At 69.3% G+C, this 57671-nt stretch carries 47 protein-coding genes (1 of these 47 running past the window's edge); 26 read left to right on the forward strand and 21 right to left on the reverse strand.

Annotated features, from left to right (window positions below; translation table 11 throughout):
* On the reverse strand, positions 1-1424 hold a 1424-nt coding region (locus ENSA5_RS14150; protein ID WP_106392234.1), incomplete at its 3' end, for a Y-family DNA polymerase.
* A gap of 62 nt (positions 1425-1486) precedes the next feature.
* On the opposite strand from ENSA5_RS14150, the gene ENSA5_RS14155 reads away from it, so the two are divergent.
* The 3 genes from ENSA5_RS14155 to ENSA5_RS14165 all read left to right on the forward strand — a co-directional run bounded on the left by ENSA5_RS14155 (position 1487) and on the right by ENSA5_RS14165 (position 5979).
* On the forward strand, positions 1487-2503 hold the full coding sequence (locus tag ENSA5_RS14155) for an endo alpha-1,4 polygalactosaminidase (protein ID WP_106392235.1): 1017 nt from the start codon (positions 1487-1489) through the stop codon (positions 2501-2503).
* Between the two features lie 125 nt (positions 2504-2628).
* Positions 2629-4938 carry an FG-GAP-like repeat-containing protein gene (locus ENSA5_RS14160; RefSeq protein ID WP_106392185.1) on the forward strand — a complete coding sequence of 770 codons (2310 nt, stop codon included), beginning with the start codon at positions 2629-2631 and terminating at the stop codon, positions 4936-4938.
* Between the two features lie 165 nt (positions 4939-5103).
* A complete protein-coding gene (locus ENSA5_RS14165; RefSeq protein WP_258182846.1) occupies positions 5104-5979 on the forward strand; it encodes a hypothetical protein in 876 nt (291 codons plus the stop codon).
* 168 nt (positions 5980-6147) lie between these two features.
* Here the strand turns inward: ENSA5_RS14165 and ENSA5_RS14170 are convergent, their stop codons facing one another.
* Positions 6148-6738 carry a hypothetical protein gene (locus ENSA5_RS14170; protein ID WP_106392186.1) on the reverse strand — a complete coding sequence of 197 codons (591 nt, stop codon included), beginning with the start codon at positions 6736-6738 and terminating at the stop codon, positions 6148-6150.
* 454 nt (positions 6739-7192) lie between these two features.
* On the opposite strand from ENSA5_RS14170, the gene mdh reads away from it, so the two are divergent.
* The 4 genes from mdh to ENSA5_RS14190 are packed head-to-tail and all read left to right on the forward strand — an operon-like array spanning position 7193 to position 10826.
* Positions 7193-8155: a malate dehydrogenase gene (gene mdh / locus ENSA5_RS14175; RefSeq protein ID WP_106392187.1), complete on the forward strand. Its 963-nt coding sequence runs from the start codon at positions 7193-7195 to the stop codon at positions 8153-8155.
* 17 nt (positions 8156-8172) lie between these two features.
* The gene (gene sucC, locus ENSA5_RS14180) at positions 8173-9369 is read left to right on the forward strand and encodes an ADP-forming succinate--CoA ligase subunit beta (RefSeq protein ID WP_106392188.1); all 1197 of its coding nucleotides are present in this window, start codon (positions 8173-8175) and stop codon (positions 9367-9369) included.
* Positions 9366-10241: a succinate--CoA ligase subunit alpha gene (sucD, locus tag ENSA5_RS14185; RefSeq protein WP_106392189.1), complete on the forward strand. Its 876-nt coding sequence runs from the start codon at positions 9366-9368 to the stop codon at positions 10239-10241. Before sucC ends, sucD begins: the two co-directional genes overlap by 4 nt.
* A gap of 12 nt (positions 10242-10253) precedes the next feature.
* The gene (locus ENSA5_RS14190) at positions 10254-10826 is read left to right on the forward strand and encodes a PepSY domain-containing protein (protein WP_106392190.1); all 573 of its coding nucleotides are present in this window, start codon (positions 10254-10256) and stop codon (positions 10824-10826) included.
* Between the two features lie 320 nt (positions 10827-11146).
* Here ENSA5_RS14190 and ENSA5_RS14195 read toward each other — a convergent pair whose 3' ends face one another.
* Both ENSA5_RS14195 and ENSA5_RS14200 read right to left on the reverse strand, forming a co-directional pair.
* On the reverse strand, positions 11147-11467 hold the full coding sequence (locus ENSA5_RS14195; protein ID WP_146155693.1) for a hypothetical protein: 321 nt from the start codon (positions 11465-11467) through the stop codon (positions 11147-11149).
* Between the two features lie 284 nt (positions 11468-11751).
* On the reverse strand, positions 11752-12219 hold the full coding sequence (locus ENSA5_RS14200) for a hypothetical protein (protein WP_106392192.1): 468 nt from the start codon (positions 12217-12219) through the stop codon (positions 11752-11754).
* Between ENSA5_RS14200 and ENSA5_RS14205 the strand changes: the two genes are divergently transcribed.
* The 4 genes from ENSA5_RS14205 to ENSA5_RS14220 all read left to right on the forward strand — a co-directional run bounded on the left by ENSA5_RS14205 (position 12212) and on the right by ENSA5_RS14220 (position 16757).
* Positions 12212-13915, forward strand: a complete 1704-nt coding sequence (locus tag ENSA5_RS14205) for a hypothetical protein (RefSeq protein ID WP_106392237.1) — start codon at positions 12212-12214, stop codon at positions 13913-13915. The genes ENSA5_RS14200 and ENSA5_RS14205 overlap by 8 nt on opposite strands.
* 63 nt (positions 13916-13978) lie before the next feature.
* Positions 13979-15139: a ferritin-like domain-containing protein gene (locus ENSA5_RS14210; protein WP_106392193.1), complete on the forward strand. Its 1161-nt coding sequence runs from the start codon at positions 13979-13981 to the stop codon at positions 15137-15139.
* 53 nt (positions 15140-15192) lie between these two features.
* Positions 15193-15768, forward strand: a complete 576-nt coding sequence (locus tag ENSA5_RS14215; RefSeq protein ID WP_106392194.1) for a PepSY domain-containing protein — start codon at positions 15193-15195, stop codon at positions 15766-15768.
* Positions 15769-15920: 152 nt separating this feature from the next.
* Positions 15921-16757: a hypothetical protein gene (locus ENSA5_RS14220; RefSeq protein ID WP_106392195.1), complete on the forward strand. Its 837-nt coding sequence runs from the start codon at positions 15921-15923 to the stop codon at positions 16755-16757.
* Positions 16758-17022: 265 nt separating this feature from the next.
* On the opposite strand, the gene ENSA5_RS37670 is transcribed toward ENSA5_RS14220, so the two are convergent.
* Complete coding sequence (locus ENSA5_RS37670; RefSeq protein ID WP_181197746.1) at positions 17023-18249, reverse strand: homospermidine synthase; 1227 nt, start codon at positions 18247-18249, stop codon at positions 17023-17025.
* A 112-nt stretch (positions 18250-18361) separates the two neighbouring features.
* Here ENSA5_RS37670 and ENSA5_RS14230 point away from each other — a divergent pair, with 112 nt between their 5' ends.
* Genes ENSA5_RS14230 through ENSA5_RS14240 form a run of 3 tightly spaced genes read left to right on the forward strand, consistent with a single transcriptional unit; the run spans position 18362 to position 21561 of the window.
* Entirely contained in the window at positions 18362-19300 is a 939-nt protein-coding gene (locus ENSA5_RS14230; protein WP_106392196.1) for a spermine/spermidine synthase domain-containing protein, read from the forward strand.
* 15 nt (positions 19301-19315) lie between these two features.
* Positions 19316-20377, forward strand: coding sequence for a hypothetical protein (locus ENSA5_RS14235; RefSeq protein ID WP_106392197.1), 1062 nt, complete (start codon positions 19316-19318; stop codon positions 20375-20377).
* Positions 20374-21561: an MBL fold metallo-hydrolase gene (locus tag ENSA5_RS14240; RefSeq protein ID WP_106392198.1), complete on the forward strand. Its 1188-nt coding sequence runs from the start codon at positions 20374-20376 to the stop codon at positions 21559-21561. Before ENSA5_RS14235 ends, ENSA5_RS14240 begins: the two co-directional genes overlap by 4 nt.
* A 20-nt stretch (positions 21562-21581) precedes the next feature.
* Here the strand turns inward: ENSA5_RS14240 and ENSA5_RS14245 are convergent, their stop codons facing one another.
* The 3 genes from ENSA5_RS14245 to ENSA5_RS14255 are packed head-to-tail and all read right to left on the reverse strand — an operon-like array spanning position 21582 to position 23826.
* On the reverse strand, positions 21582-22442 hold the full coding sequence (locus tag ENSA5_RS14245) for a bile acid:sodium symporter family protein (protein WP_106392199.1): 861 nt from the start codon (positions 22440-22442) through the stop codon (positions 21582-21584).
* Positions 22439-23284: a sterol desaturase family protein gene (locus ENSA5_RS14250; RefSeq protein ID WP_106392200.1), complete on the reverse strand. Its 846-nt coding sequence runs from the start codon at positions 23282-23284 to the stop codon at positions 22439-22441. The genes ENSA5_RS14245 and ENSA5_RS14250 overlap by 4 nt, the downstream gene beginning before the upstream one ends.
* Positions 23281-23826: a TetR/AcrR family transcriptional regulator gene (locus tag ENSA5_RS14255; protein WP_181197747.1), complete on the reverse strand. Its 546-nt coding sequence runs from the start codon at positions 23824-23826 to the stop codon at positions 23281-23283. Before ENSA5_RS14255 ends, ENSA5_RS14250 begins: the two co-directional genes overlap by 4 nt.
* A gap of 112 nt (positions 23827-23938) precedes the next feature.
* Here ENSA5_RS14255 and ENSA5_RS14260 point away from each other — a divergent pair, with 112 nt between their 5' ends.
* Together ENSA5_RS14260 and ENSA5_RS14265 are read left to right on the forward strand one after the other, a co-directional pair.
* Positions 23939-25612 carry a GAF domain-containing sensor histidine kinase gene (locus tag ENSA5_RS14260; RefSeq protein ID WP_106392202.1) on the forward strand — a complete coding sequence of 558 codons (1674 nt, stop codon included), beginning with the start codon at positions 23939-23941 and terminating at the stop codon, positions 25610-25612.
* Between the two features lie 31 nt (positions 25613-25643).
* A complete protein-coding gene (locus ENSA5_RS14265; RefSeq protein ID WP_106392203.1) occupies positions 25644-27311 on the forward strand; it encodes an acyl-CoA synthetase in 1668 nt (555 codons plus the stop codon).
* Positions 27312-27467: 156 nt separating this feature from the next.
* On the opposite strand, the gene ENSA5_RS14270 is transcribed toward ENSA5_RS14265, so the two are convergent.
* From ENSA5_RS14270 to ENSA5_RS14305, 8 genes are all read right to left on the reverse strand, one after another.
* Positions 27468-29099 carry a long-chain fatty acid--CoA ligase gene (locus tag ENSA5_RS14270; protein WP_106392204.1) on the reverse strand — a complete coding sequence of 544 codons (1632 nt, stop codon included), beginning with the start codon at positions 29097-29099 and terminating at the stop codon, positions 27468-27470.
* Between the two features lie 1013 nt (positions 29100-30112).
* A complete protein-coding gene (locus tag ENSA5_RS14275; RefSeq protein ID WP_106392205.1) occupies positions 30113-31546 on the reverse strand; it encodes a DUF6986 family protein in 1434 nt (477 codons plus the stop codon).
* Positions 31547-31624: 78 nt separating this feature from the next.
* The gene (uraH, locus tag ENSA5_RS14280; RefSeq protein ID WP_106392206.1) at positions 31625-31984 is read right to left on the reverse strand and encodes a hydroxyisourate hydrolase; all 360 of its coding nucleotides are present in this window, start codon (positions 31982-31984) and stop codon (positions 31625-31627) included.
* On the reverse strand, positions 31981-32490 hold the full coding sequence (gene uraD, locus ENSA5_RS14285; RefSeq protein ID WP_106392207.1) for a 2-oxo-4-hydroxy-4-carboxy-5-ureidoimidazoline decarboxylase: 510 nt from the start codon (positions 32488-32490) through the stop codon (positions 31981-31983). The genes uraH and uraD overlap by 4 nt, the downstream gene beginning before the upstream one ends.
* Positions 32487-33653 (reverse strand): allantoicase, encoded by a 1167-nt coding sequence (gene alc / locus ENSA5_RS14290; RefSeq protein ID WP_106392208.1) that lies wholly within the window; start codon positions 33651-33653, stop codon positions 32487-32489. The genes uraD and alc overlap by 4 nt, the downstream gene beginning before the upstream one ends.
* Positions 33640-35001 (reverse strand): allantoinase AllB, encoded by a 1362-nt coding sequence (gene allB, locus ENSA5_RS14295; protein WP_106392209.1) that lies wholly within the window; start codon positions 34999-35001, stop codon positions 33640-33642. Before allB ends, alc begins: the two co-directional genes overlap by 14 nt.
* Entirely contained in the window at positions 34998-36212 is a 1215-nt protein-coding gene (locus ENSA5_RS14300; RefSeq protein ID WP_106392210.1) for a urate hydroxylase PuuD, read from the reverse strand. The genes allB and ENSA5_RS14300 overlap by 4 nt, the downstream gene beginning before the upstream one ends.
* Before the next feature lies 1 nt (position 36213).
* Positions 36214-36933: a helix-turn-helix domain-containing protein gene (locus tag ENSA5_RS14305; RefSeq protein ID WP_106392211.1), complete on the reverse strand. Its 720-nt coding sequence runs from the start codon at positions 36931-36933 to the stop codon at positions 36214-36216.
* 502 nt (positions 36934-37435) lie between these two features.
* Here ENSA5_RS14305 and ENSA5_RS14315 point away from each other — a divergent pair.
* Positions 37436-38986: an anti-phage dCTP deaminase gene (locus tag ENSA5_RS14315; RefSeq protein WP_106392213.1), complete on the forward strand. Its 1551-nt coding sequence runs from the start codon at positions 37436-37438 to the stop codon at positions 38984-38986.
* Between the two features lie 4 nt (positions 38987-38990).
* Positions 38991-39560, forward strand: coding sequence for a DUF488 family protein (locus tag ENSA5_RS14320; RefSeq protein ID WP_146155696.1), 570 nt, complete (start codon positions 38991-38993; stop codon positions 39558-39560).
* Between the two features lie 20 nt (positions 39561-39580).
* On the opposite strand, the gene ENSA5_RS14325 is transcribed toward ENSA5_RS14320, so the two are convergent.
* From ENSA5_RS14325 to ENSA5_RS14335, 3 genes are all read right to left on the reverse strand, one after another.
* On the reverse strand, positions 39581-41494 hold the full coding sequence (locus ENSA5_RS14325; RefSeq protein WP_106392215.1) for a putative glycosyltransferase family protein: 1914 nt from the start codon (positions 41492-41494) through the stop codon (positions 39581-39583).
* The gene (locus tag ENSA5_RS14330; RefSeq protein ID WP_181197748.1) at positions 41491-42297 is read right to left on the reverse strand and encodes a UbiA family prenyltransferase; all 807 of its coding nucleotides are present in this window, start codon (positions 42295-42297) and stop codon (positions 41491-41493) included. Before ENSA5_RS14330 ends, ENSA5_RS14325 begins: the two co-directional genes overlap by 4 nt.
* Positions 42298-42368: 71 nt before the next feature.
* Positions 42369-43571 carry an NAD(P)/FAD-dependent oxidoreductase gene (locus ENSA5_RS14335; protein WP_106392217.1) on the reverse strand — a complete coding sequence of 401 codons (1203 nt, stop codon included), beginning with the start codon at positions 43569-43571 and terminating at the stop codon, positions 42369-42371.
* A gap of 174 nt (positions 43572-43745) precedes the next feature.
* Here ENSA5_RS14335 and ENSA5_RS14340 point away from each other — a divergent pair, with 174 nt between their 5' ends.
* The 3 genes from ENSA5_RS14340 (at position 43746) to ENSA5_RS14350 (ending at position 50587) form a co-directional block, all read left to right on the forward strand.
* Positions 43746-49376, forward strand: a complete 5631-nt coding sequence (locus ENSA5_RS14340; protein WP_181197749.1) for an AAA family ATPase — start codon at positions 43746-43748, stop codon at positions 49374-49376.
* Between the two features lie 228 nt (positions 49377-49604).
* Positions 49605-50036 carry a hypothetical protein gene (locus tag ENSA5_RS14345; RefSeq protein WP_106392219.1) on the forward strand — a complete coding sequence of 144 codons (432 nt, stop codon included), beginning with the start codon at positions 49605-49607 and terminating at the stop codon, positions 50034-50036.
* Between the two features lie 263 nt (positions 50037-50299).
* A complete protein-coding gene (locus tag ENSA5_RS14350) occupies positions 50300-50587 on the forward strand; it encodes a hypothetical protein (RefSeq protein ID WP_106392220.1) in 288 nt (95 codons plus the stop codon).
* Between the two features lie 174 nt (positions 50588-50761).
* Here the strand turns inward: ENSA5_RS14350 and ENSA5_RS14355 are convergent, their stop codons facing one another.
* Positions 50762-52030, reverse strand: coding sequence for an outer membrane beta-barrel protein (locus ENSA5_RS14355; protein ID WP_106392221.1), 1269 nt, complete (start codon positions 52028-52030; stop codon positions 50762-50764).
* Positions 52031-52466: 436 nt separating this feature from the next.
* Here ENSA5_RS14355 and ENSA5_RS14360 point away from each other — a divergent pair, with 436 nt between their 5' ends.
* The 5 genes from ENSA5_RS14360 (at position 52467) to ENSA5_RS14380 (ending at position 57515) form a co-directional block, all read left to right on the forward strand.
* Positions 52467-54128 carry a glutamate synthase-related protein gene (locus tag ENSA5_RS14360; protein WP_106392222.1) on the forward strand — a complete coding sequence of 554 codons (1662 nt, stop codon included), beginning with the start codon at positions 52467-52469 and terminating at the stop codon, positions 54126-54128.
* Positions 54129-54144: 16 nt separating this feature from the next.
* Positions 54145-55038: a hypothetical protein gene (locus ENSA5_RS14365; RefSeq protein WP_106392223.1), complete on the forward strand. Its 894-nt coding sequence runs from the start codon at positions 54145-54147 to the stop codon at positions 55036-55038.
* A 174-nt stretch (positions 55039-55212) separates the two neighbouring features.
* Positions 55213-55677: a hypothetical protein gene (locus tag ENSA5_RS14370; RefSeq protein WP_106392224.1), complete on the forward strand. Its 465-nt coding sequence runs from the start codon at positions 55213-55215 to the stop codon at positions 55675-55677.
* A 62-nt stretch (positions 55678-55739) separates the two neighbouring features.
* Complete coding sequence (locus tag ENSA5_RS14375) at positions 55740-56732, forward strand: NAD-dependent epimerase/dehydratase family protein (RefSeq protein WP_106392225.1); 993 nt, start codon at positions 55740-55742, stop codon at positions 56730-56732.
* 21 nt (positions 56733-56753) lie between these two features.
* On the forward strand, positions 56754-57515 hold the full coding sequence (locus ENSA5_RS14380; RefSeq protein ID WP_106392226.1) for a DUF1295 domain-containing protein: 762 nt from the start codon (positions 56754-56756) through the stop codon (positions 57513-57515).
* A 6-nt stretch (positions 57516-57521) separates the two neighbouring features.
* On the opposite strand, the gene ENSA5_RS14385 is transcribed toward ENSA5_RS14380, so the two are convergent.
* Positions 57522-57671, reverse strand: the final stretch of a protein-coding gene (locus ENSA5_RS14385) for an SDR family NAD(P)-dependent oxidoreductase (RefSeq protein ID WP_106392227.1). Its footprint extends 666 nt past the window's final position; the window shows 150 of its 816 coding nt (coding positions 667-816); the start codon falls outside the window, past its right edge; the stop codon is at positions 57522-57524.

Genomic DNA, 57671 nt, shown 5'->3' on the forward strand with positions numbered 1-57671 from the left:
CCACTAGCCCGAAACGGCCCATCAACCCGCCCCACAACCCCAAATTCCGCATCAACAACCCACCCATCCGGCTCCCTCCGCGCCCGAGCCCCCAACTGCCGAGGCCGGTTGAGCAAGCGCCGAACCCGCGGCGGACACTCCCCTTCAACCGCCATGTTCCGCCGCTCCGGAAAGCGCACATGCGCGGTCGGAACCCAACCCAGACGAGCCTCGGGCAGATGCGCCGCCCGCAGCTGCGGTCGCGTGATTGCGTCAGCCCCAAGCGCAGCGCCCAGGCGGGCGAGCGCCCGATCTGCGGCCTCCAGATCGCGCCGAAGCTGCGCACGAAACAGCGCAACCTGGCGGGGATCCGTGCACTGCCCCTCGATCTCTAGCTCGAAGGCCTCGACGCCCGCGGGCAGATCGATCGCGTTGATCCGCAGGCGCAGGAGATCGAGCACCTGCATGGTGTCGAGGGTTGGAGCCGCGGGCTCGAGGCGCTGATCATGTCCTTCGGAGTGGTCGAGTTTCAGGCGCAGGTGCAGAGCCGACATCGCCGAGCCCCGATCTGCGAGCTGCCCGAGCAGGCGCTCGAGCACGGGCTTGATGCGAAACAGCAGCCGCGTGACGTCGGCCTCGGGCGGATCGACCTCCACGCGCTCACGGACCGGGTCGACGAGCTCGCGGGCCTGCATCGGCGCCCAGTGGCCGTCGCTGCCGCGCTGATGCAGGCGCTCGGCTTCGACGCCGAAGCGCACGCGCAGCTCGGGCCCGGGCAGGGCCATGAACTCGCCGAGGGTCCGCACCCCGAGGCCGGCGAGGTCGTCGCGCAGGCGCGGGGAGATAGCGAGGCGATCGAGGGGCACGGCGGCGGCCATTCGGGCCTCGCGGCGTCGATCGGCGATGACCCACGCGCTCGTGCGATCGCTGCGGGCACCTTGACCCCGGGCGATCGCGTGACAGCGAAAGCGATGAAAGCCGACGATGACCGTGGCCGCGAAGCCGGCCGCGCTCAGGGCCTGCTGCATCGCCATGGCCCACGCGCCGAGATCCCCCCACAGCAGGACCATGCCCGAGGGGTCGACCCAGAACGTGTCGGCCTGCGCGAGCTCGCCGGGCTCGACCCGCGGAGAGAAGTTGAGCAGCACGGCGAACAGCTCGGACACGGCTCGCTCGATGCGCTCGGCCGGGACGACCGACGCCCGCAGCTGCGGTGCGAGGCTGCGCGCGGCCGCGAAGCGCATGCCGGACAGCACCCGCGACCTTCGGGCGTGCTCGTTGACCCACAGCAGCTTGGCTTGGGGGCGGTCAGCTTCGACGACCGCGACGGGGTGCTCGCGCCAGTCGGGGTGATCGAGCAGCAGCAGCTGCAGTGGTAGGGCAGGGAGCTCGACACAGGCCACGCGCTCGCCCTCGTTTGCCTTCGACGCCCGGGCCCGAGACATGATCCTGTATACTGAACGCGCTGCCAGTGTTCAAGGGCACGGATGCCGGGCACCGTGGTCGCATGTCCGTGCGCGCTCTTGTGACCTTATCCCTGGCTTTCGCGTCCCTCAGTCTCGCCGGTTGCACCGAAGACGGTGCGGGCGAGGGTGCTGACCAGGCTGGTGATGGTGACGGCGACACGACCGGCGACGAGGATTCCGGTGGCGACGGTGACGGCGACTCCGGCGACGGCGACGGCGACGGCGACTCCGGCGATGGCGATGGCGATGGCGACGGCGACTCCGGCGATGGGGATGGCGATGGCGACTCCGGTGATGGCGACGGCGATGGCGATGGCGACTCCGGTGACGGCGACTGCGCGACCTGGTGCCCGACCCCCGGCACGAGCTGGCAGTGGCAGCTCTCGGGCAACCTCGACACCACCTTCGACGTCGAGGTCTACGACATCGATCTCTTCGACACCCCACCTGCAACGATCGCCTCGCTCCATGACGACGGCCGCGCCGTGATCTGCTACTTCAGCGCCGGCTCCCACGAGGACTGGCGGCCCGACGCCGACCAGTTCCCGCCCGCGGCGATCGGCGACCCGCTCGACGGCTGGCCCGGCGAGCGCTGGCTCGACATTCGCGACGCCGAGGTCCGCGCGCTCATGCAGGCCCGGCTCGATCTCGCCCAGAGTGCGGGCTGCGACGCCGTCGAGCCCGACAACGTCGACGGCTGGACCAACCCGACCGGCTTCGACCTCAGCGCCGACGACCAGCTCGACTACAACGCCTTCTTGGCCGCCGAGGCTCACGCGCGCGGGCTCTCGATCGGGCTCAAGAACGACCTCGATCAGGTCGACGCGCTCGTCGACCAATTCGACTGGGCCCTGAACGAAGAGTGCATCGCCTACGATGAGTGCGAGCTCCTCCAGCCCTTCCTCGACGCCGGCAAGGCCGTGTTTCACGTCGAGTATGTCGACGACCCCGCCGACGGCCCCGCCGCAGCCGACACGGTCTGCGGTCAGGTCCCGGCCGGGTTCTCGACCCTGATCAAGCTGTGGGATCTCGACGCCTGGCGCCTCGAGTGCGCCTGAGCGAGGGCCGGGGCAACCCCGCCGCGCGCGGTCGCGTCTGCAGTCCTCCTCGCGCAAGCGCGTGTTCGGCGCTGCTCGGCCGGGAAGACACTTGAGGGCCGCCGCCGCACGTGGTCCTTTGGGGCATGCGCCGTAGTTGTCTTGCGTCCGCCTTCGTCCTGCCTTGCCTCGCGCCTTGGGTCCTCGCCTGCAGCGACAACGGCAACGCCGAGGGCGACACCGAGGTCGGGATCACCCAGGGCACCGAGGAGTCCGGGTCGAGCGAGTCGGGCGAGTCGGGTGAGACCGACGGCGAAGAGGCGGGCGAGACCGTCGGCGATCCCGACCTCCCGCCCGAGTGCGAGCCGGCCTGCGAGGATCAGCAGCAGTGCATCGACGGCGCCTGCTGTGACGAGGCGGCGATCTGTGCCGGGGTCTGCTGCGCGGGCGAGGAGGTCTGCTCGTTCTCCGAGTGCGTGATCCCGGGCGACGAGTGCATCGACGCGACCGAGTGCCCCGAGGGCGACTACTGCGAGTACAGCCTCGGCGAGTCCGGCGGGGCCATGGACATGTGCCAGGGCGGGAGCGTGGCCACGGGCAAGTGCCTGCCGAGCCCGCCGGACTGCCCGCCCGGCGAGCGGCCCGAGCCCGACGAGGAGCTGACCTGCCTGCCGGTCTGCGAGTACATGCCCGAGACCAACTTTGCGCCCGAGCTCAAGTTTCAGGTCCCCGATCTCCACGTCATGATGTCGCCGATCGTCACCCAGCTCGACGACGACAACTGCGACGGCCTCGTCGACGAGCGCGACATCCCCGAGATCGTGTTCTCGAGCTTCTTCGAGGGCGACTACAACAGCAACGGCACGCTCCACGCGGTCTCGATCGTCGACGGCCAGCTCGTCGACAAGTGGTCGGCCAACCCCCAGGCCCCGCAGATCCACCCTGGCGTCGAGCTCACCGCGGGGGACGTCGGCGGGATGCCGGGCAGCGAGATCTTCGTGTGCACCAACACCGGCCAGGTCCGGGCCTTCAACCCCGACGGCAGCGAGCTGTGGATCTCGTCCTACACCGGCGGCTGCCTGATGCCCTCGCTCGCCGATCTCGATCATGACGGCCAGGTCGAGCTCGTCGTCAAAGGCGGGGTCCTCGACGCGGCGACCGGCGCGACCGAGGCGACCTTCGGGATCACCCAGGTCACCGTCCAGCCGATCGACCTCGACGGCGACGGGACCCTCGAGATCGCCGGCCCGCAGGCGGTCTACGAGGCCGACGGCACGCTCCTGGGCATGACCGGCGTGACCGGCAGCTGGACCGCGGCCGCCGACCTCGACCTCGACTTCAACCCCGAGATCATCGTCGCCGAGTTCAGCTCACACCGCGTCCACATCTATCACTGGGACCAACAGACCGAGCAGATCGTGCTCGATCGCCAAAATTTCGACATCAACGGCCCGCTGTCGCCGGATCTGTGCCCGCCCGGGAGCTCGGGCAACACCCGCGGTGGCGGGCCGCCGACGGTCGCCGACTTCAACGGCGACGGGACCCCCGACGTGGCGATCGCTGGCGGGGTCGGCTACGCGGTGCTCGACGGGACCAAGATAATGGATCCGATGGTCGCCGACGTCGACGCGTTCTTGTGGATCTCGCAGACCCACGACTGCTCCTCGGCCCAGACCGGCAGCTCGGTGTTCGACTTCGACGGCGACGGCTCGGCCGAGGTCGTCTACAGCGACGAGCGGTACCTGCGGATCTATCGGGGCACCGACGGCGAGGTCCTGTGGCAGACCTGCAACACGACCGGGACCCTGCGCGAGCTCCCGGTCGTCGCCGACGTCGACAACGACGGCCACGCCGACATCGTCGTCGTGTCGAACGACTACTCCTCGATCACCTGCGAAGACACCAAGCAGACCGGCGTGCGGGTGTTTGGCGACGAGCAGGGCAAGTGGGTCCGGACCCGGCGGATCTGGAATCAGCACCACTATCACGTGACCAACATCAACGAGGATGGCAGCGTGCCGACCCAGGAGATGGCCAACTGGCTCAGCGAGGGGCTCAACAACTTCCGCCAGAACGTCCAGCCGCAGGGAGAATTCTCCGCGCCCGACCTGGTCGTCGACATCCAGACCCGGTGCCTGGGCGGCTACGAGGTCGTCGCCCGGGTCCGCAACATCGGCCAGGCGTCGGTCCCGGCCGGGGTCAAGGTCGGCTTTTATGACGGCGATCCGGCCATGGGCGGCAGCCTGATCGGGCAGGGCGTCACGACCAAGGTCCTGTACCCGGCCGAGGCCGAGGACGTGGTCCTCGACGGCGATCTGGTCCCGCAGGCGATCAAGGACGGCGATCAGGAGCTGTGGGTCGTTGTCGACGACGGGATGCCCGAGCACCCGTGGCACGAGTGCCGGACCGACAACAACGTTCACCACGAAGACGCGGCCTGCGAGGTGATTGGTTGAGGGCGGGGCTCCCGGACTCAGAAGGGGGCGCCGGGTACCCTTGGGCTTGGGGGAGCCCCGCGTGGTTTCGCGCGAACGAGAGAGGGGGCTGGGCGAGGGCTGCGCCGAACGCATTGCCGTTTCGAGGGGGCATCGCCCGCCTTGCTTTGACGTAGACTGCCCCCGATGCGCACGACACCTGTTCTTGTGGTTCTTTCATTCGCTCTCACGTTCGGGTGTGGCAAGAAGGTCGAAGACCCCGGCGCCGACGACAGCGCGGATGAAAGCGAGACCGACGGCGGCGACGGCGACGGCGACGCGACTCCCACCGACGGCGACGGTGACGGCGACCCCGGCGACGGCGACGGCGACGAGGGCTTCGTGCCGATGAACGACACAATCTCGGTCACCGACTGCGACCCCTTCGCGCAGGACTGCCCCGCGGGTGAGAAGTGCGTGGCCTATGCCAGCACTGGCGGGACCTGGGACGCCAACAAGTGCGTGACCGTCACGGGCGCGGGCACGATCGGTGATCAGTGCACCTACGCTGGCGCGGCGGAGGGCACCGATGACTGCGACGAGAACCACGTATGTTGGAACGCGCTCGACGTCGATGGCGTGCTGGTCGGGACCTGCTTCCCCTTCTGCACGGGTGGGGCCGACAACCCGTCGTGCGAGGACGCCAGCCAGAGCTGTCGCGTCGTCAACGACGGCACGATCGCCGTGTGCTTGCCGAACTGCGATCCGCTCCTGCAAGAGTGCGACGACGGCCTCGGCTGCTACTGGAGCGGCGGCAGCCAGACCTTCCAGTGCATCATCACCGCCGGGGGCATCCCGACCGGCGAGCCCTGCGGCTTCAACAACGACTGCAACCCCGGTCACTTCTGTGCCGACGCCGCGTCGCTCGAGACCTGCAACGGCTCGGCCTGCTGCGCGACCTTCTGCGACGTCACCGAGGATCCGAGCACCTGCGTGGCGCCGCTCGAGTGCGTCTCGTTCTTCGAAGAGGGCGTCGCGCCGCCGCTCTACGTCGACCTCGGCCTCTGCATTTTACCGCTGTAGACTCGACGCTCCCGCGAGTCGCGCGGAACCAAGTGTTCGAGCACGCGGGACTAGCAGCCCGGGCTGCTAGCAGCCCGGGGTGCTAGACCTGAATCTTCAAGGGGCCTTTTCGAAAGGCCCCTTGAAAACTAGACCCAGAGTCGCTGACGGCGGTGGGGTCATCGACACTCACCAACGGAGGGCGTAGGTGCAGGCCTGCGCGCCCTGGCGTCGGCACTCGCTACCGACGTGCTCGGCGATCGTGCGGGGCTCGAAGCGCCGGGCCATCGTCGTGACGATGCCGAGGTCGAACTCGCACGGGTAGGGGGTCACGCAGGTCATGAGGATGTGGGCGTCGCCGACGCGCTCGTAGCCGTAGTGACCGATGCCCTCGAGCATGGTCTGCGAGGCCGGGTCGTACATGACCTGGCCGTGACGGCGATGGTTGAGGTGGTAGGCGACGTCGATCGACTGGAGGGCCGTGTGGACGTCGACGGGCGAGGCGGGGAACACCGCGTTGTTCGGGATCTCGGCTCCAATGTTGAACAGGATCTCGGTCCCGAAGCGCTCGTCGACCTCGCGCAGGGCGTCGAGCCAGGCTTGCTGCGAGTACCAGCTGTCGAGATCGACTTCGGTCGCGCCTAGGTCCCCGCAATCGACCAGGCCCTGGCGGCACAACATGCGGTCGACGATCGAGCGCAGCGGGCCGAAGCCCCCGATCGCGGCCATGACCGCGGCGCCCAAGATCTCGATGTGCGGTTCGAAGGCGCGATACTGCATCCGCGCGGAGGATAACGCCTCCGGGCGTGCGAGGCCGCGCGCGCGAGGGCGCGCTCGCGTGCGCGCTAGCCGGCGAGCGCGCGCGAGCTCGGCTGCCCAGCGGCGCCGCGCGCATCGCCGCCGCGCGCATCGCCGCCGCGCGCCGGGGCCGTCGAGGTGTCGAGGTGTCGAGGATGCTGCGCTGGATCGGCGGCGCGATCGCTCGGTCGAGCCTGGCTGCGGACGCTGCCGCGTCGTCCTCGACCTCGACCTCGTTGAGGTGTACGGGCAGGGGCGAAGGCGAGGGCGCCAGGCCGCGGTTGTTGCCGAATCGATCGGCTCAGACAAGGACCGCGGCCGCCCGGCCCTGAGCGTCCCTCAGCGGCCGAAATCCGCGGCTTGGATCCAGCTATGGACGGCCCGCCGAGCCAGCCGGTATACCCGCCGCGCTCACTCCACGAGCGCATCGAACCTCATGTCACGCCGCAACAAGATCACTGTCATCGGAGCTGGAAACGTCGGAGCGACCACCGCCCACTGGGCCGCGTCGCGCCACCTCGGGGACGTCGTCCTCGTCGACATCAAGCCGGGCATGCCCCAGGGCAAGGCCCTCGACCTCGCCGAGTCCGGGCCGCCGATGGGCTTCGACCTCAACCTGTCCGGGACTCAGGACTACGCCGACACCGCGGGCTCCGACGTGGTCGTCATCACCGCCGGGGTCCCGCGCCGCAAGGATCCCAAGACCGGCGAGTACACCAGCCGCGACGAGCTGATCGAGACCAACCGCAAGATCGTCGGGGCCGTGACCAAGGGCGTGGTCGAGCACTCGCCCGACGCGGTCCTGATCGCCGTCGCCAACCCGCTCGACGCGATGTGCCACGTGACCCTCCACGAGTCGGGCTTCCCCAAGCAGCGGGTCATCGGCATGGCCGGGGTCCTCGACACCTCGCGCTACAAGACCTTCATTGCGATGGAGCTCGGCGTCAGCGTCGAGGACATCCACGGCATGGTCCTCGGCGGCCACGGCGACACCATGGTCCCGCTCCCGCGCCACACCTCGGTCGCCGGGATTCCGCTGACCGAGCTCCTGCCCAAAGACAAGATCGACGCGATCATCCAGCGGACCCGCAAGGGCGGCGGCGAGATCGTCGGGCTGCTCGGCTACTCGGGCTACTACGCGCCCGCGGCCTCGGCCTGCGTCATGGTCGAGTCGGTCGTCCGCGATCGCAAGCGCGTGCTGCCCTGCGCGTGCCTGTGCGAGGGCGAGTACGGCTACGACGGCCTCTACCTCGGCGTGCCCGCGGTCATCGGCAAGGGCGGCGTCGAGAAGATCATCGAGATGGAGCTCAACGACGAGGAGAAGGCGATGCTCGACATCTCGGCCAACGCCGTCCGCGACGTCGTCAAGCTGCTCCCCTACACCTCCGCCGCGAGCTGACGACACGAGGACAAACCATGAAAATTCACGAGTATCAGGCGAAAGATCTGCTGCGTGACGCGGGCGTACCCGTGCCGCGGTCGCAGGTCGCGTTCACGGCCGAAGAGGCCCGCATCGAGGCCCAGAAGCTGATCGAAGAGACCGGCAGCGAGGTCGTCGTCGTCAAGTCGCAGATCCACGCGGGCGGCCGCGGCAAGGGTCGGTTCAAGGAGCACCCGGAGCTCGGCGGCGTCAAGGTCGTCAAGGGCGCGGCCGCGGCCAAGGACGCGGCCGAGAAGATGTTCGGCAGCACCCTGGTCACGATCCAGACCGGGCCCGAGGGCAAGGTCGTCAAGCGCCTGCTGATCGAGCAGGGCATGGACATCGCCCGCGAGCTCTACCTCGCCGCGACCCTCGACCGCGACACTGGCCGCATCACGATCATGGCCTCGACCGAGGGCGGCATGGACATCGAGGAGGTCGCCGCGACCTCGCCCGAGAAGATCATGCGCGTGCAGGTCGACCCGGCGTTTGGCTTGCAGGGGTATCAGGCCCGCGCGATCGCCTACGGGCTTCGCCTCGAGGGCAAGACCGCGCGCAAGATGGCGGGCTTCCTCGACAAGCTCTACAAGGCCTACGTCAAGCTCGACTGCTCGCTCCTGGAGATCAACCCCTTGTTGATCACCGGCGGCGGCGACGTGATCGCGCTCGACGCCAAGGCCGACTTCGATGACAACGCGCTGTATCGGCACAAGCACATCGAAGCCCTCCGCGACGAGGACGAAGAGGATCCCGCGGAGCTCGAGGCCAAGAGCTGGGACCTGAGCTACGTCGCGCTCGATGGGACGATCGGTTGCATGGTCAACGGCGCTGGCCTGGCCATGGCGACCATGGACATCATCAAGTACTTCGGGTCCGAGCCGGCCAACTTCCTCGACGTCGGCGGCGGCGCGACCGAAGAGCGGGTCACGGCCGCGTTCAAGATCATCACCAAGGATCCCAACTTGAAGGGCATCCTGGTCAACATCTTCGGCGGCATCATGAAGTGCGACACGATCGCCCGCGGCGTGATCGGGGCGGTCAAGGAGGTCGGCCTCGAGGTCCCGCTGGTCGTGCGCCTCGAGGGCACCAACGTCGAGCTCGGCAAGAAGCTGCTCGATGAGAGCGGACTGAAGATCACCTCGGCAGGCTCGCTGCGCGACGCCGCCCAAAAGATCGTGGAGATGACCAAATGAGCGTGCTCGTCGACAAGAACACCAAGCTGCTCGTCCAGGGCATCACCGGCAAGACCGGTGCCTTCCACGCCGGGCTCTCGATCGAGTACGGCACCTCGGTCGTGGCCGGGGTCGTGCCTGGCAAGGGCGGATCCAAGGCCTGCGATGACCGCGTGCCCGTGTTCGACACGGTCGCCGAGGCCGTCGAGAAGACCGGCGCCAACGCCTCGGTCGTGTTCGTGCCGCCGCCCTTCGCGGCCGACGCGATCATGGAGTCCGTCGCGGCCGAGATCCCGCTGGTCATCGCGATCACCGAGGGCATCCCGGTCAACGACATGATCGTGGTCAAGCGCTTCTTGGAGGGCAAGAACTCGCGCCTGATCGGGCCCAACTGCCCCGGCGTGATCACTCCGGATCAGTGCCGGATCGGCATCATGCCCGGCTACATCCACAAGCCGGGCAAGATCGGCGTGGTCTCGCGCTCGGGCACGCTGACCTACGAGGCCGTCCACCAGCTGACGACCCTCGGGCTCGGCCAGACCACCGCGATCGGCATCGGCGGCGACCCGGTCAACGGGACCAACTTCGTCGACTGCCTCCAGCTGTTCAACGAGGACCCCGCGTGCGAGGGCATCGTCATGATCGGCGAGATCGGCGGCGCGGCCGAGGAGGCTGGCGCGGCGTTCATCAAGGAGCACGTCAAGAAGCCCTGCGTCGGCTTCATCGCTGGCGTCTCGGCCCCGAAGGGCAAGCGCATGGGCCACGCCGGGGCGATCATCTCGGGCGGCAAGGGCACGGCCGAGGCCAAGCTCGAGGCCCTGCGCGACGCGGGCGTGAAGATCGCCGACACGCCTTCGGACATCGGCTCGGCCATGGCCTCGCTGATCGGCTGAACGCGCTCTTCGATGCAAGGCGCCCGATCGTGGTCGATCGGGCGCTTTTGTGATCTGGGCTCAGATCAACTACGAAGGACCACGGAGCTGACCCTGGCCGTCGCGCGCAAGTCACTGTTCAAGCTGCACAACGCCGTCGGCCTCGGCGTCCTCGTGTTGGTGTTGATCAGCGCGGTGACGGGCGCGGTGCTCAGCTTTCGCGGGCAGCTGGGCTACGTGCCGCCGAGCGCTCCGGTCGTCGCGGACCACCTGCCGCTCGAGCAGATCATCGCGCGGGCCGAGGCAGCGGGGGACGGCTCGCCCGCGACCGACGTCCAGCTGGCCCTCGAGCCCGAGGATCCCTACCTCGTGTGGCTCGACGACGACGCCGAGACCGAGGTCTACCTCGACGGGGCCGGCGAGGTGCTCGCGACCCGCGAGGGGCGGTGGGGGCTGACGCGGATCCTGTTTCAGATCCACACCGGGGAGCTGCTCGGGCTCTTTGGTCAGGCGCTGATGGTCGCCGCGGCGCTCGGGCTGTGCCTGCTGGGGTGGTCGGGCTTTGGGATGTGGCGCTCACGTCGTCGGCCCAAGGCGCGCGACTGAGGGGCGGGGACGTCGAGATCCGCGATCGGGGTGGGCGGAGGATGGATCGGTGCGTCGCGAATGTGCCCCGAGGACGGACGCGACATGGATGGGGTCGTCGTCCGCGCGTCCGCGGACGGACGCGACCTCGATGGACTCGTCTTGCGCGCAGCGCGTGGTTCACGGATCCACGCGTGGCAGAGCCCCTCGTGGCGTTCCAGGCAAACCTCGACACCGTCGAGAGACGATCGGTGCGCGCAACCTCGAGCGGCCCACTTACCAACCGCTGCTGCCCTCGCGGATCCCTCAGAGCATCAACATCTGAGCTCAGGCGGCCGATCTCACGGTCGGGCGACCGCGGTGAGCCTGAGCTCGTACTCGACCGACTCGCCGTCCTTGCGCAGCAAGACCCCGAGCGAGCCCGCGTCAATGCGGCAATCCCCGCGGATGGTCTCTCCGGCGAAGCTGCACACCGCGTCCTCGGCTGTCACACTCGCCTCGTCTGCGAGGTCGATCGCGTGATCGAACAACAGAACCTCCACCCTCGCGCTCGCGCTCAACTGCACGTGCACGGTCCCGTCATCCGCGACGAGGAAGTGATGTCGATGGACGCCCGCGAGCTCGCGCGCCCCTTCGAACAGCACCACAGGCTCGGTACCCAAGGCCTGGCCCTCTCGCCGACAAGCACCAGCAACGCACAGCAGCGTGAGCAGTGCCGCTACGAGTCGGAGAGTCACGGCCCCCCCTTGTACTGCGTTTCAGAGCCCGCTTGTAGTGGGGTGTTCGACGGCGATGTGGCGCAAAGTAAAGACTGCTAGGGTCTCCGACGGGGTGCGGAGTTTCGCAATGATGGCGCGGACTTGGCACGCACCCCGTTGGAATTGCTTGGGTTTCTCGTGCCGTTGGTTCCGGGGGGTTCCGCGGTGGGGAGCGGGTAGGTGCAGGTTCACAGCACATCCGCAGCACCAACTCTCGGCGTCTGGATGGCGGACGAGCTCAGCGGTGAGGCCACTCGTGGGCCTGGCTGATGCAACGGGTCTTCGCGCATGAGGTCCTGGTCTGCCAGCGCTGCAAGGGCGACATGCGCCTGGTGGAGGTCATCAACGACAGCGACGAGATCGCGCGCGCCCTCGCCGAAGCTCGAGCCTGGCCCCACCGTCTGTGGCCTCGCGGACAGCCTCTCACACGTGACAACGCTCGCCGAAGCAGGCTCGCGCCACATGCGCGACGTCAAATTGGTGCTTCGGCGGCCTTGAGCGCCGCCGCGCACGAGGTCCCGGACCAGATGGTGATAGAGTTCGTCAGTGTCGAGGTCGTTGAAGTTTCTCGCGCATTTTTCCTCGCTAGCCGTCATCGTGCCGCTGTCGGCGTTCTCGAGCGCGTGCTCGGACGGTCGGGCGGGGAGCGTGTGCACGTCGAGCGCCGACTGCTCGGTCGACCTCGTCTGCGTCCACGCCAGAGGCGCGACCTCGGGCATCTGTATCGAACCCGACGAAGACCACGGCGCGCTGCCACCACCGCCATCGGGAGGTGGCCTGGCCCTGACGGTCAACAGGGACGTCGACATCCTGTTCGTGATCGACAACTCGGGGTCGATGGGCGAGGAGCAGGCGATCCTGGCCGACAACTTCGGCAGCTTCATCGCGGTGCTCGAGGCCGAGGGCGTCGAGGCCAACTACCGCATCGGCATCACCACCTCCGACAGCGGCAACCCCTCGTGTCCCTCGGGTGTGACCACCCCGGAGGCCGGTCAGCTGGTCCTGTCGTCTTGCAAAGATCGCATCGGGGAGTTCACCTTCAACAACGGCGAGATCGACGTCACTGACCTCGCCTGCAACGACATCTGCACGCTGAGCGCCGCAGAGCTCGAGATCCTGCCGACGACCACCGACGTCGACAGCAACGCCGTCCCGCGCCCGTGGCTCGAGAACATCGAGGGCAGGAAGAACATCCCCGAGGCCACCGACGTGGGCGAGGCCTTCAAGTGCTTCGGCCCTCAGGGCATCAACGGCTGCGGCTTCGAGTCGCAGCTCGAGTCGATGTACCTCGCGCTGACTCGTGCCCAGGACTCGAACGAGGCCAGCTACGGATTTCTCCGCGCCAACGCGATCCTCGCGGTCGTGGTCGTGACCGACGAGGCCGACTGCTCGTACAACAAGTCCTACTCGGAGATCTTCGAGCAGGACGGCAACCGCGTGTTCTGGTCCGATCCCAACGCGTCCTTCCCGAGCTCGGCGGTGTGCTGGAACGCTGGCGTCACCTGCACGGGTGACCCGAACAACTACGACTCCTGCAATCCAGTCAACAAGGACGTCGACGGCAACGAGGACGTGAGCGAGGCCAACGCGGTCCTCCACCCGCTGAGCCGCTATGTGGGCCTGCTCGACGGCCTCGAGCAGGAGAAGCAGCAGCTCAACGCGGACCAGGAGGTCATCGTCGCCCTCATCGGTGGTGTGTCCAGCGACGGCGCGCCCTTCTACGCCGACGTGAGCACGACGGACCCGGCGTTCCAGAGCGACTTCGGCATCGGGCCGGGCTGCGAGGCGCCCAATCCTTTCGATCCCGACCAGCCCGTTCAGGCCGTCCCGCCGGTTCGTCTGCGCGACGTCGTCGAGGACTTCACGCCGGGCAACATGTTCTCGATCTGCAATGACGACTATTCGGACGCGCTCGTGGCCATCGCCGCGAAGATCCGCGACGAGATTCAGCCCGCTTGCTACACCAAGTGCGTCAGGGACACGGACCCCGCCACCGAGCTCGTCGATCCCGTGTGCACGGTGCAAGAGGATCCGCCCGGCAACGACAACACGATCCTCGTCGAGGAGTGTGAGCGGGACGGCGGCGGCGCCTACGTCATCAATCCGACGACCAACGACTACACCATGCCCGCGGCCGACGCGAACATCTGCTACGCGCTGCTGACCGACGCGACCATGTTGACGCCGTCGACCGCTGACGACATGTCGGATTCATGCGCCGAGCACAACTTCAACCTCGAGTTCGAGATTGCGCGCCGACCCGGCTTCCCGGCCGTCGGTGGCACCTCGATCTCGGCGACCTGCAGCCTGGTCGATTTCCCCGAGGTGACCTGTCCAGGCATTGGCGGCTGAGCCACCGCCGCCCTCATGACGATGCAAAGCCCGAACCTCACACAGTCCTTCAAAGCTGCAATCATGGTCGCCCTCGGGCTCACGGCGTCGACCCTCGTCGGGGCCGGAGGCTGCGCGGATCGAGCGGGGCACGCGTTGTGTGTCGACACCGAGGTCGACTACGCGACCTGCGGGGACCTCCCGGATCCGGGCCCCGAGGGGCCCGATCCAAACGACCTCGACGTGCGCTTCGTAGAGGTTTGTTTCGACGGCAGCGAGGGCTGTGATCCCTGCGCTGCCGAAGCGATCACGGGCGCGGCCGTCGAGCGGCTCAATGGCCAGTGCGAGGTGGTTGACATTCAGCACGTGACCTTGACCTGTGGTCCCGACCCCGACCCCACGGTCGAAGACTGCTGCTACAAGGTTCGGTTGGAAGGGGACTTCTCCTGCGGGGTCGAGGGGCGCCCGCTGCTCGCCGGCGCCGAGCTGACTCCTCGAGTCGCAGCCTTGCAGACCGGCGACGCCTGGCTCGCGGGCACGGACCGCTTCGAGGGGCTCCGCCGGCCGCAGGACCCCAACACGGTCGAGGTCTTGCGCACCTACTGGCTCCGACGCGCGAGCTACGAACATGCTTCGGTCGCGGCCTTCGCCCGAGTGAGTCTGCAGCTGTTGTCGCTCGGGGCACCGGCGGGCTTGCTTCGTGCGACGCAGGAGGCGATGGCCGACGAAGTCCGGCACGCGCGACTGAGCTTTGGGTTGGCCGCGTCCTATGGTGGCGCGCCGCCCTCCGAGGCAGGCCCCCTGCGCATCGATGGAGGGGTCACGACGGGGATGGAGCTCCAGACCGCGCTGCGCGAGGCCATCTTCGATGGTGCGCTGGGCGAAGGCGCCGCGACCATCGAGGCGCTCGAGGCCGCTCGATCGTGCGACGACCCGGTCGTGCGCGACGTCTTTCTGCGCATCGCGCAGGACGAGCAGCGTCACGCTTTGTTGGCCTATCAAACGGTGAAGTGGGCTCTGGTCGCCCACCCTCGGCGCGCGCGCGAGGTCGTTCGTGATTGTCTACGCGAGGGCCACCTCCGCGCGACCCCGCCAGCAGCCGAGCTCGGCGCTGCCGAGGACGACGCCCTGCGCCGCCACGGGCTGGTGGCATCCAACAGGCGAGCGTGGATCCGGCACGAGTCATGGAGCGGGGTCGTCGCGCCCATACTCGCGACTATGTTGGCTTCGGGTTTGCGGTACTAGCAGCTAGCAGCCCGGGGGCTATGGCCTCGCTGATCGGCTGAACGCGCTCTTCGATGCAAGGCGCCCGATCGTGGTCGATCGGGCGCTTTTGTGATCCGGGCTCAGATCAACTACGAAGGACCACGGAGCTGACCCTGGCCGTCGCGCGCAAGTCCCTGTTCAAGCTGCACAACGCCGTTGGGCTCGGCGTCCTCGTGTTGGTGTTGATCAGCGCGGTGACGGGCGCGGTGCTCAGCTTTCGCGGGCAGCTGGGCTACGTGCCGCCGAGCGCTCCGGTCGTCGCGGACCACCTGCCGCTCGAGCAGATCATCTCGCGGGCCGAGGCAGCGGGGGACGGCTCGCCCGCGACCGACGTCCAGCTGGCCCTCGAGCCCGAGGATCCCTACCTCGTGTGGCTCGACGACGACGCCGAGACCGAGGTCTACCTCGACGGGGCCGGCGAGGTGCTCGCGACCCGCGAGGGCCGGCGGGGGCTGACGCGGATCCTGTTTCAGATCCACACCGGGGAGCTGCTCGGGCTCTTTGGTCAGGCGCTGATGGTCGCCGCGGCGCTCGGGCTGTGCCTGCTGGGGTGGTCGGGCTTTGGGATGTGGCGCTCGCGTCGTCGCCGGGTCAAGACCCGCGGTTGACGTCTGGGCCGAGAATGATGGGAGACGGGCCTGCGGGACCCGACGGGGCCGCAGGGTTCATCCACTGGACGCCCCTCGTCGCTCGCGCTCAAGGCCATGGCTCCGCGTCACGTGGTTGTCGTCGCGTTCGCTCGCTCGCTATCATTCCGGCCATGGGCGAGGGTGAGGGCGACCGGGCGCAGCCCGCGGGAGCTCGTGCGATGTACGGGCGGCTGTTCATTTTCAGCCTGGTCACTTACGTGCTCGCCTTCGTGCTCACGACGATCGCCCACGAGTTCGGACACGGGATCCTGTCTGCGGTCCTCGGTGGCGACCCCATCGTCCATCACGTCTACGTGGAGCACCACGGCCTCGAGGGCGGACCTCGGGCGGCGGCGTCCGCGGCCGGTCCGCTGGTCAGCTTGCTGCAAGGGGCGGCGCTGTGGTTGGTCCTGGCCAGGAGCACACGAGGCCCGAGCGTTGCTCGGCTGCTCGTGTTGTGGCTGTGCCTGCATGGCTTGATCAACTTCTTTGGCTATTTGATCACGACCCCCTTCGTCCCCAACGCCGACATCGGCAAGATCGCAACCTGGCTCGAGCTCCCCGCCCTCGCTCGCTGGGCCCTGTGCGCGATCGGCCTCGGCGGGATCACCTGGATCGGCTATTGGTCCCGGGCGCCGCTGTTGTCGTTCGTGGTCGAGGCCGAGACCGATCTGGACCTGGCCGCCCGAACCCGTCACGTGTACCTCACGGGTGTCGGGCCGTGGCTCCTCGGTTGGCTCGTCATCGCCCTTGCGAGCTGGCCCGCACCCCACTGGATCACCTACGCCTACCCCTTCTTCGCGGGCTTTTTCCTCATCACCACGGTCAAGGCGATCGGCGGGGCCCCGGTCGAGGGGGCCGCGCCCGCGTGGGTCAAGGCTCCGCTGTGGCCGTGGCTGCTGCTGCTCGCCGCCGTGCTCGTGATCTTCGCGACTGTACTTCGACCGGGCGTGGCCCTGGCCGGCTGACCCCGCGAGGACCGTCGAGGAAAGGGGGGCGGATCCGGGGTGAAGCCGCGGTCCCCGACCGGCGAGCCCATGCGCTCGGGCACGGTCCGCAGGTGCTCTTCGCCGAGACAGCGGAAGCGGTGGAGAGCGGCCCCCGAGTGGACGACTCGGTCGACGGTGTGGTCGCGGAGCAGATTCAGGGCGTCTGTGAGCGCCTCGCCGTCGAGCTGCGAGCTGGTCTGCACCGGGGCAGGGTTTTACAGGCGCGGCGCCCAGTCAGGGGCGTTCAGGCCGGCCCAACGCGGCGCTTTGCGACCGCGCGCGGGACCGCGTCGCGATCCCAGACAACCCGCAGCGGGCCCAGGACCTGCGCGGCGAGCCCGAGCGTGCGGGCCGTGTCGAGCTCCTCGGGCAGGTAGACCCCGGGCGCGGCCGTGCGCAGCTCGGACCACCCGGCGAGGACCCCGGCGGCGACCTGCAGCAGCGTGGCGTTGGTCGAGTAGGGCAGGGCGTCGGCCACGGGCGTGTCCCAGCCGACCCACAGCTCGCCGAGGGTCCGACTGCACAGCAGCGCGCCGAGCCGGTTGAAGCCGCGCAGATCCTCGAGGTGGTCGGGCGGGTAGAGCCGCCGCGTGGGCCAGTCGTCGGGCAGGCGATCGGGCGCGGCCGCGAGCGCGGCCCTCGTCGCGGGCGGGGGTCGGTAGCAGTAGGCGAGCTCGACGCTGGGGTACATGGCCCCGAGGCTGACGAGCTCCTCGTGGGGCACGATGTGGCCGTGGATCAGCTCGTCGCCGCAGCGGGCCTCGTAGAAGGCCCGGTGCGGCGGATGATCGAGGACCGCGGGCTCGCCGTTGACGGTCATCATCGCCTCGGGCTCGAGGATCTCGTCGAGGCAGCCGTCGGGGCACCACGTGCACGGGAAGCGCTCGCTGGCGGGCTCGAGCGGCGTGGTCGTGGTCGTGGCGTCGAGCTCGGTCAGCAAGATCGCGTACAGATCGAGGGCGTCGAGGCTCGGCGCCCGGCCGCTGCGCGTGGCCAGCTCGTGGAGCCCGCGCGCGACCAACACGTTGATCAGCCCGGGGTTCATGCCCATGCACAACAGATGCACGCCGACCTCGACGTCGGGCGGATCGAAGAGCGCGCGGGATCGCAGCATGCAGCGGGCGTCGTCGGGGTCGAGGAGCTCGGTCCCCTGCCAGGTGTCGTAGGCGGTCGTCAGGTAGCTCGCGCCGACCTCGGCGCACGCGCTCATGCAGTCCCAGGTCCCGACGACCGCGAGCTCGATGACCTCGTCGGGGCGGTGCTCGCACAGCAGCCGCGCGATGTCCTGCTTGTTGTCGAGCTCGGTCGCGGGCAGCCAGCGGGCGAGGTCGGGCGTCGGGGTTGCGTGACTCGCGGGCGCGCGGTCGTGGAGCAGCAGCTCCGAGGTGCCAGGCAGCAGCGCCTGGCCTAGCGGGTGACCCTCGAGAAGCGCTAGTGTGGCCCTGCCAACTCCGCCAGCGGCGCCGAGCATCAGCACCTTGCGAGATCCGGGAGCCTGTGCGCCATGATTCGCCAAGGCGGGGTAGTCATACCACTCGACTCGCGCGGCCGTCGAGCGCGGCCCTGCCCAGCAAGAACCAGCAGTGAGCACACGGACGATAACCGAGCCCCTCGGCCAAGGTGTCAGCGTCACGTACACGGTCGGCGAGGTGATCGCCGAAGGCCAGACCGCGTATCAGCACTACGTCATCGCCGACACCCCGGCCTACGGTCGGACCTTGTTCCTCGACAGCCTGATCCAGTCGTCGGCGGTCGACGAGGCCCTGTACCACGAGCCGCTGATCCACCCCGGCGTGCTGCTCCACGGCGGGCCCAAGCGGGTCCTGGTCGCGGGCGCGGGCGAGGGCTCGACCATGCGCGAGCTGCTCAGGCACCCCTGCGTCGAGCATATCCTGACCGTCGACCTCGACGCCGAGGTCGTGGAGGCGTGCAAGCAGTATCTGCCCGAGTGGCACCAGGGCTCGTTCGACGATCCTCGGGTCGAGCTGCGCTTCGAGGACATCCAAGACACCCTCGCGCGGTCCAAGGACGGCGAGTGGGACATGATCGTGCTCGACATCACCGATCCGGTCGAGGAGGGCCCGTCGGTCGATCTGTTCACGGTCCGCTTCTACTCCGAGGTCGCGCGCGTGCTCGCCGACGACGGGATCGTGACGATGCAGTGCGGCGAGCTCGATCCCGTTGACATGCGGGTGTGTCGGACCGTGCGCACGACCCTGTCCGAGGTGTTTCCGTGGCTTCGGATCATGCAGACCTACGTGCCCTCGTTTCACTCGCTGTGGGGCATCGGCATGTGCGCCAAGCAGAAGTTTGACACCGAGCCCGCCGATCTCGGTGAGCGGATCGCGGCGATCGAGGGCCTGCGGATGTACGACCTCCAGACCCACCGCGCGCTCTTACACCTGCCCAAATTCCTGCGCGAGCAGCTCGAGCAGCCAGGCAAGATCGTGACCGGAAGTGGCGAGCGTCGGTTGATCAGCTATGACGTGCGCGGGACCGGCGTCAACGACGGCGAGTCCTGAACCTGCGACAACGACATGAACGAGGCGACGCCGTGGAGTCGGACCAACCAGCTGATCATCGCCGCGGCGGCGGGTCTGGGCGTCGAGGCCGAGGCGATCGCCAGTGAGCACAGCGACTTCTTCTTGCGCTTGCGCTGGCCGGGGCCGCCTCCGCGGGCGGTGATCGTGTCCAAGACCCGCTCGCCCTTCTTGACCCAGGTCGCGCAGACCCTGGCCAACAACAAATTCGCGTCGCGTGAGCTGCTCGCGGGCGAGGGGCTGCCGGTGATCACCAGCGCGCTGTTCGACGAGGCCCACGACCCGCGGGTCCACGGCCACGCGGCCACGCGGGCGCGGGCGCAGCTGAGCGCGCACGGCCGCGTGGTCGTCAAGCCCAACTGGGGGAACCGCGGGCTCGGGATCACGACCGCGGTCACGGGCTTCGACGAGCTGTGCTCGGCCTACGCCCTGGCCCGGGCCTACGATCGCGACGAGGAGGTCCTCGTCGAGCCCTTCGTGGCCGGCATCAACCTGCGCGTGACGGTCATCGGCGGGCGGGTCGCGGCGGCGGCCGAGCTGCGCAGGCCGCAGCTTCGCGGTGACGGCTGCAAGACCGCGGCCGCGCTGCTCGCCGAGCTCAACGCTGACCCGCGGCGCGCGAGCTGGGATCGACCGCGGCTCGTGGCCCTCGATCGGATCGAGCCCGAGCAGGTCGCCGAGCGCCTCGCGGTCGCGGGCCTCGAGCTCGACGAGGTGGTCCCGAGCGGTGTGCGCGTGGAGCTGAGCTTCGAGGAGATCGAGGTCGTCGATCGCAGCGACGAGCTCGACCCGGGCTGGGCCGCGGTCGCGATCGCGGCCGCGGGCGGCCTCGGTGTCGACGTCGCGGGCGTCGATCTGCGCGGCCCCGCCGAGGTGCTCCTGGGGGGGGCGGAGCTCGGTTCGCGGCGCGCGGGCGTGCTCGAGGTCAACGCGCTCCCGGCCCTGCACCTGCACGCCCTGCCGACCTCGGGTCGGGCGCGTCCGGTGTTCGAGGACTTCGTCGCCTACTGCCTCCAGCTGCCTGGCGCGCCGCCTGTGTGCGCGCAGGTGCGGGTATGAGCGCGCCCGCGCCCAAGCGGCTCGCGCGTCGCCGCCGTCGTCGTCGGATCGCGCTGGTCTCGCTCGCGCTCACCCTCGGGTTCGGGCTCGTGGTCCTCGTCCAGGCGTGGGTGCCGATCGGCAAGGCCGCGCAGGGGGCCCGGCTCGAGCGCATGAAGGCCTCGCCGCAGTGGCATGGGGGCGAATTCGAGAACCCGCAGCCGCTGTGGAACGACGCCTGGGGCATGGTCACCGAGATGTTCTCGGCCAGCGACTACGGCCGCCCGGCGGCGGCGATTCCGGTCGTGAGCGGCGACGCGGCGCGCTTCGACCAGCCCCCGTCCACGGGCCTGCGCGTGACCTGGCTCGGGCACTCGACGCTGCTCGTGGAGATCGACGGCCACCGCGTGCTCACCGATCCGATCTGGGGCCCGCGGACGGCACCGCTGACCTGGCTCGGTCCCGAGCGCTGGTACCCGCCCCCGATCCCGCTCGCGGAGCTCCCGACGATCGACGCGGTGGTCATCTCCCACGATCACTACGACCACCTCGATCAGCCGACGATCGACCGGATCAAGGGCTGGGACACGACCTTCATCGCCCCGCTCGGCGTCGGCGCGCACCTGGCCTACTGGGGCGTGCCCGAGAGCCAGATCGTCGAGCTCGACTGGTGGCAGCAGACCCGCGTCGGCAGCCTCGACATCGTCTGCGCGCCCGCCCGCCACGCCTCGGGTCGGCAGCTCTTCGATCAGAACGCGACGCTGTGGGCCGGCTACGCCTTCGTCGGCCCGGACCACCGGGTGTTCTTCTCCGGCGACACCGGGCTGTTCCCGGGCATGACGGAGATCGGCGACAAGCTCGGGCCCTTCGATCTGACCATGATCGAGGCCGGGGCCTACGGCCAGGCGTGGCCCGACTGGCACATCGGGCCCGAGCAGGCCGTGCGCGCGCACCAGATGCTGCGCGGGCAGGTCATGCTTCCGGTCCACTGGGGGCTGTTCAACCTCGCCTACCACGGCTGGACCGAGCCGATCGAGCGCACGCTCGTGGCCGCCGAGGCCGCTGGGGTCCGGGTCGCCGCGCCGCGTCCGGGCCAGAGCTTCGAGCCCGAGGCGCTCGGGCCGGGTCCGGTCGAGCGCTGGTGGCCCGAGGTCCCGTGGCGGAGCGCGGACGAGTATCCGATCGTCTCGACGGCGGTCGACTGAGCTCGCGGCGAGCCCGACCGTCACAAACTGCGCGTCGGCTCGGGCGCTCGCAGCCGCCACCACAGCGCGATCCCGAGCGGGATCACGAAGGCGACGAAGCCGAAGGCGAGCACGGTCGCGTTGACGACTGGATCGCGAAAGAAGGTCGAAGCCAGCATCAGCGCGACGGCGACGTTGCGGCACGAGGCGACCAGCGCCCCCGCGCGGGCACTGGGCACGCCGCCAGCCCCGGCCGCGAGGTAGCCGAGGGCCAGCGCGGCCAGGGTCGTGGTGAGGATCGCGGCCCAGGTCGCGGCCGAGATGGTCAGGAACAGCTCGCCCTCGATGACCAGCAAGGTGATGACCAGGAGGCCGAGGATCGCGTTGGCGACGGCGCTCGCGTAGGGGGACAGGCGCGCGGCGATCGTCGCGTCGCGTCGCCGAATCAGCATCCCGAGCGCGAGCGGGACCAGCTGCAGGACCATCAAGGTCCCGACCATGGGCGCGACGGGGACGCTCGCGCCCCGGGGCAGCTCGACGGCGATCGACAGGCAAAGCGGCGTCGCAACCACCCCGAGCGCGGGCAGCAGGATCGTCATGCTCGCGGCCAGCGGGAGGTCGGCGCGGGCCGTGTTCGAGTACAGGGCGCTCGTCGGGCCGCCCGGCGCCGCGGCGCACAAGAGCACTCCGACCGCGATCTCGGCCGGGAGCGCGAGCCCGCGGACCAACGCCCAGGCGAGGCCCGGGATGACCAAGACGTTGACGACCACGGTCCAGGTCAGCATCGCCGGGCGGGTCCGGAGCTCGGCGATCTGCGTGGGTCGCAGCTCGAGCCCGATCGCGAACATCAGCGACACGACCAGCCCGGCCGAGCCGACCGCCTGGAGCAGCGCGGGGTTCATGGCGGCGTGCGCTCCTGGGTGGGGGCGAGCGCGGCGGCGTGGGGGCGGCCATGAAAGGGCCACAGCAGCTCTTGAACCCAGCTCGCGGGCTCGACCTCCTCGAGCCCGAACGCGGCCGGTCGGTCTGGGCTGATCTTGGCGGTCCCAAACAGGACGTCCCACAAGAACAAGAAATTGCCGTAGTTGCCCTTGTAGTGGGTGACGCCGTCGGCGGCGTGCTTGCCGTGGTGGGCGGCGTGGGTGCTCGGGGTCGAGATCGTACGCACGACCACCCACATCAGCCCGCGCAGCCACCTGCGCGGACTCTTCAGCAGCCTGGTGTCCCATCCGACGCTCGAGTGGGCGCCGATGATGACCGCCATCTTGGCGATGTAATAGACGTAGTAGACCGGCGCGAACCCGAGGTACAAGAGCAGGCCCGAGAGCCACAGGCCCGGCATCATCGCGTAGTAGAGCAGGTTGTTGCGATAGACCACGCGGACCGAGAGGTACTCGGCCGAGTGGTGGGCGCGATGCAGGAGGTAGAGCTTCGGGCGGCTGTGCGAGAGTCGGTGCCACCCGTACTGGGTGAGGTCGTCGGCGATCAGCAGGGTCAGGAACATCGCCCAGCTCGGCCAGTGGGCGAGGGCGTCGGCGCTGCCGGGCGCGGCCGCCTCGGTCGCCGCGGCCGAGGCGGTCATGATCAGCGGCAAGATGACGACGGGCAGCCCGATGCCCGCGCCGATGTCGAGGGCGAGATCCTTGGCCGTGGTCTGATCGCGGAACAAGAACCGACCCGCGGCGATCTCGACGAGCGCGAACGCGATGAAGATCAGCACGATCACGACTCGGTAGTCGATCATACTGCCTCGGTCCTGGGAGACTGGGCGTCGAGGCGGGCGAAGATCCGCTCGAGGGCGCCGTCGCGGGCGGCCTCGAATTGGGCCTCGCTCAGCTCCAGCGCCGCGCGGATCCACGGCCCGAACACCAGCGCGCCCAGACCGAGGGCGAGCCCCTCGGCGATCCCCGCTCGCGCCGCCTCGAGATCACCGGGCGCCGCTTCACGCAGGCGCGCCACGACCGGGAAGGCCGTCTGGAGCTGCTCGGGCAGATCACCGTCGAGCAGCGCCCGGGCCAGGATCTTGACGAAGCGGGGGTCGCTCTCGGTCATCCGCAGCGCCGCGAGGCCGACCTCGCGCAGCGAGCTCCCGGGCGGGACCTCGAGGCTCCGGTAGAGCGACGCAGACAGCCGCTGGAGCACCGCCGCGCGCAGCCCGGCCTTGCCCCCGAGATAGTGGTGAACCAGGCCATGGTTGACGCCCGCGCGGCCAGCCACGGCTCGAAGCGGGGCGTCGCCCTCGGCGGCGAAGAGATCGATCGCAGCCTCGACGAGCGCTTTGCGCACAGCATGTGGGCCTCGCGTAACCGCCATGGAACAGAGTTTTAGACATCTGACTAAAAATCACCAGGAGAGTTGACGATCATCTCTAACCTCTTGAAATTCTATAGTAGCGGCCTTGCGGGAGATCGGGATCACGGACAGGGCCATCGACGTGGCCTCCTTGCTGGAGGCGGCCAAGTCCCTCGCCGAAGATCTGCGGCTGCCCGAGGTTATCAGCCGGGTCATGACGATCGCGCTGATCAACGCCGCAGCGGAGCGCGCCGTGCTGCTGCTCGCGGCCAAGGGCGAGCTCTCGCTGGCGGCCGAGGCGAGCGTCGAGGGCACCACGGCCTACGTAGAAGACCCGCCCCTGCTCGCGGACATCGCTGAGCGTGTGCCCGCGTCGCTGCTGTACGACGTGCTGCGCACGGCCAAGCCGATCGTCGTCCACGTGAGCGGGCAGGAGCACCGCTACTCATCCGAGGCCTACTTTCGCGGTCGAGAGCTCTCGGTCCTGTGTCTGCCGATCATCAGGCGCGGTCGCCCGATGGGGCTGCTCTACTTCGAACACAGCCTCAGCCCAGGGGCTTTTGATCGGGACCGGGTCGAGCTGCTCGGGCTGCTCGCGGGTCACGCCAGCAGCGCGCTGGAGAACGCGCGGCTCTACGAGAACCTGCGCGACAGCGAAATTCGCTGGCGCTCGCTCGTCGATCAGCTGCCCGACTACGTCGTCCTCGTCGGTCGCAACGGCAGCCTCGAGTATGTCAACGCCGCGGCCCGACCGACGCACACCGCCGACTTTCAGTTCAACGCGCGCGAATTCGTGACGGGTGAGGGCGCCGAGACCGTGACCGCGGCCGTGGAACGGGTCCTGCGCGGGGGCACCCAGGAGGCGCTCGAGGTCCGGGTCGAGCTCAGCGGCGCGGCGCCGCGGTGGTACGCGGTCCGCGTGGCCCCAATCGTGATCGACGGCGAGATCGATCGAGTGATCGTGGTCTCGACCGACATTGACGATCGCAAGCGCGCGGAGGCCCAGCGCGACCGCTTCGAGGCCCAGCTCCGCCAGCAGCAGCGCCTGGACTCGATCGGGATCCTGGCCAGCGGCGTGGCCCACGAGATCAACAACCCGGTCCAGGGCATGATCAACTACGCCGAGCTGATCTCGGAGTCGGCGGCCGCCGACGCGGGGATCCGCGAGCTCGCCCGCGAGATCCGCCACGAGGGTCGGCGGGTCACCACGATCATCCGTCATCTGCTGGCGTTCTCGCGCCGGGATCCGAGCGAGCTCAGCGGCCAGCCGGGCGACCTCGGCGAGGTGACGACGGTCGCCGAGATCGTCGAGGGCACCTTGTCCCTGGTCCGCGTGGTCCTGCGCCGCGACCAGATCAACCTGAGCGTCGAGCTGCCCGACGATCTGCCCGCGGTCGTCTGTCGTAGCCAGCAAATTCAGCAGGTCATCATGAACCTGGTGACCAACGCTCGCGACGCGCTCAACGCTCGCTGGCAAGGCTACGACGTGAACAAGGCGATCGACATCGGCGCCCGCGCGCTCGAGGGCGAAGACGGCGAGCCCTGGCTGTGCATCGAGGTGTCCGACACTGGCGGCGGCGTGCCCGAGGCGGCCGCGGCCCACATCTTCGACCCCTTCTTCACGACCAAGGGCCGCGACCAGGGCACGGGCCTGGGCCTCGCGGTCAGCCACGGCATCGTCAGCGACCACGGGGGGCGCCTCGTGCTCGACAACCGCCCCGGCGTCGGCGCCAACTTTCGGATTGAGCTGCCTTGTGCCGCCGCGCCGAGGGGCGCGTAAGATCAGCCAGTCTCACGCGAGAGGACGGACCGTGACCGAGCGCAGCATCTACGATCAGGACCTCGACAAGAACCCCGCCAACCACCGGCCGCTGACGCCGCTCAACTTCCTCCCGCGCTCGGCCCGGGCGTTCCCGGACCACCCCGCGATCATCCACGAGGGCCCGGGCGCGCGCCAGCGCTGGACCTACGCCGAGTTCTACGCCGACGCCCGACGCCTGGCCTCGGCCCTGTCCGCGCGCGGCATCGGCCGCGGCGACACGGTCGCCGTCATGCTGCTCAACACGCCGCCGATGCTGATCGCCCACTTCGGCGTGCCGATGGCCCAGGCGGTGCTCAATTGCCTCAACGTCCGCCTCGACGCCCGGATCATCGCGTTCTCCCTCGACCATGGCGAGGCCAAGGCGATCATCGTCGAGCGCGAGTTCGTGGGGGTCGTCCGCGAGGCCCTCGAGCTGATGAAGGGGCCGCGGCCGCTGGTCATCGACTACGTCGATCCGACCCACGAGTATCTGGACGACGGCGCCGAGCCCCTCGGTGAGCTCGACTTCGAGGCGCTGCTGGCCGAGGGCGACCCGGCGTTTGCGTGGCAAGGTCCGGTCGACGAGTGGGACGCGATCGCGCTCAACTACACCTCGGGCACGACCGGCGATCCCAAAGGCGTGGTCTTTCACCACCGCGGCGCGTCCTTGCTCGCGACCGGCAACGTGGTCACGACCGGGATGACCAAGCACCCGGTCTACCTGTGGACGCTGCCGATGTTTCACTGCAACGGCTGGTGCTTCCCGTGGTCGCTCGCGCTCCTCGCCGGGACCCACGTGTGCCTGCGCCAGGTCCGTGAACAGTCGATCTGGGCCGCCGTCGCGACCCACGGCGTCACCCACATGTGCGGCGCGCCGATCGTCATGGCCGTGATCGTCGGCGCCGCCGACGAGGTCAAGCGCCCGCTCGAGCGTGTGGTCGAGTTCTTCACCGCCGGGGCCCCGCCACCCGAGGCGGTGCTCGCGGCGATGGCCGAAGGCGGGTTCAACGTCACCCACCTCTACGGGCTGACCGAGAGCTACGGCCCCGCGGTGGTCAACGACTGGCAGGCGAGCTGGGACGCGCTCGAGCCTGGCCCGCGCGCGGCGATGAAGGCCCGCCAGGGCGTGCGCTACCAGGCCCTCGAGGGGCTCACGATCATGGACCCCGAGACCCTGACCGAGGTCGCGGCCGACGGCGAGACCCTGGGCGAGGTCATGATGCGTGGCAACGTGATCATGAAGGGCTACCTCAAGAACCCCGCGGCGACCCAGCGGGCCTTCGCTGGGGGCTGGTTTCACACGGGCGATCTCGGCGTCATGCACCCCAACGGGTACATCCAGCTCAAGGATCGGTCCAAGGACATCATCATCTCGGGCGGCGAGAACATCTCGTCGATCGAGGTCGAGGACGCGCTCTACAAGCACCCGGCGGTCGCGGCCGCGGCCGTGGTCGCGATGCCGCACGACAAGTGGGGCGAGACGCCGTGCGCCTTCGTCGAGCTCCGCGCGGGCCGGGACCACGACCCGAGCGTCGAGGACATCATCGCCTGGTGCCGCGAACAGCTCGCGCACTTCAAGTGCCCGCGCCGCGTGGTGTTCACCGAGCTGCCCAAGACCTCGACGGGGAAGATCCAAAAATTCAAGCTCCGCGAGCGGGCGCGGACGCTCGCGGGCTGAAGACTCAGTAGCTGTCGAGCTCGCCCGGGCACAGCTGCGGGGAGGTCCCGAGCGCGAGCCGGCCGATCGGCGCCGAGGGATCGGGGCTCGTCGCGCTGACCTCGAGCTCGCCGGTCTCGACCCGTAGCGATCGAGGCCGACGCCATCAAATCACCATCACTGCGGCGAGCTACTCGCGCTAGCACTCGCGAGCTCGTCGCGCAGCGTCCGCTTGAGGAACTTGCCGGTCGCGCCCCGGGGGATCTGGTCGCGGACCACGTAGCCGTCGGGTAGCCACCACTTCTCGAAGCGCTCGGCGAGGTAGGCCGTGAGCGCGGCCTCGTCGATCGTCGCGCCCTCCTTGGCCACGACGACCGCGAGGGGGCGCTCGGTCCACTTGGGGTGGGGCACGGCGATCACCGCGGCCTCGGCGATGTCGGGGTGGCCCATCAGCGCGTTCTCGAGCGCGACCGAGCTGATCCACTCGCCGCCGGACTTGACCAGATCCTTGGTCCGGTCGGTGATCTGCATGTAGCCCTGGGCGTCGATCGTCACGACGTCGCCGGTCCGAAACCAGCCGTCGTCGGTCCACTTCTCGCTCGCGTCGACGCCACCGTGGTAGGAGCCGGCGATCCACGGGCCGCGGACCTGGAGCTCGCCCATGTGGACGCCGTCCCACGCGACCTCCTGGCCCTCGTCGTCGACGATGCGCATGTCGACGAAGGGCGGGGCGGTGCCCTGCTTGGCCCGGATCTTCAGCTGCTCGGCCTCGGGCAGCGCGGCGTGCTCGGGGCGCAGCAGCGACACGGATCCGAGCGGCGTGGTCTCGGTCATGCCCCACGCGTGGATGACCCGCATGCCCATCTGGTCCATGGTCGAGATCATCGACTCGGGCGCCGCCGATCCGCCGACGACCATGCGCAGGCCCGGCTGCAGCTTCCACTTGTCGGGGTGTTGCTCGACGAGCTTCATGATGCCCATCCAGATCGTCGGGACCCCGGCCGAGACCGTGACCTGCTCCTTGGCGTAGAGGTCGAGCAGCGCGTCGGGCTGGAGGTGCGGGCCCGGGTGGACCTGCTTGGCGCCGACCATCGTCGCGGTGAAGGGCAGGCCCCAGGCGTTGACATGGAACATCGGTACGACCGGGCACAAGGTGTCCTGGATCGACAGATCGAGGCTGTCGGGCAGGGCCGAGCCGAAGCAGTGCAAGACCGTGGCCCGGTGGCTGTAGACGACGCCCTTGGGCCGCCCGGTCGTGCCCGAGGTGTAGCACATGCCGATCGGGTCGAGCTCGCTCGCGGGCGGCGGCGTCCAACTCTCGGGCGCGCCCTCACCGATCAGCGACTCGAAGTCGACGCAGCCCTCGGGCAGCTCCGCGTCGGTCCAGCGGACGACGAAGATCCGCTCGAAGGGCGGCTTGTCGCCAAACTTGGCCAGCAAGGGCAGGAGCACGTCGTCGATGACCAAGAAGCGATCGCCCGCGTCGGCGACGATGTAGCCGAGGTCTTCGGGGGACAGGCGCAGGTTGAGGGTGTGGTAGACGCCGCCGGCCATTGGCACGCCGAAGTACACCTCCATGTGCGCGTGGTGGTTCCACATCAAGGTTGCGACGCGGTCGCCCTTGGTGAGGCCGGCGTCGATCAGGCCCTTGGCCAGGGCGCGGGACCGCTGGAGGAGATCGGCGTAGGTGTGGCGGACGAGCGATCGATCCGGGGCCTGGCTGACGATCTCGACCTTGGCGAACAGCCGGGCGGCGCGCTCGATCAGATGGTTGGTCGTCAGCGGGTAGTTCATCATCGTGGCGTGCATGTTGGGCTCCAGGACTGGGATGATGCCAGAAGCTGCGGTCACGGTGGGGGGGGGAGTACGGAGTCGTGGATGAGGCTTTGTCGTGGCCGTTGGGGGTCCGCGCATGGCCACAGGAGGTCCGAGTTCGGGGCGTCGCCTCTCCATCTGGGGTGCAGAAGGCTCTTGGTGCGAAATCACCACGTCGGTCGGCTGAGCGTCGGAGGTGCTTTTCGTACGGCGATACCCCGAACTCGGACAACCTGCGGCCTTTTTTGCGCTCTGCTCTTTGCGGGGGGTGACCCCGCTCCGAACCCCTGAGGGGAGTCGTGGATGAGGCTTTGTCGTGGCCGTTGGGGTCCGCGCATGGCCACAGGAGGTCCGAGTTCGGGGCGTCGCCTCTCCATCTGGGGTACAGAAGGCTCTTGGTGCGAAATCACCACGTCGGTCGGCTGAGCGTCGGAGGTGCTTTTCGTACGGCGATACCCCGAACTCGGACCACCTGCGGCCCTTTTTGCGCTCTGCTCTTTGCGGGGAGTGACCCCGCTCCGAACCCCTGAGGGGAGTCGTGGATGAGGCTTTGTCGTGGCCGTTGGGGTCCGCGCATGGCCACAGGAGGTCCGAGTTCGGGGCGTCGCCTCTCCATCTGGGGTGCAGAAGGCTCTTGGTGCGAAGTCACCACGTCGGTCGGCTGAGCGTCGAAGGTGCTTTTCGTACGGCGATACCCCGAACTCGGACCACCTGCGGCCTTTTTTGCGCTCTGCTCTTTGCGGGGGGTGACTCCGCTCCGAACCACTGGGCACCATCCCGCCGCCAGACAACCGCGGAACGGACTTTTCCGCCCCCGAGCGCGGCCCAAGGACACAGAAAACTGCGTTCGAGCCCCCTTTAGGGGGCCACGCAAACGATGGCGAAGCTCATGCCAGCCCACCGAGAGAGGGAGCGCAGCGACCGAACGACCGGCCGCTTGCGGCCGTGCGTGGCAGAGTCGCTGACGGCTGTGGGGGTCTAAAACAACAACTGACGGTCGCGGGGGTTTAAAGTCCCTCGTCGCGGCGGTTGGCGAGGATCTCGATGAAGGAGCGCGTGCGCAGCTCGGCCTCGGTCAGGCCGGTGACCGCGAGCTCTTCGAGCGACACCGCGCCGCAGCTGAGCGCACGCAGGAAGTAGTTGAGCAGGCCCTGGCCGGTCGCGGCGTCGTCGAACACCTCGCCGACGAGGGTGGCCTTGGCGGCCTGGTCGACGAAGTTGCGCAGGCGCGTGGCCGCGGCCTCGAAGCCGTCGAGGAAGAACGCGTAGCAGGCCGCGTAGCGGACCGGGAGCTGGGCGGGGTGCAGATCCCAGCCCTGGTAGTAGCCGCGCGTCAGCGAGCGCTGGATGTGATGGTGGCTCAGGCGCCAGGCTCCGTGGACGGCGGCTTGGTTCTCGCGGGTCTGCTCGGCGGTCAGGTCGCTGCCGCGATGGAGGGGGACGGGCATGACGTTGGTCGCGCCGTCCGACAAGAACACGCCGGTCTCGGCGAACCCGGCCTTCATGAGATCGAGGGCAAAGTCGCAGGCCGGGTGATCCATGCGCTGGTGGGCGGCCGTGACCCCGTAGCTGGCGGTGAAGTCGTAGGTCCCAAAGTGGGCCCCGACGCAGCGACCCTCGGCCGCGTCGACCAGCAAGGGCAGGAGCAGCTGGCCGCGCTCGTCGAACAGCCCGTGGGCGAGCTCGATCATGAGTTCGAGCTTCAGGGTCCCGGGCTCGAGGTCGAGGCGGCGCTCGAGGGCCTCGAACATCCGGACCAGGGTCGAGACCTGCTCGGGCACGGAGATCTTGGGCAGGGTGACGACGAAGTTGTCGGGCAGGCGCCCGGCCTCGCGGACCACGGTGCTGACAAAGAGATCGAGGGTTCGCGCCGCGCGGATCAGGGTCGCGCCCTCGAGCGGCTTGATGCGGATGCCGCAAAAGGGCGGCAGCGTGCCTGCTGCCAGACCCGCCGCGACCTCCTGGGCGGCCGCGACCGCGGTCGCGTCTTCTTCGTCGTCGGGCCGGTTGCCGTAGCCGTCTTCGAAGTCGAGGCGAAAGTCCTCGACCGGCTCGTCCTCGAGCTTGCCGCGGACGCGGTCGTAGACGGCGATCGCCAGCCAGGTCTCGGGGTCGTCGCGGCGCAGGGCCTCGGGATCGGTGATGTAGCGCGACTTGGCCGCGGCCTCGTCGTCGGCGAGCTCGCTGGCGCCGGGCAGCCCGAGCGCGCGGGCGAAGGTGAAGGGGTCGGGGCCGTAGGTGTCGAGGCTGCGCAGCGCGAGCGCGCCGAGCTTGGCCGCCGAGTCACGCGAGAACAGGTGGGCGCCGCCGTAGACCACGTGGACGGGCTGGCGGGTGCTGGGCTCGCCGGGGTGGCGCGCGTTGAAGCGATCGGAGGCGGCCTCGAGCGCGGTCAGGGTGTCGGCGAGCTCGTCGGCCAGGGTGCTCTCGTAGGTGGTCATCTCGTTGTCGGTTCCTGACTCGGGCCTTGGACCCGAGTCCTTCGCTTGGCTCGGGCCCACAGCTCCGAGGAGACTGGCTCAGCTCCCACGGTAGGTCGAGTAGCCGAAGGGGTTGAGGAGCAGCGGCACGTGATAGTGCTGCCCGGGGTCGTCGATCTGAAACGCGATCTCGGCCCAGGGATAGAAGAAGTCGTCGACGCCGACGCGGGCGAAGTAGCTCGCGGTCGCAAAGCGGATCCGGTAGGTGCCGGGGCGCAGGCTGCCGGGCGCGAGCAGATCGGTGACGCGGCCGTCGGCGTCGGTCAGGCCCTCGGCGAGGAGCTCCCAGCGCTTGGAGTCGTCGGTCTCGCGGCTGAGGGTCACGGGGACGCCCTCGGCGGGGCGGCCGAGGGCCGTGTCGAGCACGTGGGTGGTGATCGGGCTGCGGGGGTCGCTCATGTCGCAATCGTCTCCAGTCGCGCGTGGGTGATCTTGGCCTGCTCGGCCGCGGCGATGCGCAGTTCGTCCTCGGCTGGGTTGGCCATGCGGGCCTCGAGCAGGTCGGCGATCTGCGCGGCGGTCTTGCCAGCGGCGCTGACGATGAAGATGTGACCGTAGCGCGCTTCGTAGGCGAGGTTGCCGTCGCGCAGGCGCTCGAGCTCGGCCTCGCTGGCTCCGATCGCGCCGGCCTGCTCGCGGATCGACAGCGAGGCCGTGGCCGAGAATTTTTTTCGCAGCGCGTCGAGGTTGGCGCCGATCCGCGGGTGGTGCTCGAAGGCCTCGAGGATGTCGTCGCGCGTCATCGTGGCCCAGACCTCGCGGGCGCAGCGGTGGAGGGCCGCGTCGTCGCCAAAGGGCCGCCGCGCGAGCATGCCCGCGACCCAGCGGGAGGCGCCACAGCAGCGCGTGAGCGCGGCGCGGGCCTCGGGCTCGGCGAGGGCGTCGAGGGCTTGCGCGGCGCTCAAGAGTCGGACTCCGCGCTGGTCTGGCCCTCGACTCGACGCTGCGCCTGACCGCCCGCTTGACCGCTTGCTTGACCCCCCGCTCGACCCCCCGCTCGACCATAGACGCGCAGGCGGGCGACGCCGCCGTCGGGGAAGGCCTCGAGCCGGACGTGGGTGAAGGGGCCGCGGTCCTCGAGCTCGCGGACGAACTCGCGCCGGTCGGGCCCGAGCGGGCGCTCGGCGACGATCCGCTTCCAGCGATCCGGGGCGATCGGGGACTCGGGCAGGACCTCATGCCACCCGCCTTGGGCGCGCGAGCCCGCGAGCAGATCGGCCAGCTTCGCGGCTGGCGCGTGGACGCCCCACAGCGAGCAGCGGCCGGCGTGGTTGCCGTGGAAGTGACCCGTGTCGAATTCGATCGTGCCGAGGGTCCCGGGGGCCGCGAGCTCGATCAGGATCCAGTCGTGGCCCGGCCCGCGGCGGCGCCGGGTCTCCCAGCCGCCGCCCATGTAGGTCGAGCGACCGGGGGCGATGAGGTTGTTCATCGGGGCGAAGAACATGTCGCTGCAGGCCAGGGCGCGGCCGCCGTGACGCAGCGCGGCGAGGTCGACCTCGCCGGGCGAGATCGCGGCCCGGGCCTCGTCGTCGATCGGCGCGTCCCAGCTCGGGCTGACCACGCCAAAGCTGCGCAGCCGGGCGACGCCGCCGTCGGGGGTGATCGTCAGGCGCAGGTGGGTGACCGGGCGCTGCTCGATGACCGTGAACAGGTTGTGGCTGCCGGGCTGCAGCGGCGCCTGGTCGAGGACCGGGAACCACGCGGCGTCGGCGAGGGCCTCGAGGCTGCGGGCGCCCGGGGCGTCGCAGGCCTCGACCCGCGCGAGCGGGGCGTGGTTGCCGAGAAAGTGGCTGGTGTCGAGGTCGAGGGCGCGCAGGTGGCCGCGCGCGCCGAGCCGGAGCACGCACCAGTCCTCGCCGACCGACCGCCGCCGCCGCGACTCCCAGCCGTCCATCCACTTGCCGCGCTCGGTGTAGCGATCGGGATCGAAGACGGCCGGCTTGGGCTCGACGAGGTTGCTGGCTTCGGCGAAGAACTCGTCGCTGCAGCCGAGGACCTCGGCGCCGAAGCTGGCGCTGGACAGGTTGACGAGGCCGGGGAACGTTGGGGCGGGGCTAGCGGTGATCATGGGGGCGAACCAGCGGGCGACCGGTGGGGGTCTCACAAAAGGGGAGGGCGCTGCCCGCATCGTAGATCGTCTGGCCGCGCAGCCAGGTGCGCTGCACTCGTCCGCGGAGGCGGCGGCCGATCCACGGCGAGACCTTGTGGCGAAAGTGCAGATCCTCGGCGCGGACGACGAACTCGGCGTCGGGGTCGAAGGCGACGAGGTCGGCGTCACGGCCGGCGGCGATCGTGCCCTTGCGCGCGCCGAGCCCGGTCAGCCGGGCCGGGGCCGCGCTCATCCACTCGACGACCGTGGCCAGCTCGAAGCCGCGCGCGGCCGCCTCGGTCCACACGCTAGCGAGCCCGAGCGAGAGCGAGGCGATGCCGCCCCAGGCCTCGATGAAGCCGCCTTGCTTGAGCGTTGGCGTGCACGGCGAGTGATCGGTGACGACCAGATCGATCACGCCCTCGGCCAGGGCCGCCCACAGCTGTTCGCGGTTGGCGGCCTCGCGGACCGGCGGTGCGCACTTGAACAGGGTCGCGTCGCGCGGGACCTCTTCGGCGCACAGACATAGATAGTGGGGGCAGGTCTCGACGGTGATCGGCAGGCCCTCGGCCCGGGCTGCGCGCAGCAGCGGGATCGCGCTCGCGGCCGAGAGGTGGACGATGTGCACGGCGCAGCCGGTCTCGCGGCACAGCCGGATCAACAGGTCGATCGCGGCCTCCTCCCAGGCCGCAGGCCGCCGCCGCAGCCAGCTGTTGTAGGCGCTCGGCTCGTCGAGGGGCTCTGCGTCGAGCGGGAGGGCGATCTCGGCGTGGGCGAGCAGCGGGATGCCGGCCGCGGCCAGCGCGACCATGGCCTGGCGGAGCGCGGCCTCGTCGCTGGCCGGGAACTCGTCGATGCCCGAGTCACACAAGAAGGCCTTGGCGCCCAGGACCCCGCGCGCGGCCAGGCCCGGGAGCTCGCCAGCGTTGCCCGGGACGACCCCGCCCCAGAAGCCGACGTCGACCGCGAGGTGCTCCGCGCAGTCGTCGAGCTTGGCGTCGAAGCCGGCGACGCTCGTGGTCACCGGGAGGCAGTTGAGCGGCATGTCGACCAGGGTCGTGACGCCGCCGGCCGCGGCCGCCCGGGTCGCGGTCTCGAAGCCCTCCCAGTCGGTCCGCCCGGGCTGGTTGATGTGGACGTGGCAGTCGACGAGCCCGGGCAGCAGGGCGAGCTCGCCGAGGCGCTCGTGGGCCATGCCCGTGGCCTCGACCGCCGCGATCTCGATGAGGTCGACGATGCGCTCGCCCTCGACGATGACCGCGGCCGGTCGGACCCCCTCGGGGGTCACGACCCGCTCACTCGAGATCGCAACGCGGCCAGCGCTCATGGGCTCGGCTCCGCCGCGACCGCGTTGATGTTGGCGCCCTGGGCGATCCAGGCCGCGATGATCTCGCGCTCTTCGTCGGTCATCTGGGTCATGTTGGCCAGCGGCATGGTCCGGGCCACGACGACCACGCTGTTGATCCGCGGGGCCATGGTCGCGATCTGCTGGGGGGTGTCGAACTTTACCCCTTGCGGCGCGGCCTTGTAGCCAGCGTTGGTCGGCGAGGCCGAGTGGCAGGTCACGCAGCGCTCGCCGACGATCGTCCGGACCTCTTCGAAGGCGACCGGCCGGTAGTCGGCGTAGCTCTTGGGCTTGGACACATAGGCGAGCGCGATCATCCCCGCGGCCGCGGCCGGCAGCAGCCACACGTTCGAGACCCCGCGCCCGCGGAGGTTGAACCAGTGCCGGGTCCCGCCCCCGATCAGCGAGAGCGCCGCGAGCACGGCCCAGTTCCACTCGTGCCCGTAGGTGAAGGGGTAGTGGTTGCTGACCATGATGAACAGCACGGGCAGCGTCATGTAGTTGTTGTGGAGCGAGCGCTGGGCCGCGTCGCGGTTCCAGACCGGATCGGGCGCCTCGCTCGCGACCATGGCCGCGACGGTCTTGCGCTGGTTGGGGATGATGATGAAGAACACGTTGGCCGCCATCATCGTCCCGAGCATCGCGCCGACGTGGATGTAGGCCGCGCGGCTGCCAAAGGTCGTCGACAGGCCGTAGGCCACGCCGGTCATGGCCGCGAAGCCGAGCAGCGCGAACACCCCGGGCATGCGCCCGAGCGGCGAGCGGCAGGTCAGATCGTAGGCGATCCAGCCGATCACCAGCGAGCCCACGCCGATCCCGACCGCGACCCCCGGGCTGAGCTCGCGGACGGCGACGTCGATCAAGAACTGATCGCTGTCGAGGTAGTAGACCAGGGTCAGGAGCAGGGCCCCGGTGATCCAGGTCAGGTAGGCCTCCCACTTGAACCAGTGCAGGACCTTGGGCAGCTTTTCGGGCGCGACCTTGTACTTGAGCACCCGGTAGAAGTGGCCGCCGTGGATCGACCACAGCTCGCCGTCCACGCCCTCGCCGCCGACGCCGTCTTTGTGCTCGGGCTCGCGGATGTGGTTGTTGAGCCAGTTGAAGTAGAACGAGGTCCCGATCCAGGCCGCGCCGAAGATCAGGTGGGCCCAGCGGACCACGAGCTCGAGCCAGTCGATCGCGTAGGTCCCCATCTCAGCCCCACCCGCCTCGATTGTGCTGGCCTGGATGCTGACCCCAGCCGCCCGGTTGCGCTTGCGACGGTGGATGCTGGTGGGGTTGATGCGGGTGGGGTTGCTGCGGGTGGGGTTGATGCTGGTGGGCCGGGTAGGCGGGGGCTTGGTGCTGCGGCGGCGAGTACTGGGGCGCCTGCGCCTGCGCCTGCGCCTGCGCCTGCGGCCAGCCGGTCTGGACTGGCGCGTGTGTCTCGACGATGCTGTTGCAGTACGGGCAGGTCAGCTGCTCGCCCTCGAACACGATCTGGTTGCCGAGCGCGCCACCGCAGCTCTGACAGCGCTCGGCGACCCTGGCCGCCTGCGAGAGCCGATCGAGCCGGAGGTAGCGGCCGCTGCTGCGATGCATGACCAGCGGCAGGTGGTGCTTGGCGATGCTCTGGTTGAGCAGGGTCTGAGCCTCGGCCGGGGACACGCCGAGGTGCCCTGCGAGCTCGTCGAGCGAGAAGGTGTCGTGTGAGCGCACGAACCCGGTGAGCTGGGCCTCGCGTTCGGTCTCGCGCTGGCCCTTGAGCCCCACCCGCAGCAACAGGCCACCGGGGAGGCCGAACATCCCGCTGAGAATCACGAGCCCGGGGATCGCGCCGCCTTCGTCGGTCAGCGCCGCGAAGGGGATCAGGACCAACAACAGCGTGCTCGGACCGAGCAGCAGCAGGCCGAGCACTTTGAGGAGGTTGTGCACGCGGGCAGTCTATCAGCCTGGCGGAGCGAGATGGCGTTCGTCCCCTCGCCGTGGCGAGGCCTCATGAGCGCGCCGTACCCCGCGTGGCCCCGCGTCGGTGTGCTCGAGGCCGGCGCGATCGGCCTGGAGCTCGCCGTCCACCTGATCGAGCGCGGGCTCCCCGTGTCCTTTGTCGCGCGCGGATCCACGCTCGTCGCGCTGACCGGGCGCGGGATCGCGGCTCGAGATCTCGGAAGTGGAGTGGTCCCCTTGAACCCCGCCGACCGTCCAGCGCCCGGGGTCGTCGCGCGGGTCGCCGGGGGTGGCTTGGTCATCGGCGAGCCGGCCGAGCCAGCGCTTCCCGATGCCGCAGCTGCGCGAGACCCTCGCGCAGGTCGTGGCCAAGGCTGGTGTGCGTGGCCGCCGATACCACAGGCATGCTTCGACGTAGATCCCTTGAAGTGGCCCAGATGTGGGCCATCCTGTCGTCATCGGCTTGAACAGGGCGTGCTATCTTCGATACATGCCTCAGGAAGCACAACGGGGGAAGAGCGCACCCAAGCCAGCCGGATCGGGAGCCGGAGACCTCCTCGGCGAGGAAGTCAGATCGCGGGAAACGGCTGACCTCGTGTTTGGTGTGACGGGCTACGTTGGTTCCGGTCTTTCCCATGTTGCAGCTGCGCTGGCCGAACAGCTCAAAGATGCTGGGTTTGAGCCGTACTTGGTCAGCCTTTCCGATCAGTTGGCAGCCCAAATGGGCCTCGAGCGTACCCATTCAAAGAAAATCGCCGATGTCGTTCCTCTGCAGGATGCAGGCGACAAGCTGCGCGAGAACCATGGTGCGAGCATCGTCGCCGGGTTGGGGATCAAGGAGATCAGAAGGCTACGCAAAATAGAGAGCGAGCCCCGGGCGTTTGTGGTCGACTCGATCAAACACCCAAAAGAAGTAGAGGTGTTGCGAGCGGTCTATGGCCGGGGGTTCTATCTGATTGGCGTGCTCTGTAACTGGAAGGTGCGGCTCAATCGGCTCAAGATCAAGTTCAAGAACGAGCCGCATGTGTCGAGCATCGAGCACATGATGCGCCGTGACGAGGCTGGCCCTGATGACTACGGTCAGCAGGTGCGCAAAACCCTGCATTTGTCCGATTTTTTTGTCGCCAACGACACCGAGAGTCTAAACGAGGGCGAAGAGGAACTGGGAGATGCGCTCGAGCGCTTCGTGCAGGCCGTAACGGGGGCACAAGTCGTTCGGCCCAATCGCGACGAGAAGGGGATGCACGCCGCTTGGGGGGCTTCGCTCCGTTCTTCCTGCATGTCGCGGCAGGTCGGGGCGGCTGTCATGAGCAAGACGGGCGAAGTATTGGCAACCGGCACGAACGATCCTCCGGCCCCCGGTGGAGGGCTTTACACTGAGGATAGCCGCGAGGATAAGCGGTGCTTCATGTGGCAAGAGAATGAGTCGCGGGGATATTGTCGCAATGATCGCAAGAAGGGAGAGATCTATGACGACATCCATGAGCAACTCTACAATATTGGAGCACTCGAGGCCGACGTGACGGTCGAGCAGATAGCTAAGGCGCTCCAGCGTACCCGTGTACGCGACCTCATAGAATTCTCAAGGGCGATTCACGCCGAGATGGATGCGCTCTTGGCTATCGCGCGTAGTGGTGTGGGAATTCCCTCGGGCAGCTCGCTGTACTGCACGGCTTTCCCCTGTCACAGCTGTGCCCGTCATATCGTCGCAGCGGGGCTGACCAAGGTCGTCTACCTCGAACCGTACGACAAGAGCCTCGCGCTCGAACTTCACGCCGATGCGGTGCGTGAGACCTCTGTCACCAGCCCGAAAGATGCGAGCAGTGGTGACAAGCGGGTTCTCTTGCAGCTGTTCACTGGGGTCGCTCCCCGGCGCTTCGCGGCGTTGTTCGAGAAGCGGCGAGCGCTCAAGACGGGTGACGGAAGTTTGGTTAGGCTCGGCAAAGGCGCCGCCCACGCTGATCCCGTGTTGAAGCGGAGCTTCCTGCAGCTCGAGGAAGAACTGGCCGAGAAGGTCGATAGTGCGCTACAAGTGTCCTGAGACCATGCGGGAGAACGAGGATCGGCCCAGCCTTCGCGTGCTGGAGGGGGATGCGCTGGGCTCGGGCCGTGGGTCGTGTCATCTGGCCGCAGTCGCCGAGGAGCAACACAGCGCGCAGTTGCAGCTGGGGCTCCCCGGCTTGTCGGCACCGCGGAGCGCTGTCGTCTGCGTGACGATCCACGCGATGGCCTTGCGCAGCCCGGGTGATTGGGTGCGCGCCACCGGCGCCCGCCAGGTCGTTGATCTGCGCGTCGCACCTTCGTTTCGACGTCTCCACATGCGTCGGAGCGATTTTGTCAAGCTCGCCGGTGAGCTCGGCGCACGCTACGTACACCTCGCGGCGCTAGCCAACCGATATGGAGGTGATTCGTGGCACGCAGAGCGCTATCGCCAGCAGCTCGAGCGACACCTGGAAGAGAACCAGCACGAGGTCCAAGAACTGCGCGAGATGATCGAAGATGGACCGGTCATGCTCATCGTGGCGAGGCGCTCGTCGGTCGAGCTCAGGGCGCTGCTGCGTGCGCTCGAGCAAATCTCCCCGAGCTTCGAAGTTCAAATGTGCCTAGGTGAGTAGTGCGTCTCACCCGAGCTGAGCTACTCCCAGACGTAGGCGTTCTCGATCACGAAGTCACGAGGGTGGGGCGCGGGCACGCGGATGAAGCCCACGCGATCACCTTTGACGGGCTCACGCGCGATCTTGCAGTCCGGGGCGCAGCGCAGCGTCTCCATCCAGTGGTAGCGCAGGACGAGGTCCTCGTCGGGCCGCGTTCGGGTGACCTCGATCCGATTGACGCTGGCGTCGACGCGCCCACGCCCGCGCAGCAGCCGGGTGTCGACGTTGACCTGGTAGATGATCATCTCGTCGACGAAGCCGGCGCGGGTGACCAGGCGTGGGTGCTCGTCCCACCACGACTTGCGATCGCCGCGCGGCACGATCAGCCAGCGGACCCCGTAGGTCTGAAAATAGCGGGCCACGGCCTCGGGCGAGTAGGGCGGATCGCCCGCGCGGCGGAACCAGTTGGCGTCGCTGTGCTCGATGTTGCGGACCATGAAGCCGCCGATCAGCTGGGCCTGGGTTCGAGCCATGAGGTACTCGCCGAGGACCTGGTCGCGGACCAGCCAGCGACCCTGGCCGTCGTCGTGCTCGGCGACCCAGGCGACCACGCCCTCCCACTGGTTTTGTTGGTCGTAGCGGTAGCGCGGGGTGTAGGCGTGGCCGAGGGTGTTCATCAGGACCTCGCGGCCGTCGTCGAGCGGCTGCCGGTCGCGCATCGAGGGCGCGAAAAAGTACAGCGCGTCGCGGGTCAGGTGGAGCAGCGCGAGCAGCCCGAGGATCAGCGCGAGACCGCGGGCGGGGCCGCGCAGGGTCTGCCACGGACGGGACTCGAGGGCCCCGCTCAGCCACGAGGCGGCGGGGATCAGCAGCGCGAAGCCGAGGGGCAGGTTGTGGCGGTAGGGCTGGATCTGGGCGGCGGGCGTGTAGCCGCCCAGGTAGGTCAGCGCGGCCATCGTCACGATCAAGACCACGCAGGGCAGGTGGCGGCGATCGCCGCTGCGCCGCCACGCCCGGAGCCCCGCGAGCGCGGCGATCGTGATCAGCAGGCGGACGGCCGTGCGCGGCCCGATCATGCCCTGGGTGCTCGGATCGTGGAGCAGGCCGAAGAGATCGTAGAACAAAAACTCGATCCCGCCCTGGGCGTAGAAGGCCGAGTCGAGGATGTAGTGGAAGAAGCGCAGCGCGGTCTTCAGCCACCAAAAATTCGCGCCGAGCGTGACCGCGGCGATGCCGAGGGTGATCCCGTGGTCGACGGGGCGAAGGTCGCGATCGACCCACGCCGCGCGGACGTAGAGCGCGAGCATCGGCGCGACGAGGATGAAGAAGATGTAGGGGTGGACGAGGTGACCGAGGGCCAGGCTCAGCGCGCAGCCGATCGCAAACACCGGGCGCCGATCCTCGAGCCAGCGATAAAACAGCGCCAGAGGCAGGAGCGCGAAGTAGGCGACGAACGAGTAGGTGACCGTGCCGATGAACCACATCCAGTGGGTGAAGGAGTCGAAGGACCACAGCAGGACCGCGAGGCCCGTGGCCGCGAGCGCGGGCCGACGGTCGAGCCTTGCGATCCGCGCTGCGCCGAACACGACGATCGGCAGGGCCAGGTGGACGGCGAGCACGAAGGCGTTGTAGGCCCGGCCCTCGCCGACCCCGAGCTCGACCAGCGCCCAGGTCCACAGCTCCCAGCCCTTGACGTCGGCGTCGAACAGGACCCCGTTGGGCGCGCCAGCGAGGAGCTGGACGTCGTAGACCCAGTGGTGCCCGGACTCGAGGCCGGTGAGCACCCGCCGAACCTGGTTGGCGTGGGTCGCGAAGTCGCCGCGGTTGAAGGGCAGCTCGGGCAGCGGCAGGATCGCGCCGAAAAAATAGTCGACGAGGGCCAGGTGGACGCCCACGATCACGAGCAGCGCGAGCCACACGCGCGCCCGGGCGAAGCGGCGCCGAGCCTCGCTCACCCGAGGGCGCCCCCGCGGAGGTACACGAGCGCCGTCTCGATGATCATCGCCAGGCCCAGGGTCACCCGGACGTGGTTCCAGTAGGCCTCGACGTCGTCGTCGCGCAGGGGGATCAGCGCGGCGAGCATCGGGATCGGCGCGATCCACCAGCTCAGGCACAGGCCGGCGTAGAGGCCCGCGGCGATCATCAAGGCCCGGGCCAGGAGGTGCGCGCGGGCGCGACCGAGGACCACGGCCGTGGTCCGCACGCCCGCGGCCTCGTCGGCGTCGTGATCGCGCATGACCTGGATCGACTCGAACACGCCCGAGAACAGGCCGAGCTGACCCAGGAGCAGCCAGCCCTCGGGGTGCCCCGGCGCGAGGCCGACGAGGGGCATCGCCACACCCCAGGCGATCATCGCGAGCACGTCGAGGAAGGGCACGCGCTTGAGCCCGGCCGAGTAGGCCCAGCAGACCCCGGCTCCGGCGACGAGCGCGATCATCAGGCCGCCGCCCCAGGCCAGGGCCATGACGACCAGGACCGCGAGCAGGCCCAGCTGCGCGGCCAGGCCCGCGCCGAGGTGCTCGGCGAGGTAGGCGTTCTTGGTCTGATCTTTGGCCGCAGCCGCGAGGTCGTCGTCGAGGTCGTACCAGTCGTTGTTGAGGTAGACGAGCAGGTTGAGCAGGAGCGCGAACACAGCGCGGTAGCCGATCTCGGCCCAGCCGAGGTGGCAGGCCACCGCGATCGCGAGGGCCCCTGCGATGTTGGCCATCTCGAACCTGCGGAGCCGAAACACCGCCACGTCGAGCAGGATCTTGAGCACGGGCGGCATCGGGGGGGGCGCGGGCCGGCGGCGGGATGCTGGATGGTCACATACTCGCGCGCAGCTGCAAATCACGAGGTGCGCTCGGTGATCTCGAGGGCGTCACCCTCGTAGCCCCACTCGAGGGCGCGCTCGATCAGCGCAGATCGATGGGCGCCGGTCTGGACCAGCACGCGCATGGCCTCCTGGACCCCGATCCGGAGCTTCGACGGCCACACGATCGCCCGCTCGCATTCGCGCTGGTAGGCGCGGCAGGCCCGGGCGTCGAGGCCCCGCGCGTCGAGGGCAGCGACCGTGTGGCGCCCGGCGAGCTGCCCGGTGTACAGCGCCTGCCAGATGCCCTCGCCCGACAGCGGATCGATGAATCGACCGGCGTCGCCGCACGCGAGCACGCCGGGGCCCGCGGGCGGGCCGAGGTTGACGGCCAGGGGCAGTGACCAGACCCGGGCCTCGGCGCGCGGCCTCGCGCCCGCGAAGCGCTCCGGGTGGCGCTGAACGAAGCCCTCGAGCAGGGCCTGAAGCTTGACCCCGCCGCGCTCGAAGTGATCGGCGCGCTGGTAGACGCCGACGTTGGCGAGACCCCCGACGGGCGGAAACACCCAGCCGTAGCCGCAGGGAAGATCTCGCTCGAAGTAGTGCTCGGACACGCCCTGTGCCGGACCCGCGCCGGCGCCGTCCCCGGTGCCTTCCCCGGTGCCGTCCCCGGTGCCTTCCCCAATACCTTCATAGTATGCGGTGATCGCAACCCCCAGCGAGCGCCCTCGCTCGTAGGAGCGGCCGAGCGCCGCCCATGCCAGCGAGCCAGGCCCATCCGCCGCGATCGTCGCCGACGCGCGCCAGGTCTGGTCGTCACTTGCCGCGCCCACGACTCGGCCATCTTCGACGAGCAGCCGGCGGACCGTGACGCCCTGGCGCAGCTCGGCCGGGGACGCCTCGAGGGCGCGGCGCAGGAGGTCATCGAGCTCGACGCGGGGCACGATGTAGCCCGGTTGGTGGCCGAAGCTGCGGCCCACGCGGCTCCCGTCGGGCAGGACCGCCACGGCCGCCTCGACGACCGCGTGCGGGAGCGTGGTCAGTAAACCCGTGATCCCGCCCAGCTCGTCGACGATGCGGGCGCCACGGTTGGAGACCGCGTCGCCGCAGGTCTTGGGCCTGGGGAAATTCGCTCGATCGAGGACCAGCACGCGAGCGCCACAGCGCGCGGCGGTGATCGCCGCGGCGCATCCACCTGGGCCTGCGCCGATGACCAGCAAGTCGGTGGTCTCGCGTGCCATCGGGCACTCATCGCAGCGCCCCGAATTCTCGGATGCGCGATTACGCTGCTCCCGAGGATGTGCGCATTCTTCACGGCGGTGTGTGCGTGGCGCGGGACCAGGCGCATGACCAATGCCGCCAGGAGAGGGATGTCTCCGCGATCTGCTAGCGCTAATCTGTCGCCAGTGAGTTCCGTGCCTAGTCGCGTCGGCAAGCTGTCGCTCGACGGATACAGGAGTACTCGGACGCTGCGAGACTCCGGGCGCACGCGAGTCTATGCGGCGGTCCGCGAGCGAGATCAGCGGCCGGTCGTCGTCAAGCTCCACGAGTTCGACGCCGACGAGGGCGTCGAGGTTCGGGTCGAGCACGACTTCCGCATGATCCAGGGTCTCGAGCTCGACGGCGCGGTCGATGTGCTCGCGCTCGAGCGCAGCGGTGGCTCGTTGGCCGTGGTCCTCGATTGGTGTGAGGGGGTCAACCTCGACGAGTACTGCGGCGGACAGCCGGTCGCGCTCGGCGACTTCATGACCATCGCGCTGCAGGTCTCGCGCACGCTCGCGGAGGTCCACCGCTACAAGGTCATCCATCGCAACCTCAAGCCGACCAACATCTTCATCGATCCGCACACCCGGGTCGTCTCGATCTCCGACTTCGGGATCTCGGCCCTGCTCGACGCCGAGCGCCGCCGGATCGACGATCCCTGGGTCATCGAGGGCAGCTTGCCCTACGTCTCGCCCGAGCAGACCGGTCGGACCCACCACGAGGTCGACTTTCGCAGCGATCTGTACTCGCTCGGGGTGACCTTCTACGAGCTGCTCACGGGCCGGCGACCCTTCGAGGGCACGACGCCGCTCGAGCTCATCCACGCGCACCTCGCCCGTCGCCCCCGCGAGCCGCAGTGGCTGCGCCCGGAGCTGCCCACGGTCCTGTCCGCGATCGTGATGAAGCTGGTCGAGAAGGCGCCGGAGCGGCGCTACCAGTCGGCCCGGGGGCTCCACGCCGACCTCGAGCGCGTGGCCTCGGCCCTCGCGGCTGGCGAGTCGCTCGAGGGCTTCGCGCTCGGGGTCAACGACGTCCCGGCGGTCTTGCAGCTGCCCCATCGGCTCTACGGTCGCAGCCGCGAGGTCGAGGCGCTGAGCCAGGCGTTTCGCGCGGCGGGCCAGGGGCAGCCGCAGTTCGTGTTGGTCTCGGGGGCGACCGGCGTCGGCAAGACCGCGCTCGTCAACGAGCTCGCCGAGCCGGTCATGAGCCGCCACGGCTACTTCGCGCGGGGCAAGTTCGAGCGCGAACAGACCGACAAGCCCTACGCGGGTGTGTTCGCGGCCTTCTCCCACCTCGCGGACCAGCTCCTGACCCAAAGCGACGAGCAGCTCGAGCTGTGGAGCGAGCGCCTGCGCGAGCGCCTCGGCCCGAGCGCGGGGGTGTTGTTCGAGCTCGTGCCGACGCTGCGGCCGATCCTCGGCTCGGTCGCGCTGGCGCCCTCGGTCGGGCCGCTCGAGTCGCGCAACCGCCTCGCGGTCGCCTGCGCGGCGCTGATCTCCGAGTTCGCCCGCGCCGAGCACCCGCTGCTGCTGAGCCTCGACGACTTTCAGTGGGCCGACGCGGGCACCTGCGAGCTGATCGCGGCGACCCTCGTCGAGCCCAACGCGGCGCTGCTGGTCGTGGCCACGCTGCGCGAAGACGAGCTCGCCCCCGACTCGCCGGCGCAGGAGCTGCTCGACCTCATCGAGGCCCGGCCCGGGCCCTCGTCGCACATCGCCCTGGGTCCGCTGGCCGACGATGACGTCGCCGCGCTGATCGCCGACACCCTCGCGTGGCCGATCGAGCACATCCGCTCGCTGGCCGAGATCGTCGGTCGCAACACCAACCGCAACCCCTTCTTCGTCGGCCAGTACCTCAGCCACCTCGTCGAGCTCGGGCTCCTCCGGCCGACCAACGTGGGCTGGGGGTGGGACGCCGAGGGCATCGAGGCGGCCGGGCTGCCCGAAGACCTCCTGACGATGATGACCGCCAAGCTCGGGCTGCTGAGCGCGCCGCAGCGCGAGCTGCTGACGGGCGCCGCGGTCATCGGCACGCGCTTCGACGTCGCGATGCTGACGGCGCTGGTCGGGGCCGAGACGATCGACGCGGCGCTCGTGGCCCTGACCCGCGAGGGCCTGCTGACGACGCTCCGTGGCGGCCGCTACGGCTTCACGCACGACCGCATCCGCGACGCCGCGTATGCCATGAACAGCCCGGCACGCAGCGCGGATCTCCACCGGATCGTCGGCGAGAAGTGCCTCGAGCGCAGCGGCCTCGGCGAGATCGAGGAGTCGATCCTCGAGGTCGTGGACCACCTCAACATGGGCTACAGCCTGGTCCCGATCGGCGACGAGGATCCGGCCGTCGTCCGCGCCCGGGCCAAGCGGGCGCTCGACGGCGTCGACGAGAACCAGCTCGACATGCTCGCCGAGCTCAACGCCCTCGCCGGCCACAACGCGCTGATCGGGGCGGCCCCGCGCGCCGCGGTGCGCTACTTCGAGGCCGGCATCCAGCTCGTCGTCGGCGTCCAGGAGCACGGGTCCGTCGACGAGCTGCCGCCACGCCGGGTCAACTACCTCAACCACGAGCTGCGCTTCTCGCTCGAGCTCGGCCGCGGCCAGGCCCTGGGGCTGGCCGGTGACCGCGACCAGGCCGAGCGCCAGTTCGAGCGCCTCTTGCAGGCGCCCCTCGACTTCGCCCGGGTCGGTCGCGCGGTCGCGGGCCGGGTCGAGATTCGGATCTTCGCCAGCGATCGCCACGGCGCGATCGAGTGCGGCCTCGACGGGCTCCAGCGCCTCGGCGTCGATCCGCTCGCGCAAGAGGGGGGGCCCGAGCAGTTCCCGCTCAACCGCCTCGTGCCGATGCTGCGCTCGGCCGAGCTCCGCGGGCTCGGCGAGACCTCGACGATCCGCGACGCCCGGCTCGAGGCCGCGCTCGAGATCCTCAACGTGCTGATCCCGGTCTCGCACCTCGTCGATCCCGAGCTCCACGTGGCCCTGGTCACCGAGCACACCGGGATCATGCTCGCGCACGGCCGCCACCAGTCGGCGCCGATCGCCCTGAGCTACGCGGCGATGTTCGTCGGGACCGCGGTCGGGCAGCGGCAGCTCGCGCTCGAGGTCGTCGAGATCGCCCGGGCGCTCGCGTCTCACGAAGGCCCGGGCTTGAACCGCCAGCGCATCGAGCCGCCCTACTGGGTCGTGGCCTCGTGGGTCCGGCCCTACGCCGAGGGCCTGGCGCCGCTGCGCGAGTCCGTCGATCTCGCCCTCGAGGCCGGCGACCTCGAGGTCGCCGGCTACGCGACAGACATGGTCGTGACCATGTCGCTGTCGGCCGGCCTCCACGTCGAGGCCCTCGAGCGCGTGGCCGACGGCGCCTCCCGCAGGCTCCGCCAGTGGCAGGTGGGCCCGCTGGTCTCGCGGGTTGAAGCCTACCTCGACTTCACCCGCGAGCTGCTCGCGGGTGACGAGGTCGCGCTGCGCTTCGACGACGACCTCGTCGACATCGAGACCCGGCTCGAGCATCGCCCGACCCAGTACATCGTCCGCATGCTCCGCGGGATGCAGCGCTGCCTGTTCGGTCGCTGGGACGAGGCGTACGCGGAGCTCAGCGCGATGGACGACTTCCAGCGCGTCGTCTCGGGTGCCTGGCTCCTGTGTGATCACGCGCTGTTTTACGGGCTCAGCGCCGCCGCGCTGCGTCCGAGCGTCGAGGACGAGGACGAGCGCGAGGCGATGGTCTGGATCGTGCGTCTGTGTCTCGAGCTGCTCGAGGGGGCGGCCGAGCTCGCGCCAGCCAACTGTGTCCCGCGCGCGGCCCTGCTCGAGGCCGAGGTTCACGCCGCCGAGGGCAACGCGATCGAGGCGCTGGCCGCCTTCACCAAGGCCTCACGCTCGGCCAAGGACAGCCAGCTGCGCTGGCTCGAGGCCCTCGCGTTCGAGCGCTCGTCAACCTTCTTGCGCCGCATCGGGCTCGACGAGCTCGCGGCCGGGGCCATGCGCGACGCCCGGGCCAGCTACGATCGCTGGGGCGCCTACTCCAAGGTCGCGCAGATTGATCGCAGGTGGCCCGACCTGATCGATGACGCCTCGGTCAATCGGCCCCGCGCCGCGATCACGGCCGGCCTCGCGCTCTCGGCCAGCCGGGCCCTCGACCTCGCGTCGATCCTCAAGGCGTCCCAGGCGATCGCGGGCGACATCGAGCTGCCCGACGTCGTCGACCGGGTCATGGCGATCGCGCTCGAGAACGCCGGGGCCGAGCGGGGCGCGCTGGTCTTGCCCGGGGGCTCGGGCTTGGAGCTCACGGCGATCTGCACGGCCGGGGACTCGGGCGAGCGGGGCGACGAGGGCGAGCAGGGATCGACGGGCTTCTTGCGCGAGCCCGTGATCGTCGAGCGGGCCAGCGATCGTGTCCCGGTCTCCATCTTGCGCTGGGTCGAGCGCACCCGTGAGCCCGCGATCCTCCACGACGCGACGACCGACATGCGCTTCGCCGCCGATCGCTACATCTCGTCCAACGGCGTCCGCTCGGTCATGTGTCTGCCGATCCTCAAGCACGACCGGCTGATCGCGCTGCTCTACCTCGAGAACAAGCTCAGCTCGGGCAGCTTCAACGCCGACCGGGTCGAGATCCTCGATCTGCTCATGGCCCAGGCCGCGAGCGCGCTCCAAAACGCGCAGCTCTTCGACGCCCTGCGCGGCAGCGAGGTCCGCTGGCGCTCGCTGGTCGAGGGGCTCCCGGACGTGGTCATGCTCCTCGACCGCGAAGGCCGGGTCGAGTTCGTCAACCACTTCGAGGGCGACGACGAGCGCCACGGGGTCGTCGGGACCCCGGTCGACGCGCTGGTCGACGAGCAAGACAGTGACGCGCTCCACGGGCAGATCGCGCGGACGATTCGCGAGGTCTGTCAGACCGAGCTCGAGCTCCGGGCCACGCTGCGCAGCCCCGAGCCGCGCTGGTACGCGCTGCGGCTGGCGCCGATCGCCGTCGACGGCCGCGTCGAGCGGGTCATCGCCGTCGCAACCGACATCACCGAGCGCCGCGAGGCCGCGCGGGCCAAGGAGCACCTCGAGGCCCAGGTTCGGCAGCAGCAGCGCCTCGAGTCGATCGGGACCCTCGCGAGCGGCGTCGCTCACGAGATCAACAACCCGGTCCAGGGCATCATGAACTACGCCGAGCTGATCGGGCGGATGCCCGATATCAACGAAGACGCGCGCGAGTTCGCCGGCGAGATCGGCTACGAGTCACAGCGCGTCGCGGCGATCGTGCGCAGCTTGCTGTCGTTCTCGCGCGGGGAGAGCGAGGACGCCGCGGCCGTCGCCGACATCGCGGACATCATCGAGGGCACGCTCTTGTTGGTTCGCACGGTCATCGGCAAGGACCAGATCGAGCTGAACGTCGACACCCCGGACGAGCGCATCCTCGTCATGTGTCGCGCCCAACAGATCCGCCAGGTCATCATGAACCTGGTCACCAACGCCCGCGACGCGCTGTGCGCTCGCTGGCCGGAGTACCACCCCGACAAGCGCATCGACATTGAGGTGCGCAGCTTCAGGCCCGGCGACGGCGACGCGCGCTGGGTCCGGATCAGCGTGTGTGACCACGGCGGGGGGGTTCCGCGCGAGGCCGTGGGGCGGATCTTCGACCCCTTCTTCACGACCAAGGGCCGAGACCAGGGCACGGGCTTGGGCCTCTCGGTGAGCCACGGGATCGTCAGCGAGCACGGCGGCGAGCTCCACCTCGAGAACCTGCCCGGGGTCGGCGCCCGCTTCCACGTCGAGCTGCCTCTGGAAGCCGCTAGCTGACCGAGAATTCCGCTTCAAAGAGAATTAGTCCACAAATACTGGATGAAATTTTACAGACAGCCACATATACTGAAATGGTCATCCAGTTATACTGGAACGGCCACTCGGTTGCGCGAAAATGACCGTTAGCGGATCAAAGCGATCTACGGCACATGTCCCAGGGCTCACCTAACGATCTTCAGATCAATCCTTTTGCCTCACCAAGTCCCCACGACACGGGTTCTCGGCATGGCTGACCAGCGGACATTCTTCTACGAAGTCGCCGGGAACGCGCATGTAGCAGTCCATGGCAAGGCGCCGCCCTCCGACGAGGAGTGGCAGGATTACCTCGACCACATCGTGCAGCACGTCAACGACGCGCGCGGGGTCATCGTCAACACGACCGGCGGCGGGCCCACAGCGGCCCAGCGGCGCGCGGCGACAGAGCACTGGAATCGCTACGGAAGCACGCCCAAGATGGCGATCATGACGATCTCGCCGGTCGTCCGCGGCATGGTTACGGCGCTGAGCTGGTTTCTGGGCACGAACCTGCGGGCGTATCCGATCGACGGCTTCAAGGATGCTGGCAAGCACCTCGGCCTGTCCGCGTCGGACGTCGAAGAGGTCCGCGCAGTGGTCGAGCGCTTGCGTGGAGAGCTCAAGAGTATCGGCGCCCGCTGACTTGGCACCATGTGACGAAACGGTGCTTACATTTAGAACTGCTTTAGTGTTTCAAAGCACAGTAATTTTATATCACGAAGAGCCTTGCCAGTTTTGGTCTTTTGACCGATCTTCGTTGATGTCGTGGACCCACAGGTTGTCGCTGCCCGGATTCGGGAGATCGGTGCGATGGGACACAGGGCGATGGTCGCCCGGTGGTGCGGCGGTCACACCCACTGCGAGCGGACGCCATGGGTCTGAGCCTCGCATCAGTTCTCACCCAGGTGCCCGAAGGCCGCGGTCGGGACATCGCCAGGCGGATCCAGGAGTCCTCGGCGGCGCTCGATGGGGTCGACGCCGTGTTCGTGGAGGTCACGGGCGAGCTCGTCAGCGTCTACTTCATCCTCGGCGTGGACGACATCGACCAGTTTGACGCGTTGTTCGAGCTCGAGGAGCAGCTCATCGCCGACTTTGGCCGGGAGCACCTGGCGGTCCACAGCTTCACGCCCGACTTGATGAGCGCGTTGCCCTCGCTCAGCGGGGCGTACACCATCATCGATCGGCGCCGCTAGCAGCCCGGGCTGCTAGCAGCCCGGGGTGCAATGCCTCGCGCCGCCTCGCTTGGCCTTTTCGCCGATGGCTTTGTCGCCAAAACTTGCAGTACGCCCGGTACAGCGGCGTTTTGGCTTCGCGCCCTCAGCGAAAATTCCGGCGCGAGGCGACACGATGCATTGCACCCCGGGCTGCTAGCGTTGGGGCTCTCGAGCGGGCTTGCGCCCGGTGCCAAACCAAAAGTCCCACCACGCCGTCAGCGACAAGAACACGGTGTGCTGCTGCCCGGCGAGCTGGTCGTCATCGCTCGTGAACTCGCGCTGATAGAAGAAGCCGTCGGCCGCCGTCGAGTGGTCGTAGCGATACTCGGTCCGCAGCAGCAGGTGATCGTAGAGCCGCAAGCTGGCCGTCGCGGTGGCCGAGATCAGCCACTGCTCGACGCCGAAGAAGCGCCCGTCGGGATCCCAGGAGGCCTCGGGGCGAACGGCGAGATCGAGCTCGGCGTGCTTGCCCTCGTACACGGTCCCGCGAGCGAACAGGGCCCCGCCCGTGTACATCGACTGCAGGTTGTGGACGCGCCCGGGCCGATCGACGCTGAAGTCCCACACGGCCGCGAGCGAGAAGTGGTCGTCGAAGTCGTAGATCGCCCAGGTGTCCCAGTAGACCAGCCAGTCGTCGGGCCCGAGCCGCTGGCTCTCGGGCCCGAAGTAGACCTGGGTCGAGAGCGTGAGCGCGGTGTCGCCCGTACGCGGGGCTGGGACCGGCCTGGCCTGCGGGGCCCAGGTCAGCGTCACCAGCCCGCTCGGCACCGGGTTGAGGTCGGCGTAGGTTTGAAAGCCGTTGACCAGCCAGCCCGCGAGCTCGACGTTGCCCGGCAGCGGCTGGGCGATCTTCATGCCCGCGAGGTAGTAGGGCACGACGTTGCTCTCCCAGGACGTCGTGTAGTTCCAGTTGTGGAAGGTCCAAAAGGACCCGACGCCCATCGGGCTCTCGAACACGCCCGCGGCGAACTGGGTCTTGGCCCTGGGCAGCGCGAAGCCGACGTTGGCCCGCGCGATGTGTTTGAAGACCTCGGAGCCGGCAAATTTTCCGTCTTCGCCCCCGGGGATCGGCTCGGCGGCGGTCAGCGCGTCGACGGCTGCGCCCGCGTGGAGCCCGATCTCGAAGATCCAGGGCTCGGCCGCGCTCGGCTGGTGGCGCACGAACCCGCCGACGTTGTGGACCGCGAGCTCGTTGGTCCGTGGGTTGGTGTACATGCCCCGATAGACATGGTTTTGGGGCAGGTTCGAGTTGAAGACGTAGGCGACGTCGACGAAGAGCTCGGCCTGCCAGGTGCGTCGCGGCTGACGCTTCGATTGGGCGCTGGCCTTGGGCGCGGAGTCGGGGGTGAGCTGCGGCGGGTCCTGCGGCGGGTCCTCGGGGGGCTCGGCTGCGTCGCTTGGGGGGGCGGGCGCGACGCTCAAGCGTTCGCTCGGGGCTGCCGAATCCTCGGGCGGTTGCGGAGGTGCGAGCAGCCAGACCAAGAGCGGCGCGACGAGTGCCATTGAGATCCGCCATAGCACGACGCGGACCCCCGTGTTGTGCAGAGTCGTCGATCAACCACGCTTTGCGCGAAGCTTGGTCCGCACGCGGCCGACCAGCTCGTCGAAGCGCCGGGGCGGATCTCGACTGACTGGGGCAAGGGGGCGAGCCCTCGCCCTACGCGGCGCGGCTTGGTCGATAAAAACGCCGCGACCTCGTCGATGCGCTCGACGAGCTCTCGCTCCCTTGGGTCTGGGCCCTCGTGGGCCACGGCGTTGGGAGGAGAGGCCCGATCGTGCCAAGCTGAGGCCACGTGGATGCGCTGGTCTGGTAACCCCGAGGCCCGCGCCGCGTTGCCCTGCCAAGCCGGAGCCGTCCATGCCTGATCGTCCCCCCATCCCCTCCGCCGCCGAGCCGGTCGTCGTCGCCAGTTGGAGCGAGCTCGGCGACCGCCAACCCGCCCACGCGCTCGTCGCCGACGTCGATCTCGTCATCGTCCGCTTCGATGAGCGCGTCTCGGTCCTCTACGGTCGCTGCCTTCACCGCGGCGCGCTGCTCAGCGATGGCCACGTCGACGGGCCCAACCTGATCTGCGGGGTCCATGACTGGGACTACCGCCTCGACACCGGCGTCAGCGCCTACAACAACGCCGAGGCCCTGCACAAATTCGGGGCCTGGATCGATCAGGACGCCGACACGGTCGTCGTCGACCGGCTCGAGATCGCGGCCTGGGCCGAGGACCACCCCCAGCCCTTCGATCGCGCCGCCTACCAGGGGAGCTACGCCGACACCCACCCGGTCGCCGCCGAGCCCTTCAACAAGCGGATCCGCTCGCTGGCCCGCGACGGCCTGAGCAAGACCGGTCACCACGGCCCGAGCTCGGCGATGGGCGTGCCGCTGACCGAGCTGCCGCGTTGGTCGAGTATTCAGATCGTGACCGCGCAGCTGGCCCGACAGCCGCGCCTCGACGACGAGCCCGTCGGCACCGAGCTGGTCATCGGGCCGACGGCCGCCAAGCCGCTGCGCCTCGAGATCCCGCTCTTCGTCAGCGACATGAGCTTCGGCGCCCTCAGCGAAGAGGCCAAGCTCGCGCTCGCGCGCGGGGCCGAGCTCGCGGGCACCGGGATCTGCTCGGGGGAGGGCGGGATGCTGCCCGAGGAGCAGCAGGCCAACTCGCGCTATTTCTACGAGCTCGCCTCGGGCCGCTTCGGTTGGAGCCTCGACAAGGTCGCGCGCTGCCAGGCCTTTCACTTCAAGGGCGGGCAGGGGGCCAAGACCGGGACCGGCGGGCACCTGCCCGGATCCAAGGTCAGCGGCAAGATCGCCGAGGTCCGCAACCTGAGCGAGGGCGAGCCGGCGATCAGCCCGGCGACCTTCCCCGATCTGCACACCGTCGCCGACTTTCGCCGGGTCGCCGACGAGGTCCGCGAGGTCAGCGGGGGCATCCCGATTGGCTTCAAGCTCTCGGCCCAGCACATCGAGGCCGACATCGACTTCGCGCTCGAGATCGGCTGTGAGTACCTGATCCTCGACGGTCGCGGCGGCGGGACCGGGGCCGCGCCCGAGCTGTTCAAGGCCAACATCTCGGTCCCGACGATCCCCGCGCTCGCGCGGGCCCGGCGGCACCTCGATCATCGTCGAGGCGAGCGCGGCGGCGGCGAGGTCACGCTGATCATCACGGGCGGCCTCCGAACCGAGGGCGATTTCTGCAAGGCCCTCGCCCTCGGCGCCGACGCGATCGCCGTGTCAAACGCGGCGCTGCAGGCGATTGGTTGCCTCGGCATGCGGGCGTGTCACACGAACAACTGCCCGGTCGGGATCGCAACCCAAAAGCCGCAGCTGCGCGCCCGCCTCGAGATCGAGCAGTCCGCCCGCCAGCTCCATCGCTACTTCAGCTCGACCGTGGAGCTCATGAAGATCATGGCCCGCGCGTGCGGGCACGAGCACCTGCGCGAATTCTCGATCGACGACCTCACGACCTGGGACCGCGACATGGCCTACCTCAGCGGGGTCGCCTACGGCGGGGTCGTGCCGCTTTGAATCCACACATCCGACCATGACCGTCAGCATCGACTTCTCCGACACGATCGCCAACTGGCTGCCGCTCACCCGCCCCCGCGCGCGCGAGCTCGAAGACACGCGCGTGCAGCTGCACTGGGCCGCGCAGCTGGTCTCGGCCGTAGGCACGACCTTGTGTGAGCCTCGCGGCGACTACTCGCACACCAACCTCGAGTGGTCGGCGGCTCAGCAGGGGCTGTCGAGCCAGGCCAGCGACACCACGCCCTCGCTGCGGGCGCTGCTGCGCTTCCCCGACGTGAGCATCGAGCTGCTGCGCGATCAGGGCGGCGACGCCGAAAGCTCGCTCGTCACGATCGCCCTCGAAGGGCGGCGCTTCGCCGAGGTGATGGAGCAGCTCGGGGCCGCGGCCGCCGAGGCGCTCGGGCGCCCGGCGTTGAAGCTCGAGCGTCCCAGCCACGATCTGCCGGCCTCCCGCGTCGATCCGAGCGGGGCCGCCGAGCCCTTCGGAGGCTGGAAGGACCACGCCCTCGTCGAGCTCACGCGGTGGTTCGCCAACGGCGATCGGGCCCTGCGAGAGCTGCGCCGCCAGGACCCGCGCGCGTCCGAGGTCCGCTGCTGGCCCCACCACTTCGACATCGCCAGCTTGGTCGTGATCGAGGGCGAGGACGGGCCCGAGGGCGAGGTCACCCGCAGCCTCGGCGTCGGCATGACCCCCGGCGACGGCAGCTACGCCGACGCCTACTGGTACGTCACGCCCTGGCCCTACCCGGCCTCGCCCGAGCTGCCGCCCCTCGCCGGCGGCGGCATCTGGCACAAGGAAGGCTGGGTCGGCGCGGTCTTGACCTCCACGGCGCTGCGCGACCCTCAGCCTCAGCGCTTCGCCGAGTTCATGCGCTCGGCCCTCGCCGCGTGCGAGGCGATGGTGGGTTAGGAGCCTCCAAGGAGCGATGACCTCCCCGAACCCCGCACCGTCAGCGACCCGAGCCCGGGGTGGCGACGATTGGTACTCGAGCAATTGGGGAGCGGAGGCCGCGCCTGGGGACCGATTTGGAGAGGTGCTGATGCCCGCTCGTGCCATGCCCATGCGACCGTGGGAGACTCTCCCGTGACGAAGCTCCACGCTCAGCTGGTGACGCTGCTGGCGTCGTGTCTGGTGGCGCTCTCGTGCGGTCGATCCCCGATCGGTTCCGATGACGGCCTCGAGGCCGGCCCCGACCTCGCACCCGACCTGCCCGTCGACCCCGCGCACTGCGGTCAGAGCGAGACCAACTGCGTCGGCCCCATGGGCATCGGCGATTGCGTCGAGGGCGAGTGCCAGGGGCGGCTCTTCAACTGCTGGACCGCGGGCTCGACCTGCGCGGACGCCTGCGCCGAACAGCCGGGATCCTCGTGCGCCGAGGGCCGCTGCGAAGGAGCGACGGCCTTTGGTTGGGGCGGCCAAGATCACGACGAGAGCGTCGAGCTGTGTACGTGGGCGGACGAGGCCAGCGCGACACCGCTCACGCTCGCGTGTGACGAGCCGCTGCCCTTCGCCGACTTTCCGGGCATCCGCTGCTGCTGCAAGTGGTGAGCTCGGCGGTCGTGTGATGTGGGGCAACCCCCACCTGGCCGCGCGCGAGTAGCCTGCGGCACATGCCAGTCGTCGTCACCGGTGCGTCGGGCCACCTCGGCGCCAACCTGGTCCGCGCGCTCCTCGCTCGCGGCGAGCGGGTCCGCGTGCTCGTCCACCGCAGCTCGTCGGCGCTGCGCGAGATCGAGGACCAGCTCGAGCGCGTCGATGGCAGCGTGTGCGAGCCCGATACGCTCGGCCCCGCGTTCGAGGGGGCGCGCCGCGTCTACCACCTCGCAGGGGTGATCTCGATCGACGGCGACCGCGAGGGGCTCGTGCACCGGGTCAACGTCGAGGGCACGCGCAACGTCGCGCGAGCCTGCGTCGAGCGGGGCGTCGAGCGCCTGGTCTCGGTCAGCTCGGTCCACGCCTACGACATGGACCCCCGCGACGAGGTCCTCGACGAGGGCCGGCGGCAGGTCGCGGATTCGCTCGCCCACAGCGCCTACGACCGCAGCAAGGCCCTGGGCGAGCGGGCCGTCCGCGCGGCGATCGACGACGGCCTCGACGCGGTCATCGTCAACCCGACCGGGGTCATGGGCCCCGTCGACTTTGGGCCTTCGCGGCTCGGGCAGCTGCTGCGCGACCTCGCCGACGGGCGGCTCCCGGCCCTGCTCGACGGTGGCTTCGACTTCGTCGACGTCCGCGACGTCGCGGCCGGGGTCATCGCCGCGGGCGAGCGCGGCCGCTGCGGGCACAACTACATCCTCGGCAACGCCTGGTACTCGATCCGCGAGCTAGCGAGCCTGGTCGAGGCGGCGGGGGGGCGGCGACCGCCGCGGCTGGTCAGCCCGGCCTGGGCCGCGCGCATGGGCGTGCCCTTCGCGCGGGTCGCGTCGCGCCTGACCGGCCGCGAGCCGATGTTCACGCGCGAGTCCCTCGACATCCTGGACTCGAATCGCTCGATCTCCAGCCGCAAGGCGCAGACCGAGCTCGGCCACTCGCCGCGGCCGCTGGCCGAGACCGTGGCCGACACGCTGGCGTGGCAGGCCGCCCAGGCCCAGGCAGCGAGCTGATCATGCTATCGATCGCCGCGGATGGCGGATAGCCCCGAGCTTCACCGTGGCGCAACCTGGGTCCTGATCGGGCTCGCGGTCGTGACCTTCGTCGTGCTGCGCCGCATCGACGCCCCCTACGGACGCCACCAGCGCGCGAGCTGGGGCCCGACGATGCCCGCGCGGCTCGGCTGGATCGTGATGGAGACCCCGGCCGTGCTGGTCTTCGCCGGGATCTACTTCCAGGGGCAGCATCGCTTCGAGCTCGTGCCGCTGATCTTGCTGGGCATGTGGCAGTTCCACTACGTCCAGCGGACCTACGTGTTCCCCTTTCGCATGCGCGGCGAGGGCAAGACCATGCCGATCGTGGTCTGTGCGTTGGCCTTCGTGTTCCAGCTGCTCAACAGCTACATCAACGCGCGCTGGATCTCGCACTTTGGCAGCTACGGCGGCGAGTGGCTGTCGGACCCGCGCCTGTGGATCGGCGCCGCGCTGTTCCTCGGCGGCTGGCTGATCAACTTCAAGGCCGACGCGATGCTGATCGCGCTGCGCAAGCCCGGCGAGCAGGGCTACAAGATCCCGCGGGGCTGGCTCTACGAGCGCATCTCGTGCCCCAACTACCTCGGCGAGATGCTCGTGTGGATCGGCTGGGCGGTCGCGACCTGGTCGCTCGCGGGCTTCGGCTTCGCGCTCTACACGATCGCCAACATCGGCCCCCGGGCGCTGGCCAATCACCGCTGGTATCGCGAGACCTTCGAGGACTACCCCGAGCAGCGCAAGGCCGTGATCCCCTACCTGCTGTGACCGGGCTCAGCCGCCTCGCTCGCGCCGCAGACGCTCCTTTTGCTTGGCGCCCTTGCGGACCAGCCTCGGCTTGAGCATCCGGCGCAGGCCCGGGAGCAGGTAGGCCAAGGTCGCGAGCTTGGCGCCCGACACGGGATACTCGCGCTCGACCTGGCG

The organism is Enhygromyxa salina (genome assembly GCF_002994615.1).
Lineage (GTDB): Bacteria > Myxococcota_A > Polyangia > Nannocystales > Nannocystaceae > Plesiocystis > Plesiocystis salina_A.

Bases quoted from the DNA above. Each gene is read 5' to 3' on its own strand.
- ENSA5_RS14155 (WP_106392235.1), top strand. From the start codon at position 1,487: ATGTCCGTGCGCGCTCTTGTGACCTTATCCCTGGCTTTCGCGTCCCTC.
- ENSA5_RS14160 (WP_106392185.1), top strand. From the start codon at position 2,629: ATGCGCCGTAGTTGTCTTGCGTCCGCCTTCGTCCTGCCTTGCCTCGCG.
- ENSA5_RS14165 (WP_258182846.1), top strand. From the start codon at position 5,104: ATGCGCACGACACCTGTTCTTGTGGTTCTTTCATTCGCTCTCACGTTC.
- ENSA5_RS14170 (WP_106392186.1), bottom strand. From the start codon at position 6,738: ATGCAGTATCGCGCCTTCGAACCGCACATCGAGATCTTGGGCGCCGCG.
- mdh (WP_106392187.1), top strand. From the start codon at position 7,193: ATGTCACGCCGCAACAAGATCACTGTCATCGGAGCTGGAAACGTCGGA.
- sucC (WP_106392188.1), top strand. From the start codon at position 8,173: ATGAAAATTCACGAGTATCAGGCGAAAGATCTGCTGCGTGACGCGGGC.
- sucD (WP_106392189.1), top strand. From the start codon at position 9,366: ATGAGCGTGCTCGTCGACAAGAACACCAAGCTGCTCGTCCAGGGCATC.
- ENSA5_RS14190 (WP_106392190.1), top strand. From the start codon at position 10,254: ATGCAAGGCGCCCGATCGTGGTCGATCGGGCGCTTTTGTGATCTGGGC.
- ENSA5_RS14210 (WP_106392193.1), top strand. From the start codon at position 13,979: ATGGTCGCCCTCGGGCTCACGGCGTCGACCCTCGTCGGGGCCGGAGGC.
- ENSA5_RS14215 (WP_106392194.1), top strand. From the start codon at position 15,193: ATGCAAGGCGCCCGATCGTGGTCGATCGGGCGCTTTTGTGATCCGGGC.
- ENSA5_RS14220 (WP_106392195.1), top strand. From the start codon at position 15,921: ATGGGCGAGGGTGAGGGCGACCGGGCGCAGCCCGCGGGAGCTCGTGCG.
- ENSA5_RS37670 (WP_181197746.1), bottom strand. From the start codon at position 18,249: ATGCTCGGCGCCGCTGGCGGAGTTGGCAGGGCCACACTAGCGCTTCTC.
- ENSA5_RS14235 (WP_106392197.1), top strand. From the start codon at position 19,316: ATGAACGAGGCGACGCCGTGGAGTCGGACCAACCAGCTGATCATCGCC.
- ENSA5_RS14240 (WP_106392198.1), top strand. From the start codon at position 20,374: ATGAGCGCGCCCGCGCCCAAGCGGCTCGCGCGTCGCCGCCGTCGTCGT.
- ENSA5_RS14245 (WP_106392199.1), bottom strand. From the start codon at position 22,442: ATGAACCCCGCGCTGCTCCAGGCGGTCGGCTCGGCCGGGCTGGTCGTG.
- ENSA5_RS14250 (WP_106392200.1), bottom strand. From the start codon at position 23,284: ATGATCGACTACCGAGTCGTGATCGTGCTGATCTTCATCGCGTTCGCG.
- ENSA5_RS14270 (WP_106392204.1), bottom strand. From the start codon at position 29,099: ATGCACGCCACGATGATGAACTACCCGCTGACGACCAACCATCTGATC.
- ENSA5_RS14275 (WP_106392205.1), bottom strand. From the start codon at position 31,546: ATGACCACCTACGAGAGCACCCTGGCCGACGAGCTCGCCGACACCCTG.
- uraH (WP_106392206.1), bottom strand. From the start codon at position 31,984: ATGAGCGACCCCCGCAGCCCGATCACCACCCACGTGCTCGACACGGCC.
- alc (WP_106392208.1), bottom strand. From the start codon at position 33,653: ATGATCACCGCTAGCCCCGCCCCAACGTTCCCCGGCCTCGTCAACCTG.
- allB (WP_106392209.1), bottom strand. From the start codon at position 35,001: ATGAGCGCTGGCCGCGTTGCGATCTCGAGTGAGCGGGTCGTGACCCCC.
- ENSA5_RS14300 (WP_106392210.1), bottom strand. From the start codon at position 36,212: ATGGGGACCTACGCGATCGACTGGCTCGAGCTCGTGGTCCGCTGGGCC.
- ENSA5_RS14315 (WP_106392213.1), top strand. From the start codon at position 37,436: ATGCCTCAGGAAGCACAACGGGGGAAGAGCGCACCCAAGCCAGCCGGA.
- ENSA5_RS14320 (WP_146155696.1), top strand. From the start codon at position 38,991: ATGCGGGAGAACGAGGATCGGCCCAGCCTTCGCGTGCTGGAGGGGGAT.
- ENSA5_RS14335 (WP_106392217.1), bottom strand. From the start codon at position 43,571: ATGGCACGCGAGACCACCGACTTGCTGGTCATCGGCGCAGGCCCAGGT.
- ENSA5_RS14345 (WP_106392219.1), top strand. From the start codon at position 49,605: ATGGCTGACCAGCGGACATTCTTCTACGAAGTCGCCGGGAACGCGCAT.
- ENSA5_RS14360 (WP_106392222.1), top strand. From the start codon at position 52,467: ATGCCTGATCGTCCCCCCATCCCCTCCGCCGCCGAGCCGGTCGTCGTC.
- ENSA5_RS14365 (WP_106392223.1), top strand. From the start codon at position 54,145: ATGACCGTCAGCATCGACTTCTCCGACACGATCGCCAACTGGCTGCCG.
- ENSA5_RS14375 (WP_106392225.1), top strand. From the start codon at position 55,740: ATGCCAGTCGTCGTCACCGGTGCGTCGGGCCACCTCGGCGCCAACCTG.
- ENSA5_RS14380 (WP_106392226.1), top strand. From the start codon at position 56,754: ATGGCGGATAGCCCCGAGCTTCACCGTGGCGCAACCTGGGTCCTGATC.